This is a genomic window from Paraclostridium sp. MRS3W1 (assembly GCF_032465715.1).
GTDB classification, from domain to species: Bacteria; Bacillota; Clostridia; order Peptostreptococcales; family Peptostreptococcaceae; genus Paraclostridium; species Paraclostridium dentum.
In genome coordinates, this window is record NZ_JAWDJM010000020.1 from 1 (window position 1) to 57,671 (window position 57,671).

The window sequence follows — 57,671 nt, forward strand, 5'->3', positions numbered from 1 at the left end:
ATGTAATCCAAACTTTCATCTATTATGTTTTTTATGTTATATATTTTTCCTAAGTAATAAATATCTTCGTAATTATGTAATAGTATTTTTTCTTTTAAACTAATATCTTTACTAATTACAAAATTTTTATATAACTCAATACTTTCTTTTCCAGATATAGTATCTTCTCGTTGTATGCCCATGTATTTTTCTATTGTTTTTAGTTTACAATCAGATAAAGACAGTTTTTCTTTAAATGGTTTTACAATTCTTAAAATATCAATATCATCACATTTATCTATGGAAAAATCAATGTCATTAGAATTAAACCTTGAGTTTAAAAAAGGGATATCAAAAGATACTCCATTAAATGTTATGTGATGATCAAAAGTTTTTATATCATTAATAAATTTTAAAAGTAAATCTTTTTCTTCTTCTTCAGACTCAGCAAAATATTGTTTAATTATAGTTTTGTTATTTAAATTGTATAAAACCCCTATTAATATTACTTTACAATACTTAGGGCTAAGGCCTGTAGTCTCTATATCGAATACGAAATGATTTTTTGGTATATCAATTAAATTATCTATAGTCTTAGTAATAACTTCCATAGGTTTACTCCTTTTTGTGAATATAGTATATAATATTAATTATAAAATAATATAAAGATAGTTCAAGGTGATAAATGATGATAGATATAAATGGATTAAATAGTAATCAAAAAAACGCAGTAATGCATATAGATGGACCTTGCATGGTTTTAGCTGGTCCAGGTTCAGGTAAGACAAGAGTTATAACGTATAGAATAGTTAATATGGTTTTGAATAATAATATAAATCCTAAAAATATTTTAGCTATTAGTTTTACAAAAGCTTCATCAACAGAAATGAAAAATAGAGCTCTAAGCTTGAGTCAGGATGTTAGATTAAATAAAGTTAGCTATGGGACATTCCATTCAGTTTTCTTTAGAATACTTAGATTTTTTGAAAAGTACGAGCTGGATTGTATATTAGATGAAAAGAATAAAAAATTTGCTATAAGAGGAATCTTAAAAAATTTAAATATAGAAAATGCAGAAGATGATGATACAATCTTAAATGTTATAAATGAAATTTCTTATGTCAAAAACGAGTTAATGGATAAATTAGATTTTGATCCAGAAATACTTTCGAAGGATGAATTTATAAAAGCTTATAATATGTACGAGGATTATAAGGAAAGTATCAAAAAGATAGATTTTGATGATATGCTTATAAAGACTTATCACTTATTACGAAATAATAAAAGAGTGTTAGAAAGAGTCAGAAATGCGTATAGATATATTTTAGTGGATGAATTCCAAGATATAAATAAAGTTCAATTTGAAGTTATAAAGTTAATAGCAAGTCCAAACAACAATATATTTGTTGTAGGTGATGAAGATCAAAGTATATATGGGTTTAGAGGATCGAGACCAGATTTTCTATTAGAGTTTGAAAGATATTTTGAAAATAGCAAGAAATATGTTCTTGATATAAATTATAGATCGAAACAAGGCATAACAGATACTGCAAATAAGCTTATTCAATTTAATGAAAATAGATACGAAAAAGTAATTAAGTGTGATAGAGAAGAAAAGGGAAGTGTAAATTATATAAAAACTGAAGACTCAGAAGAAGAAGCAAAATTTATAGCTAGAGATATAATTAGTAAATGTGAAGATAATTGTGTTAACTATGATGACTTTGCAGTTATATATAGGACAAATATACAGTCTAGAGCACTAGTAGATGTATTTATGGATATGCATATACCATTTGTTGTTAGAGACTCAATTGTAACTATATATGACCATTGGGTTGCGAAAGATTTATTAGCGTATTTAAGACTAGGGATAGAGACAACATTGAGTGAAGATTGGATAAGAATTATTAATAAACCATTTAGATATATATCTAAAGATAGTATAAAGCTTGCAAGTGAGGATAGAGACTTCATAGGTGCATTAATAAATAAGGGCGGATTACATCCAAAACAAGTAAAGACATTAAATGATTTAGAAATAGATTTAAGTTATTTAAAGACATTATCTCCTAAGAATGCAATTTCATATATACGTACTAGTTTAGATTATGATAGATATGTATTAGATTATTGTAGTAATAGGAAGATTAAACCAAATGGGTTAATAGAAATTTTAAATGAACTAGAAAGTTCTTCAAGTAACTTTAAAACTATAAATGAATACTTAGAGCATATAGAAAAGGTTAAATCTGAGATAGTTGAAAATAGAAATAACAAAAACTCAGAGGGAGTAATATTTACGACTATGCATAGTGCAAAGGGATTAGAATTTCCATATGTATATATAATAGGAGTAAATGAAGGAACGATACCTCATGAAAAATCTTATGACATAGAAGATGAAGAAAAACGAAAATCAGCTATAGAGGAAGAAAGAAGATTATTTTATGTAGGAATAACTAGAGCTCAAGATGAACTACATATAAGTTCACCAAAAATGAAATATGGGAAAAAAGTTTTTGCCTCAAGGTTTATTGATAATATAAAGTCTCCAACAAAAGAAGATATAAATGCAATCAAAATTGGGGATAAGATTTTACATAGTAAGTTTGGAGAAGGAAATGTAATAGGGAAAGATGGCAAAATGATAGAGGTTAAATTTAAGGTTGGAGTGAAAGACTTAGATTACTCAATATGCCTAAAAAATGGAATTATAGAGAGAAAATAATAAAACAAGGTTATTCATATGAATAACCTTTTTTATTATTTATTTAATAGTATATTCCTTCTTCAAACATATCTTTTAATTCATTTAGATTATTTGTTTTTCCTAAAGCAACTATAAGCTTTATTCTAGCCTTTTGCCCAGGTAAATCACCAGCAAATATACATCCTAGATTTCTTAAATCCCTACCAGAACCTAAATATCCATAACTATCAAAAACTCTACCAGAATGGCATCTAGATGCTATAACAACTGGTATATCTTTGCTTCTAGCATATTCTACACCTTTTAACATTTCTGGAGGTATATTTCCTCTACCCATAGCTTCTATAACTATACCTTTACATCCTTTATCAGCTGCAAACTTTATAAAAGAATCATCCATACCAACACCTGATTTTATAAGAGCAACATCAGACTCAACTTTATCTACTAAGATTGTTTGTCTATCAACTATATCTCTAGATAATACAAGTTTATCACAGTCAATTATTCCTAAAGGACCACAAGTTAAAGATTTAAAAGTATTTAATGTAAGTGTATTAGTCTTAGTAGCTTCAGATGCTAATAAAACTTCATTACTTAGAACAACTAAAACACCTTTATTATAAGCTTCATCAGAAATAGCAGTACAAACAGCTGCAGCAAGGTTACTTGGACCATCATATCCAAGTTCATCGCTACTTCTCATTGCACCTGTAACTATAACTGGTTTAGGTGTATCTAATGTTAAATCTAGGAAATAGGCAGTTTCTTCTAAACTATCTGTACCATGAGTAACAACAACACCAGAAAATTCGTCTTTTGAAATTATGTCGTTTATATAATTTCTTAAACTAAGCATTTTCTCAGGTGTCATATGAGGTCCTGGAATCTCATCGAAGTTGTATATCTCTATATCAGCAACTTTATCTATGTTAGTTACCATAGACATTATTTGCTCCCCAGATAGAGATGGTATAGCAGCGCCTATTTTTTCATCTACAGTCATGGAAATAGTTCCACCTGTAAATACTATAGCTACTTTTTTCTTGTTTTGCATAGTATCGACCCCCTAAAATTTTTATTATATATATACATTAAATTATACCAAAAAAAGCGAGATAAATGTAGAATTGAGCATAAAAAAAAGAGCTTGGGGAAGCTCTTTTTGCGTTAAACTAACTTCCGTTGTCAGTTTAACATTGGATATAAAGTCTATCCGTTCAAAAGGGGTATTGGGAATAGAGATTTTAATTAAGGTTATCAGGGGGATAACCATGTATACATAATACCAAGATTCGACAGAAAAATCAATAGTTTTGACAAAAAAATTTAAAAAACATTAATTTACGATAAAAATAGATATAAAAAAAGAATAAGAGCAATAGAAGTGTGTAATTATAGCGCTTTGCTATATAAAAAAAGAGAAAATAGTGGTATAATAGTAAAAGTTTCACTAAAATTATATGATAATTTACATAGTTAATTGGGACAATAATATAGAGTATAAATAGTATGATTAAATACAAAGAAAGTTGGTGTATTAGTATGGAAATATACTTAGATAATAGTGCAACAACTAAGCCATATGAAAAAGTAGTAGAAAAAATGGTATATGCACTTACTACAGATTATGCAAATCCTTCAGCTGTACATAAAAAAGGTGTTGAAGTTGAAAAAAATATAAAAAAAATAAGACAAGAAATAGCTAGAAGTATAGGATGTAAAGATAAAGAAATAATATTTACATCAGGAGGAACAGAAGCTAATAATACAATCATAAGAGGTATTGCAAATCTTCACAAAAAGAGAAAAAATCATATAATAACTACAAACATAGAACATCCATCGGTTTTAAGAACAATGGAAGATTTAGAAGAACAAGGATTTGAAGTTACTTATCTAAAAGTAAATGACAAAGGAACAGTAAATATAGATGATGTAAAAAATGCAATAAAAGAGAATACTATATTAATTAGTATGATGCATGTAAATAATGAAATTGGAAGTATACAACCTATAAAAGAAGTGGGTAAGTATCTAAGTACGTTAAAGGAAAAAGTATATTTACATGTAGATGCAGTTCAGTCATTTGCTAAAATCAATTTTAAACCATCTAGATATAACATAGACTTTATGAGTGTTAGTGGACATAAATTACACGGACCAAAAGGTATTGGATTTATGTACGTAAAGGAAAATAACAAAATAAAACCTATGTTAACTGGTGGAGGACAAGAAATAGGTATAAGATCTGGAACTGAAAATGTAGCTGGTATATATGGACTAGGAGAAGCTATAGATATAATAATGTCAGATTTAAATTCAAAAATAGATAAAATAGAAAAACTAAAAGTTTTACTAAAAGATTTTATAGTTGAAAATATAGATGATATTAAAGTGAACTCTCCTGAGGACGGTGTATGTCATATATTAAACATATCATTTAAAGATGTTAAAGGAGAGGTACTACTTCATCATTTAGCACAGCAGGGTGTATTTGTATCTACAGGATCAGCTTGTTCATCAAAGAAAAAGGGAAGCCATGTTTTAAATGCAATAGGGCTTACTCCACAAGAAATTGACGGAGCTATAAGATTTAGCTTATCAGATATGACAACAGAAGAAGAAATAAATGAAGCTTGTGAAATAATAAAAAAATCAGTAGAAGAACTTAGATTTATAATAAGAAGACGATAATTAAGAGGTGATAAATTTGTATAATATAGCTATAGTTAAGTACGGAGAAATCGGTGTAAAAGGAAAAAATAGATATATATTTGAAAATAAATTAATAAAAAATGTGAAAAATATGTTAGCGCATATAGGGAAGTTTAATGTATATAAAGAATATGGAAGAATATATGTTGATTTAGGAGAATATGCAGAAGACTATGAAGAAGTATTAGAAGAAATCAAAAAAGTATTTGGAGTTGTAGGAGTTTGCCCAGGTATAAGAGCAGAAAAAGACTATGATAAATTAAAGCAACTAGCACTACAACTTTTAGAAGAAAAGATAGAAGCAGGTTCAGAATCGTTTAAAGTTACTTCAAGAAGAGGAGATAAGAGTTTAGAATTAACTTCTCAAGAAATGAGTAAAGATATAGCTGGATTTTTAGTTTATAATGTAAAAGATAGAATAAAAGTTGATGTTAGAAACCCAGAGACAACTATACACTGCGAATATAGACAAAATCATGTAATGGTATATAGTGATACAGTTCCAGGGTATGGAGGTCTTCCAGTTGGAACAAATGGTAGAGCGATGTCTTTATTATCTGGAGGAATAGACAGCCCAGTTGCTTCTTGGATGGTTGCAAAAAGAGGAGTAGAAATTGAAGCTATACATTTCCACAGTTATCCATTCACTAGTGAAAAATCGCAAGAAAAAGTAAGGGACTTAGCTCAAATACTAGCAAAATATTGTGGTAAAGTTAGACTTCATAAAGTTAATATATTAGAAATACAAAAGGCAATAGGTGTATCATGTAAAGAAGAAGAAATGACTATAATATCTAGAAGATTTATGATGAAAATAGCTCAAAGAGTAGGAGAAATGAGATTCTGTGATGCATTAGTTACAGGAGAAAGTATAGGACAAGTTGCATCTCAAACTATACAAGGATTAACTTGTACAAATGCTTCTGTATCATTACCTGTATTTAGACCTCTTATAGCAATGGATAAATCAGAGATAATAAAAATAGCTCAAAAAATAGGAACATTTGAAACATCAGTTATACCAGAAGAGGATTGTTGTACAGTATTTTCTCCGAAAAGTCCTGTAACAAAACCTAAATTAGATAGAATAGAGAAATCAGAATCATCTTTAGATGTAGAAAAACTAATACAAGATGCAATCGATAATATGGAAGTTGAAGTATTTGAATTTTAATAAAAAAAGGATCTATACAATTTTGTATAGATCCTTTTTTATTATTTATTATGAGTTATTACACCGAACTCAGCTAGTATTTTAGATGCTTTTTCTATATCTTCGTTAGTAGCATCTGGAACATCTTTTAACTCATATTCGAATCCCATGTTTTCCCATTTATGAACACCTAGAGTATGGTAAGGAAGTAATTCAACTCTATCAACATTTTTTAGAGTTGATATGAATTTACCCATAAGTTCTAAGTTTTCTCTATCATCTGTTATTCCAGGAACAAGAACGTGTCTTATCCAAACCGGTATATTTCTATCACTTAAATGTTTAGCGAATTCTAATGTCTTATCTATGCTAACACCTACTAAATCTTTACATTTTTCAGGTACCATATGCTTTAAATCAAGTAAAACTAAATTTGTATAATCAAGTACTGGATCTATGACATCTATATTTACAAAACCAGATGTATCTAAGCATGTATGAATTTCATTTTCTTGAGCTTTCTTAAATAAATCTTTTAAAAATTCAGGTTGAAGAGTAGCTTCACCACCAGAAACTGTTAAACCTCCTCCAGAGAATTTCATATAAGAAGAGTATTTTTTAACTTGTTCTATTATTTCATCAGTAGTGTATTCAGTTCCACCTTTAACATCCCAAGTATCTCTATTATGACAGTACTTACATCTTAAAGGACAACCTTGCATGAATAATATAAATCTAATTCCAGGGCCATCTACAGTCCCAAATGTTTCTATTGAATGAACTCTACCTTTTACCATTTTATCCACCTCGTTAATTATATATTATACTAATAAAATTTATCATCTAAAATAATTGTATACATTATACTTTCTACCCACTATTATAAAACATTAAACGTATAAAGTCTATTAAATAGTTTTTTTAATTAATGGGAATTTATACTGAATTTATTTACTAGTGCTTAGAAAAAAAGAGTGCAAACTGATGAGGTTTGCACTCTGAATATACTTTGATAATTGATTGTTATAATATGTTTACATTTATACTAAGTTATAATTAGCACATTTTTCCGTGGAATGTTCTGTTTATAACGTCTAATTGTTGCTCTCTAGTTAACTTGATGAAGTTTACAGCGTATCCTGAAACTCTTATAGTTAATTGAGGGTATTTTTCTGGATGCTCCATAGCATCTTCTAAAGTAGCTCTATCAAATACGTTTACGTTTAAGTGATGAGCATTTTGAGCAAAGTATCCATCCATCATTGAAGATAAGTTGTTTACTCTCTCATCCATATCTTTTCCTAAAGCACCTGGTACTATAGAGAAAGTATTAGATATACCATCTTGAGCATGCTCGTATGGTAATTTAGCAACTGATGATAATGATGCTAAAGCACCGCTATTATCTCTTCCGTGCATTGGGTTAGCTCCTGGAGCGAATGGCTCACCAGCTCTTCTTCCGTCAGGAGTGTTACCAGTTTTCTTACCATAAACAACGTTTGAAGTTATAGTAAGTATAGATTGAGTATGATAAGAATTTCTGTAAGTCTTGTTCTTTCTTATCTTGTTCATGAAGCTTTCAACTAATTCAACAGCTATATCGTCAACTCTGTCATCGTTGTTTCCGTATTTAGGGAAATCTCCTTCAACTTCGAAGTCAACAACTATTCCTTCTTCATTTCTTATAGTCTTAACTTTAGCGTATTTTATAGCAGATAATGAGTCAGCACATACTGATAAACCAGCTATACCACAAGCCATAGTTCTGAATACGTCTCTATCATGTAGAGCCATTTCTAATGCTTCATAAGAATACTTATCATGCATGAAATGTATTACGTTTAATGTATTTACATATAAGTTAGCTAACCAATCTGTAAACATATCGAATTTTTGCATAACTTCATCGTACTCTAAATATTCAGAAGTTATAGGCTCAAATCTAGGTCCAACTTGCTTGAATTTCTTCTCATCTACACCACCGTTTATAGCGTATAGTAAAGTTTTAGCTAAGTTAACTCTAGCTCCGAAGAATTGCATTTGCTTACCTATTCTCATTGCAGATACACAACAAGCTATACCGTAGTCATCTCCCCAGTAAGGCTTCATTAAATCATCGTTCTCGTATTGAACAGAACTTGTGTCTATTGATACTTTAGAACAGAAGTTTTTGAATCCTTGAGGTAATTGAGTAGACCATAATACTGTTAAGTTTGGCTCTGGAGATGGTCCAAGAGTATATAAAGTATTTAACATTCTGAATGAGTTTTTAGTTACTAATGTTCTACCATCTAATCCCATACCACCTATAGACTCAGTTACCCAAGTTGGGTCTCCAGAGAATAAATCGTTGTATTCAGGAGTTCTTAAGAATCTAACCATTCTTAACTTCATAACGAAGTGGTCCATTATTTCTTGAGCTTCTTCTTCAGTTAATACACCAGCAGCTAAATCTCTTTCGAAGTATATGTCTAAGAAAGATGATACTCTACCTAAAGACATTGCAGCTCCGTTTTGATCTTTAACAGCTCCTAAGTATCCGAAGTATGTCCATTGAACAGCTTCTTTTGCGTTAGTAGCAGGTTGAGCTATGTCGAATCCGTAAGATGCAGCCATTCTCTTTAATGCTTCTAATGCTTTTATTTGATCAGATAATTCTTCTCTTAATCTTATAACTTCTTCATCTATACATCTAACTTCTAAAGAAGCTTTTTGATCTAATTTATCTTGTATTAATTTATCAACACCGTATAGAGCAACTCTTCTGTAGTCACCTATTATTCTACCTCTACCGTAAGCATCTGGTAAACCAGTTATTATACCAGCACTTCTAGCAGCTCTCATGTCAGGAGTATAAGCATCGAATACACCTTGGTTATGAGTTTTTCTGTATTTAGTGAATATTTCACTTATTTCTGGATTTAATTTGTATCCGTAAGCTTCACAAGAAGTTTCAACCATTCTTATTCCACCGAAAGGCATTGCAGCTCTCTTTAAAGGAGCGTCAGTTTGAACACCTACTACTGTTTCTAAATCCTTGTCTATATAACCAGGACCGTAAGCATCTATTAAAGATACAGTATCAGTATCTACGTCTAATGTTCCACCATTGTCTCTTTCTTTTTTGAAAAGATCCATAGCTTCATTCCATAATTTTTTAGTGTTCTCAGTTGCTCCAGCTAAGAAAGAATCATCTCCCTCATATGGTTTGTAGTTTAATTGTATGAACTCTCTTACGTTTATTTCTTTAGTCCATCTACCAGTTTTGAATCCTTGCCATGCATTCATGTTGATAGCCTCCTTAAGTTTATATGTGTTGAGTATATTTATTTTATAAAATCTAGCTAGATATTTTTTAAACAATATAATCATAACATAGAATTAGTATTTTGTATACAGAATTTTGCACTATCTTTTCTTTTTTGATAGATTTTTCTGTTATTTTCTTATATTCATTTAATACCCGGTTAAAATATCGAATAAACATAAATTTTAAGAATAATTTAAAAATTTTTTATACATATAGAATTAAGCTGATTGAATATCTATTTAATAAGGGGGGGATATAATGATATTTACAATAGGACTATTTTTAATAGGGTTTATACTTATAACAAAGGGTGCGGATATATTTATAGACTCTACTATATCTGTAGGGAAAAAAACTAATATACCTGAAATTGTTTTAGGAGCAACTATAGTTAGTTTAGCAACTACATTTCCTGAATTGACAGTGTCAGTATGTGCATCAATAAAAGGTCATACTACAATGAGTTTAGGAAATGCAGTAGGTTCTATAATTTGTAATACGGGATTAGCGCTTGGATTAGTTGCAATTATAAGACCTTTTAAAGTAGATAAAAAAGTATTTAATTCAAAAGCTACATTATTAATCATATCTATAATCATTTTAATTGTATTAGGTTTGGATAAAGTTATAGACAGAAAAGATGCTATGGCTCTCATGGGAATGTTAGTTATTTATATGATTAACAATTATAAGAGTATACCCAAAACTAAAATGAGATCAGTATCAGACACGAGTACGAGGAAAGAGATAAAATCAATTAACGTGTTGAAAATAGGATTTTTATTTATAGCTGGGATAATTATGATGATAATAGGTTCTAGACTATTAGTTGATAATGGAATAATAATAGCTAAATATATAGGAGTTCCACAAGGGGTTATAAGTTTAACTGTAATTGCATTAGGTACTTCACTTCCTGAGTTAGTATCTTGTTTAACTGCTATAAAAAAGAAGCATAATGCTATATCTGTAGGCAATATATTGGGGGCTAATATTTTAAATATAGTTTCAGTAATATCTATATCATCTTTTATAAATGATACGCCAATACTTAAACAAACATCAATTATAGATTTTCCATTTATGATAGTATTAGTTTTAATTTTAACAGTTCCTACAATTATAAAGGAAAAAATTTATCGACTTCAAGGAGTCTTAATGCTACTTACATATTTACTATATTTATTTGTTCTATATTTTACATATATAAAATAAAAAAATAGAGGGTTATATAATACCCTCTATTTTGCTTTAAATTGAATACGATATTTACTATTAGGATAAAATATTAATTGCATAATATTTAAAAAAAATATATAATTGATAAAGTTAATATAAATTGATAACGGAAAGGAAACAATATATGAATATAGTTAAATTCGATGATTTACCAATAAATGAGAACATAAAAAAAGCTGTATTAGAAATGGGATTCGAGGAACCATCTCCAATACAAGCTCAAGCAATACCAAAAATAATTACTGGAGTAGATATTATAGGTCAAGCACAAACAGGTACGGGGAAAACAGCAGCATTTAGTATACCTATATTAGATATGGTAGACCCAGAGGACAAGAGTCTACAAGCGGTAGTTTTATGTCCAACAAGAGAATTAGCAATACAAGTTTCAAGTGAAATAAGAAAAATAGGTAAGTACATGCACGGGATAAAAACTTTACCTGTATATGGAGGACAACCTATAGACAGACAAATAAAGTCTCTTAAGAGTGGTGTTCAAATCGTTATAGGAACTCCAGGTCGTATAATAGACCATATAAATCGTAAGACTTTAAAATTAGATAAAGTAAAAATGGTTATATTAGATGAAGCGGATGAAATGCTAGATATGGGATTCAGAGAAGATATCGAGATGATTTTAAATGAAACTCCTGAAAACAGACAAACGACTTTCTTCTCAGCTACTATGCCTAAGGGTATATTAGATTTAACAAAGAGATTCCAAAAGAATCCTGAGCACGTAAGAATAGTTAGAAAAGAACTTACAGTTCCTAATATAAAACAATATTATATAGAAACTAAAGCTGCTAATAAGTTAGAAGTATTATGTAGATTAGTAGATGTATACAACCCTAAATTATCAGTAGTATTTTGTAACACGAAAAGAGGTGCTGATGAATTAGTTAGTGATTTACAAGCAAGAGGGTATTTTGCAGATGCACTACATGGAGATTTAAAGCAAACTCAAAGAGATATAGTAATGGATAAGTTCAGAAATGGAACTATAGATATATTAGTTGCTACAGATGTTGCTGCTAGAGGAATAGATGTTGACGATGTAGAAGCTGTATTTAACTATGATTTACCACAAGATGAAGAGTACTATGTACACAGAATCGGAAGAACAGGTAGAGCTGGTAGAAATGGAGTATCATTCACTTTTGTTTTCGGAAAAGCAATGAGAAAGATGAAAGATATAGAAAGATATACTAAATCTAAATTAGAAAAACATAGCATACCTTCAATATCAGATGTTGAAGAGAAGAAAGTAAGTTTATTCTTTGATCAAGTAAAATCTACTATAGAAGAAGGTCATTTAACAAAGCAAGTACAATGGTTAGAGAACTTCTGCAAAGAAGAAGACTATGATACTTTAGATATAGCTGCTGCGTTAGTTAAATTAGCGCTAGGTGATGAAGCAAAAGAAGAAATAATAGAAGAAAGTCATAGTACAGGTGCTGAGTCTGGAATGACTAGATTATTTATCAATATAGGTAGAAAACAAAAAGTTCAAGCTAAAGACATCGTTGGGGCTATAGCTGGAGAAGTTGGAATACCAGGTAAATTAGTTGGAACTATAGATATATATGATAAATATACTTTTGTTGAGATACCAAAGAAACACACTAGAAAAGTTCTTGATAAAATGAAGAACATAAAAATAAAAGGAAACAAAGTTAATATAGAAAAAGCAAATAATAAGAGAAAAAGCAAGTAATATATAGATATTAAAAGGGTACCTCAATACTGAGGTACCCTTTAATTATATTCAATTTAGAACTCTAGATTTAAAGATAAAAGTCTTCTTTTAAGTTCATTCATAACATTAATTTCATCAGTTAAAGAATTAGCATCATAGGTAACTGAAAATCTTAAAAAACTTCCACAATCATCCCAAGGAACAGTAGACACTAAAGCATGAGAAAGAATGTAAAGACTTGCTTCTTCGGCGCTATTGAATCTAACTCCATCTTTAATTCCTTTAGGTATTTTAACATAAGAATAAAACCCAGCCTCAGGCTTATTTGTTTTAAATCCAACTTGATTTAAAACATCAACTAGCAAGTCAAATCTTCTTGCATATCTTTCTTTATTTAAATTTATTAAGTTATGATAGTTGTCGAGTGCATAAGCACCTGATTTTTGAATAGCTCTAAATTGACCAGAGTCAGTATGGCCTTTTATAGCACAATATAGTTGCATGGCTTTTTTAGAACCGACAACAAATGCTAACCTCCACCCAGTCATATTAAATGATTTTGAAAGAGAATGAATCTCTATACAGACATCAAGGGCACCATCGACACTCAATATGCTAAGAGGAGTAGCATCTCCATAAGTTAAAGCTCCATATGCTAAATCAGAAACAATCATAATGTCATTTTCTTTTGCAAACTTAACTGCATACTCATAAAATTCTTTTGTTGCGATTTGACCAGTAGGGTTATTTGGGTAATTTAAATATAAAAGTTTTGATCTTTTCTTTATATCTTCAGGTATGCTGTCTAAATCTGGATAAAAATTATTTTCGGGACATAAAGGAAGCTTATAAATTTCACCACCTAAAAATTTTGAATATGTTCCAAGTACTTGGTACGCAGGAGAGGGCATTAGACATATATCCCCAGGGTTTATGAAACATAGTGGAATCATAGCAAGTACTGGTTTAGAACCTATTCCATGAACTATATTTTCAGGGGTTATATTTTTCAAACCATACAGATTGTTTAAATATCTACAAGCAGCTTCTTGAAATTCAATAATTCCATTGTCTGAGTAAAACCTATTTTCAGGTTTTCCAGCTTCAACACACAATATATCAACAATAGAACTATCAGCCATTTTATCAGGTTCTCCAACTCCCATATCGATAAGTTTTACATCAGGAAATTTAGATTTAACCTCTTTTGTTATTTTTTTTATTTTCTCGAATTTATAGAGTTTATCATTGCTTTCAAAAAATGATGAACCACCAAGTCGGGCAGAAACTTTGTTGTCAATAAAATCCATTATTATTCCTCCAAAACTAATTTAGTATAATATATAATATTTTAATAAATAGTTTTTTGATACAATAAAACAAAACTATTTAAATTTCGTTGAAGGATAATAATCTGATTTATAGAATTGAATAAAAAGTATCATTTTTAAATTCGATAGGAGGGGGAAGCTAATGATAAATTTTTCTTTAGACAATAAAAACTTAAAAGTTGAGTTTTTAAGTAAAGAATTGGACCATCATATTGCAAATGAAGTAAGAGAAGAGATTGATTATGTTATACAAGATAAGCAAATCAAAAATATAGTTTTTGATTTTAAAAATATGAATTTTATGGATTCTTCAGGTATTGGAGTAGTTATTGGTAGATACAAAAAAATATCTAGTGAGGGTGGAAAAGTAGCTGTAATTAATTTAAATTCAAGAGTAAAAAAGGTTTTTGATTTATCTGGAATGAATAAGATAATACAAATTCACGACACTTATGAAGATGCTGTAAGTTCTTTTTTAGGAGGCGTTGCAAATGAATAATATAGTGGAAGTAAAATTTTCAGCAAGATCAGAAAATGAAAGTTTTGCAAGAGTAATAGTTGCATCATTTGCAGCTAAGTTAGATCCTACATTAGATGAAATTGCAGATATAAAAACTGCGGTATCTGAAGCTGTAACTAATTCAATAATACATGGATATGATGAAGATGAAACTAAATTTGTTAATATAAGATGTGAAATAGAAGATAGAGAAATAACTATCACAGTAGAAGACACTGGAAATGGTATAGAAGATTTAGATATGGCCATGCAGCCATTGTATACATCGAAACCTGAATTAGAAAGATCTGGTATGGGATTTACCGTTATGGAAAGTTTCATGGATAAAGTAACTGTTTCTTCTAAAAAGGGCGAGGGAACTAAAGTTATTATGAAAAAGAAAATAGATTCATCTAATATAGAATAGAGGTTTTGTTATGGGGATAACTGCCAATAAAGAAGAAAGAAAGGGATTGCTTAGTCATGAGGAGACTTTAAGATTAATACAACTTGTACAAAATGGGGATGAAGAAGCAAAAGAAATACTTATAGAGAGTAATTTAGGGTTAGTTAGAAGTGTTGTATCTAAATTTTTAAATATAGGGTATGAAAGAGATGATTTATTTCAATTAGGGTCAATAGGACTTATAAAATCAATTTATAAATTTGATCCTAAATTTAATGTTAAATTCTCTACATATGCAGTACCTATGATTTTAGGAGAAATAAAAAGATATTTAAGAGATGATGGAATGATAAAAGTCTCAAGATCTTTAAAACAAGTAGCAATAAAAGCTAAAACGCAGACTGAAGTTCTGACTAAAAAATTAGGAAGAGAACCGACTATAGAGGAACTAGCAAAAGTTGTAGGAGTAGATAAAGAAGAATTAGTTATGGCATTAGAATCAAATTTCTCTGTGGAATATTTACATGGAGTAATACATGAAGAAGAAGGAGCACCTATATGTCTAATTGATAAAATAAGTCTAAAAGGTGAAGATGAAGAAGATAAAGTTATAGATAATCTTTTATTAAAAGAGGTATTGGGAAAATTAGATAAAAGAGAAAGACAGATTATAATGCTTAGGTACTTTGAAGATAAGACTCAAAGTGAAATAGGAGAACTTTTAAATATATCTCAAGTGCAAGTTTCTAGAATAGAGAAAAAAGTATTATCAAAACTAAAGACTTATATAGGATAAAAATAAACCCTTAAATTAAGGGTTTATTTTTTTTGTTTTGTTAAATAATAACAATATATAGCTTGATTAAATAGGAGGTAAGAATATGGATAAAAATTACAAAGAATATGTTGATAAAATAAGTCCTAAACCTACATATGCAAAAAATTATATATTAGCATTTATCGTAGGTGGAATAATTTGTGTAATTGGACAGGCTATAAATGATGTTTATATGAATTTTGGACTAGATAAATTGAAAGCAGCTGGAGCAACATCTATGACTTTAATTTTTGTAGGTGCATTTTTAACAGGATTAGGAGTTTATGACTTAATTGGAAAAAGGGCAGGTGCTGGATCTATTATTCCAATAACTGGATTTGCAAATTCTATAGTATCACCCGCTATGGAGTACAAAAGAGAAGGCTATGTAATGGGTGTTGGAGCAAATTTATTTAAGATTGCAGGGCCTGTTTTAGTTTATGGGATAGGTTCATCTGTGTTATGTGGGTTAATATACTACATAATAAAATTTGTCATATAGAAAGGAGATATATAGGTGGCTAGAAATAGGATAGGAAAAAGGACTATTAAATTAGAGAATGGACCAACTATAATATCTACATCATCAATAGTGGGGCCTAAAGAAGCGAATGGGCCTCTTAAAGAATATTTTGATATGAAGCTAGACGATGATTTATTTGGAGAAAAAAGTTGGGAATTTGCAGAAAGCAAGATGGTTCAAACAGTTATAGAAAACGCTATAAAAAATGGAAATAAGTCTGTAGATGATATAGATTATATGATTGCTGGGGATTTACTAAATCAGCTTTTATCAACATCATTTGCAGCTAGGGAAGTAAACATACCATTTTTAGGAGTTTATGGAGCATGTTCTACAATGGCGCTGTCTTTATCATTAGGGTCTATGTTAGTTGATGGAGGATTTGCTGATTTAGTAGTTGCAGCGACATCAAGTCATTACTGTACGGCAGAAAGACAATTTAGATTTCCACTAGAATTAGGAAATCAAAAACCTATGACGGCACAATGGACAGTTACAGGATCTGGTTGCTCTTTGATATCTAGTAATGGAGAAGGACCAAAGGTTAAGTATATAACAATAGGAAAGGTAATTGATAAAGGTATAAGTGATGCAAACAACATGGGTGCAGCTATGGCTCCAGCTGCTATAGACACGATATACTCTTACTTTGTAGATACAAAAGATGATCCAAATAGTTTTGACATGATTGCAACAGGTGATTTAGGTAAACTAGGTATGCAAATAACTATAGACTTATTAAAAGAAAAAGGATTAGATATATCTAAAGTTTATACTGATTGTGGAGTAGAAATTTTTAATTTAGATGATCAAGATGTTCATTGTGGTGGAAGTGGATGTGGATGTTCAGCATCTGTTTTCAATGGATATATTTATAAAATGTTAAAATCTAAAAAATTTAATAAGGTTATGTTAGTTTCAACAGGGGCATTATTATCACCTACAAGTACATTGCAAAAAGAGAGCATACCTAGTGTAGCTCATGCTGTAGTTATAGAAAATGAATAGGAGGTGTAAGAAGTGCTTATAGAGTATCTTAAAGTATTTTTAGTAGGCGGAACTATATGTTTAATTGCTCAGATATTAATGGACTACTTTAAATTACAAACACCATATGTAATGGTTACTTATGTAACAAGTGGAGTAATATTAAGCTTTTTAGGTGTATATCAGCCTATTGTAGAGTTTGGAGGTTCTGGAGCAACTGTTCCTATAATAGGGTTTGGATATTCTTTATATAATGGAGTTGTTAAAGCAATAGAACAAGATGGATTTATGGGTATTTTTACAGGTGGTATAACTGCAACTGCAGGAGGAATAACAGCAGCTATATTTTTTGGATATATAATGGCAGTTGTATTTACCCCAAAGGCTAAGCCATAAAATAAAAAGAACTATATGAGAATTAACTCATATAGTTCTTTTTTTATGCAGCTGGTTTTGCTGCTGTATTAGGTTTCTGAGTGGTTTGAGTAGGTGAAGTTTGATTATTACCTTGAGGTGGAGTAGGAGTTACTTCATTACCACCACCTGTTGTTCCTCCACCGGCACCTGTATCTGGATTAGGGCCAGTGCCGCCACCTGTATTTCCACCGCCAGTTCCTGGGTTAGTTCCAGTACCTGGATTATTATTTTCGTTACCACCAGTATTGTTGCCATTATTTCCATTATCTCCAGGATTAGGGTTTTCTGGAGTTGGATTTTCTGGAGAAGGAGTTTCCGTTTCAGGTTTATTTTCTTCTTCTGCAGGAGGCGCTGTAGTCTCTGGTGGCGGAGTATAAGAAGAATGAGTAGTAGGTATGTGTCCTTTTATGAAAGCAGCCATACCAGAGTTATAAGCTCCTTTAGGAACTATACTACCATTCAATAAGTTTATATTATAAAATTCTATATTACTAGCCTTTTTAAAATCAATTGGATCAAGTCCGTCATGCACTTTACCCATTACTTTAGACCATAATTTAGCAGAAGTTGAACTTCCGTGGGCAACACCTCTACGAGGTATAGTTTCTTTTGTAGTTGGATCAATTCTATAATCATCACCTATATAAGTTGCACCTACATAATAAGGTGTGTATCCAACAAACCAAGCGTCTTTGTTATCATTAGTTGTACCAGTTTTACCAGCTACAGGCATATCACTAAATTTAGCAGTTTTACCTATACCTTCTGTAATAACAGCTTTAAGCATATCTGTAAGAACATATGCAACTTCGGGGTCTACAACTTTATGTTCTTCTGGAGTATTTTGTATTAACACTTGACCATCTGAAGATTCAACTGTTGTAAATGTTATAGGTTCAACATAAGTTCCACCGTTAGCTAAAGTTCCATAAGCAGCAGCCATATCAAGTGGAGAAGCTCCTTTTGTCATACCACCTAGAGTAAGAGCAGGGAATGTTCTATCTCTGCCACCAGGACCATCTTTTAAATCAGATAATCCGAAGTTTTTTAGGTAATCAAGCATAACTTCAACACTTTCATTATAAGTTGAACCAAGTTGTTCAGCTACTTTTATTGCTATTGTATTTGATGAATAAGCTAAAGCTTTACGCATTGTCATATCACCAGATCCAGATGTCGTAGTTTTAGGGTCCCATTTACTATTTTCCTTAAATTTATATCCTCCACGAGCATCACTAAATGTGTCTGCTTGATTCATTCCGTTATCAATGGCTGGAGTATAAACTGATAATGGTTTTATAGTAGAACCAGGTTGATGTGGTTCAGTAGCTCTATTTAAAACTTTTCTAGCTTTAATTTCTCTACCACCAATTAATGCTTTTATTTTACCAGTTCTATAATCTAAAACTACCATAGCAGCCTGAGGTTGAGGAATTTTATCTGGACCAAAAAAGTCAGTACCTGGGAAGTTATTTCTATTATTAAATTCAGTTTCTAAATCGCTTTGCATATTTTTATCTATAGTAGTACGTATTTTTAGACCACCATTAAAGTACAATGTATTAGCTTCAGTTTCAGTATATCCTTGAGTTATAAGACTATTTATAACATCAGTTTCTATAAGGTCTTCAACTGACGAAGCTGGCTTTTTAGATGGTTTAGGTAATTGTATATTTATTTGCTCTGCAACAGCTTTGTCATGTTCTTCTTGAGTTAAGTAACCAAGTTCTAACATTTTCATTAAAACTGTTTCTTGTCTTTTCTTAGCATTAGGGTTTAACTCTACTTTTCTGCAAACCATATTACCTTTTTTTAATTCTCTAAAAGTATCATCATCAGGGATAAGACCCCAGTCATAAAGTTTATTAACCATATCTGATTCTACTTTAGTAGGTTCATCAAAACCATCACTCTTTAAATAGAATTTTAATTTTCCTTTTAACTCATCTTTAGTTTCATTACCTGTTAATTTTGCAGTGTTATAAGCTGCATATTTATTAGGATTTTGAGTTATACCGACAATCATAGCTGATTCCGCAACTGAAAGATCTTTAGCATGTTTATTAAAGTATGCATTTGCAGCAGCTTCAACACCTATAGCACCTCTTCCAAAGTATGCACTATTTAAATAAAGTTCTAAAACTTCATTCTTGTTAAGAGTCTTATCCATCTCTAAAGCATAGTAAATATCTTTAATTTTACGGACTACAGACACTTCACTAGAAGTAAGTAAGTTTTTAGAAACCTGCATATCTATAGTACTTCCTCCAGGAGAAGAAGATGTAAATATATTTATAAGAGTGGCTTTAGCAAGCCCTTTAAAATCTACACCATTATGATCATAAAATCTTTCATCTTCTATAGATACAAGTGCATGTTGAAGATGAGCTGGCATATCTTTTATAGATATAGGAATCTTTTTATTATCTGTCGGAGGATTTCCCATTAAAGATCCATCACTATATAAAAGTTCTGTAACTGTATTAACTTTTTTATCAAGAGCAGCTTTTGTAACAGGCTCTACGTCTTTTAAGGCTACAAATACTAGTGCAGTTGAAACTGCAACTCCTAATACCAACATAACTAAAAGTGTAACACCTACAGTTCTAAATATTTTAAACTTATCCTTTTTTGAAGATTTAGAAATACTTTTAGTTTTTTGACTACTGTTTTTAGTTGATTTCCTCGACGAGGCAGTAGGTTTAGTACTAGAGGAGCTAACTTTTTTTCTACGTATTTTGTTTTTGTCATTGTTATCATTTCCCATGAAATTAACCTCCTTACTATAAGAATATATTATATCATATATGCGAATAATTTTGTATTTTATAGATAAAAATGAATATTATGTAATTAATTAGTCGTGGTGTTAGTTGGCTATTTGAATTTAACATTTAACTATGATACAATATTAATTATTTTTAACTAAGTATAAAAAAAATATGTGTGAGGTGTACATATGATTGAAATAAATGAGCAATTGAAGATAATTAAAAAAGGTGCAGCTGAAATAATCTCTGAAGAAGATATTGTTAAAAAGCTAGAGAAATCTGCCAAAGAAAATAAGCCATTAACAATAAAATTAGGATTAGATCCTTCTGCGCCAGATATTCACTTAGGACACACTGTTGTTTTAAGAAAAATGAAAGCATTCCAAGATTTAGGACATCAAGTAGTTATAATAATAGGTGATGCAACAGGTATGATAGGAGATCCAACTGGAAAGTCAGCAGTTAGAAAGCAACTATCTCATGAACAAGTTTTAGAAAATGCAAGAACATATCAAGAACAAATATTTAAAATATTAGATAGAGAAAAAACAATAGTAAAATTCAATAGCGAGTGGTTACAAACTATGAATTTCATGGATGTTGCTAACTTAGCATCTAAGTATACTGTTGCGAGAATGTTAGAAAGAGATGATTTCAAGAAAAGATTTGCCTCTAATCAATCTATATCAATACATGAATTTTTCTACCCATTAATGCAAGGATATGATTCAGTAGCAATAAAAGCTGATATAGAAATGGGAGGAACGGACCAAAAGTTTAATATATTAATGGGACGAACTCTTCAAAAAGAGTATGATCAAGAGCCTCAAATTGCTTTATTAATGCCTATAATAGAAGGTACTGATGGAGTTAAGAAGATGAGTAAATCATTAGGTAATTATATTGGTATAAGCGAAGCTCCTAATGATATGTATGGAAAAACAATGTCTATTCCAGATGAATTAATAATAAGATATTTTGAGTTAGTTACAGATGAACATCCTGACTCAATAGAAGCTATGAAGTCTGATATAGAACAAGATAAAGTAAATCCAAGAGACTTAAAAATGAAATTAGCTAAAGAAGTTGTAAAACTATACCATGGAGAAGAGAAAGCATTAGAAGCAGAGCAATATTTTAAATCTGTATTCCAAAAAAAGAATATTCCAGATGATATAGCTGAAATGGAAGTTTCTATAGAAGAGTGTGAAGAAGGTTTATTCTTTATACCAAAGATAGTTACAGGATTAAAACTTTCTCCATCTACAAGTGAAGCTAGAAGATTATTAAAGCAAGGTGGAATAAAGCTTAATGGTGAAAAAGTTGAAAATGACAAAATAGCTTTAGAAACTGGAGATATAATCCAAGTAGGAAAAAGAAAATTTGCAAAAATAATAATTAACAAGTAATTATAAGCCCTCCTTACATAATATAGTAAGGGGGGCTTTTTATGAAAAAAATATTAGTTCAAAGAAGAAAACAAAAAATTAAAAAGAATATAATAATGTTTATAATAATATTTTTAATATCTACATTAATAGGAACATTTATATACATAGATAACAAATTGAGACCAACTATTACGGTTATAGCAGAAACAAAAGCGGAAGAACTTGCTAATAAATCTATAAATAAAGCTGTTGCAAGTGTCATAGATAATAGCGTTAAGTATGAAGATTTAATAAATGTAAAGACTGGAGAAAATGGCAAAATAACGATGATGCAAGCTAATTCTATAGCTATGAATGAAATAGCTTCACAAGTTGCTCTAGAAATACAATCAGAAATGAAAAAAATTAAAACAACGTCCACGTATATACCTATAGGAACTGCTCTTGGAAGTCCGCTTTTAGCAAAGTATGGTCCTAAAATAAAAGTATCTATAGAACCTATAGGAAATGTATATGTAGACTTTGGAACTGATTTTGAGTCTTCAGGAATAAATCAAACAAGGCATAGAATATATTTAAAAGCAAAAACACAAGTAAAAGTAGTAGTACCACTTACAACATCTACTAAAGAAGTTAAGACTCAAATTCCTATATGTGAAACTGTAATTGTAGGAGATGTTCCACAAAGTTATGTAAATGTTCCAGAGAAAGATATAGTTAATGTAATGCCTAAAAATATAAATAAATCAAATTAAAAGAGGGAGATTATTCTCCCTCTAACATCCAACCTATATATACTCCATATCCAGTAGAGGGATTATTTTCAATTGCATGTGATACTGCACCTATAATCTTATCATCTTGTATTATTGGAGTACCACTCATACCTTGAACTATACCTCCAGTTAACTGTAATAGTTCTTTATCTACAATTTCTATTTTAAAAGTTTTTGATTCAGGACTTCTTTGTTTCTTTATATTTAATATATTAATTTCATATTCTGTAGGCTCGCCATTCGAAGTTTGTAAAAGAATTGAAGCTTTTCCAGTTTTAACTTCTCCTAATTGAGCAACTTTGTATTGTTTAAATTTTGATAAATCTAATTTATGAACAGTTCCTTTTATTCCAAAATTAGAGTTATCTTTAAAATCTCCTATGAATTCATTTTTTTCGCCATTTATACATCCTACAGTTCCTTTGTATGATTTATCTATTGTTAAATTAGATGTTGAAGATATATATCCATTTTTAATAGGTAAATTTTTATTAAATCCGACACTTATAGGATGAGCAACTGCTCCAAAATTATTGTTTTGTGGATTTACATATGTTAAAGTAGCAAATCCAGATACTATATTATTGAAATTTATTTTTTCTAAAATTTCTTTACTAGTATCAATATCTAACTTTTCGTTATTTCTTAACACTTTGACTTTAACATTTTCATTTTCTGATAATGCATTTAGCAAACTAGAAAAATCTGAATAATTATTTATCTCATTATTATTTATTGATATTAATGAATCTCCTATTTTAAATGAAGAATCAGTAAAATTATTTCTAACCATAAGATATTGTAATTCAGCATCTATTTGCGTTATGTTACCAATAGGTATTAAATAATTAGAATCATTTTTTGTTGTAGGTTCTGAATAAATAAATCCTATTGACAGAAAATATATTAAAAATGTTGTTAAAAAACACTTTTTTAGATTCATTAAAACACCTTCTTTCTGATAGAGTCTGTGATGATTAATGGTGCTTCTTTAATATTAGATTGTGCAGGATAAAAATTTTAATCCGTAGAAAACAGACACAATAAAACCATTGTTTTCAAAATATAAAAATAATCACCTAAAATTAAGTATTTTAGGTGATTTAAACTTTTTTATATTTTTTTATTTTTTTTCTTTTTTTTATTTTAGGTTTAGATCTGGAACCACTTGTAGCAGGTATTGGAGGGACAAAGGTAGTTTCATCATTATCAGGAGAGGAATCAGAGTCTGAATCTGGAGAACAACCTTGTTTAACTGAAGCTATTAAAGCAAGCTCATCTGAGAAAGTAGCAAAAAAACTGGCGAGTATATTTAAATCAGTTGCATTTACTTCTTCAGCAACAGCTATAGCTAAACTAGATGCTAAAACTATATAATCTACATACCCAAAGCGGCAAAGTCTAGACTTATCATTGTTGCTTCTATTTACTTTAGACATATTAACCTCCAAAATTGTGTATATAAAATATATATGAGACTATTTAAATACAAACAACTATAAAATAAATTAATTGTAATTATCATTAACTTACATAAAAACAAAGCCTATTGTTTAAATTATATATATACTTTACTAGAGAGAGGAGATAGACATGAAAAATTATAGACTTTTTATAGTTGCTATAATAGCTATAGGCGTTATATTTATAGGAACATCAAACCCAGCAAAAAATTTATATAAATCTACTAATTTTATAAGTAAAAACAATATAACTGAAAAAGAAACTAAAAAAGACGATGATAATAAAAGAGTTAAAAATAATAGTGAATACACAATATGTATAGACCCAGGACATCAAGAAAAAGGAGATCCTAATTTAGAGCCAGTAGCACCTGGATCAAATTCTAAAAAAGCTAGAGTTTCATCTGGAGCAACTGGAATAGCAACTAAAAAACCTGAATACAAGCTAAACCTTGAGGCATCAATCGTTTTGAAGCATATTTTAGAAAATAAAGGTTATAATGTTGTAATGACAAGAGAGCGCCATGATATAAATATAAGTAATGCAGAAAGAGCTATATTAGCTAACGACAAAAATGCAGATATGGTTATACGAGTTCATGCAGATAGTTTAGATAATTCGGGAAAAACTGGTGCATCTATTTTGATTCCTCAAAAAGATGGACAATATACATCTAAAATTTTTGAAGATAGTAATAAGTGTGCATTAAAAATAAAAGATGCATTAGAAAAAGAAAACATACAGGTAAATGGAATATTTGAAAGAAATGATTTAACTGGATTTAATTGGTCTAAAGTTCCTGTAGTGCTAATAGAAATGGGGTTTATGAGTAATTATAATGAAGACCTAATGATGTCTAACCCTGAATATCAAAGAAAAATGATGCAAAGTGTAGCAGATGGATTAGAAACATACTTAAAAGATACAGAAAATAGGAATTAAAAATAAATATAAAGGTTAACAAATATTAAAAAAAGTAATATATTGTTAATATCGAAATAAAATTTAGGTTGTAAATTCAACTATCAGGTGATTATGATGAGAAAAAGAATAGAAAATGTTTATGGAAAAGCTCTAACAGGAACTTTTAAAGTAGTAAATCCAGTAAAAAAAAGTATAATAACTACAGATTGTGAAGTGCATATTTTTATACAAGCAAATGCATTGGAAATATTGAAAAATGAAGGATACATGACACAATATAAGTTTTTTAAAGCATATTTGCCTCAAATAAACAAAGGGTTAATATGGGCAGATCAGGATTTTAAAAGTTATCATCACTTTTATAATCCATATGTAAAAAGAGGAAAGTTTGGATACGAAGAGAATGCATTTACTTTAATAAATAAGTATTATAATAAAGCTTTAAAGTTTTTTGCATTAGACAAGTTTGAACTTAGTTTATTTTACTTTGGAGCGGCATGCCATGTACTTCAAGATTTAACTATACCTCAACACGCTAAAGGAAAGCTTTTAGACAATCATAGACAATTTGAAGTGTATATAAAAAATAATTATATGTCTATACCAAGATTAAGAGCAAAAGATGGAATGATTCAAAAAAGTAGTGTAGAAGAATATATTAATTATAATGCGACTCAAGCTATGAATTATGATAAAATGTATGAAAATGTAAATGATTTAAAAAATAAGTTTTATATGTTATCAACTAAATGCTTACCATTAGCACAAAAAACAACCGCTGGATTTTTGACAATGTTTTTTGATGATATATTTAGTAATGAATAAAGCCCTCTTGTTAGAGAGGGCTTTATTCATTACTAAATATATGGTAAAATACATGAAAATATTTGTATTACTTGATTAGATTAAAAAAAGAAGATATTATGTTATAGATAATAAAATTAGAAGAGGTGTTTAGATGCTAGTTGTTGAAAATGTTAGCCATGGATTTGGTGGAAGAACTATACTTGAAAATGTGTCGTTTAGACTTAGAAAGGGCGAACATATTGCTCTTATCGGAGCAAATGGAGAAGGAAAATCTACATTTTTAAATATAATAACAAAAAAACTTATGCCAGATGCTGGAAATATAAAGTGGTCGTCGAGGGTAACGGTAGGATACTTAGACCAACATACAGTATTAACAAAAGGAAAATCAATAAGAGAAGTTTTAAGAGATGCTTTTAAACCTATGTTTGACTTAGAACAAGAAATGATATCTATGTATGATAAAATGGGTGAAGCTGACGAAGATGAAATGACAAAGTTAATGGAAGGTACTGCAGAAATTCAAACTATTTTGGAAAATAGTGGTTTTTATATGATTGATGCAAAAATACAAGAAATTGCTAATGGATTAGGTCTTGGAGAAATAGGCCTGGATAAAGATGTAACGGATTTAAGTGGAGGTCAAAGAACTAAGGTTTTACTGACAAAGCTACTTTTAGAAAACCCTGTAATACTTATATTAGACGAGCCTACTAACTATTTAGATGTAGAACATATAGCTTGGTTAACAAGATATCTACAAGAATATGAAAATAGTTTTATCTTAGTATCACATGATGTACCATTCATAAATGATACATGTAATGTAATTTACCATATGGAAAACGGAGAACTTAATAGATACAAAGGAAATTATGATGAATTTGAAAGACTTAGAGATATAAAGAAAAGACAAGAAGAACAAGCTTATGACAAGCAAATAGAAGAAAGAAAGAGATTAGAAGACTTTGTTGCTAGAAATAAGGCTAGAGTTGCAACTCGTGGTATGGCAAACAGTAGACAAAAACAACTTGATAAAATGGAAATTTTAGAAAGACCAAAGGAGAAGATAAAGCCTACATTCAAATTTACGGAGTCAAGAGCTTCTAGTAGATTTGTATTCACAACTGAAGATTTAGTATTAGGATATGATGAAGCACTAACAAAACCTCTTAACTTTACATTAGAGAGAAATCAAAAGATTGCTTTAAGAGGTATGAATGGGATAGGAAAGTCTACTCTTTTAAAAACTCTTTTAGGAATAATAAAGCCTTTTGATGGAAAAGTTGAGTTAGGTGATTATCTAGAAGTTGGATATTTTGAGCAAGAAAGTTCAAGAGAAAATAGTAATACTCCAATGGATGAAATATGGGCAGAATACCCAGGGCTTACTAATTTTGAAGTAAGACAATCATTATCTAAGTGTGGACTTACAAACGATCATATAACAAGCCAAATGAGAGTTTTAAGTGGAGGAGAAGCTGCTAAAGTAAGATTATGTAAATTAATGTTAAAACAAATAAACTTCTTAGTTTTAGATGAGCCTACAAACCATTTAGATGTAGAAGCCAAAGATGAACTAAAAAAAGCTATAAGAGAATTTAAAGGAACTGTACTTTTAGTATCACATGAGCCTGAATTCTATGAAGATATAGTGGATGATGTATGGAATATAGAGGATTTCACAACTAAAATAGTATAATATAGGATAATAATATGAATAGAATTTTAAGTTTTTTAATATCATTAGCATTAAGTTTATTTATAATAACTTCGGTTGTTAGCTTTACTGTTAAATTTAAACAAATATATTATTTTGATATAAGCTATTTGAATATTCCTATATTAAGTGATATGAATGAAGAAGAGATAAAGCTAAATTATGATTACTTAATAGACTATAATACTAGTAATGAAAAAATGAATTTTAAATTGCCGACATTAGAGTCATCGACACAAGGTAAAATTCACTTTGAAGAAGTTCGAAATATATTTCAAAACTTAGCTATAATAAATAAAATAACTTTAATATTAGTTGTTATAGGTGCATATATATGTTTTAAATGCAAAAACTTGGATGTATTAAAATATAGTGCATGGACATTGATAACACTGCCTATTTTAATAGCTATCCCAATTATTATAAATTTTGAAAAAAGTTTTGAGATGTTTCATAAATTATTTTTCAATAATGATTACTGGATATTTGACCCGACAATAGATCCCGTAATAAATATGCTGCCTTCAGAATTTTTCCTTCATGAAGGAATTTTGATATTAGGGATTATATTTTCTATAAGTATATTAATGTTATTTATTTATAAAAAAACAATAAAAAATTTGCGTCGCTCATGTCGCTAAAAATCTTATAGAAAGTATATAAAAAAATACTTCTTAAGTGTAAAAAGGAGTGGTAGTTACCACTCCTTTAAAAATATATTTACTTAGGTTGTTTTTTACCTAAGTTTAGTATATCTCCTATTTTGCTCATTATGTAATCATGACTTTTTTTGTTGTGAGGAACTAGACAAGAAGAACAATCCTTTATTCCATCATCTGTGTATTTAAAGTTACCACCACATTCATCTTTTAAAGCGTATAAAGGACAATAGCAAAATAGACAATTGAAATTATCGGGATTGCTTACTTTATGACAGGGAAAGTATTCACATTTATCATTTCTAAAAAATTTATAATTTTCAGACATACTTGTACCTCCTAATTATTTAGAGTTTTAATATAATTATACTAAAAAATTACAATAGTGGTATAATAAAAAAAAGTACATTAAATGAGGTGTTTCAATGGATAAAATAGTAGAAAAAGCATTGTTAGTAGGATTAAATATAACTACTAATGTAAAGAAAGTTGATGATATAGATATTAATGAATCTATGGAAGAATTAAAAGAACTTGCAAAAGCTGCTGGAGCAGAAGTTGTAGGGAGCATAATTCAAAATAGACCAGCTAGAGAGGCTGCTTTTTATATAGGTAAAGGAAAAGTAGAAGAGATAAGAGCTTACTGTGAATCTCTAGATGCTACAGTTGTTATATTCAATGATGAATTATCTGGAGCCCAAATAAGAAATATAGAAGAGTTAGTTCAGAGAAAAGTAATAGACAGAACAACTTTAATATTGGATATATTTGCACAAAGAGCTTTAAGCAAAGAAGGTAAATTACAAGTTGAGTTGGCTCAGTTAAAATACAGAATGCCTAGACTGTATGGTATGGGTGGAGAAATGAGTAGAACTGGGGCAGGTATTGGAACAAGAGGGCCAGGAGAACAAAAGTTAGAAGTTGATAAAAGACATATCTTAAATAAAATGGCAGATATAAGACAAGAACTTAGAGATGTTAAGAAAAACAGAGACACTCAAAGGGCACAGAGATTAAAGTCTAATATACCTATTGTTGCATTAGTAGGATATACAAATGCAGGGAAATCTACACTGTTGAATGAGCTTATCAAAACACATAAAGATTATAGTGTTGAAAAAGAAGTTTTATCAAAAGATATGCTATTTGCAACTTTAGATGTAACTCTAAGAAAAGCATTACTTCCGAATAAAAGAGAGTTTTTAGTTGTAGATACAGTAGGATTTGTAAGTAAATTGCCACATGATTTAGTTGAGGCGTTTAAAGCTACATTAGAAGAAGTACATTATGCAGACTTAATAGTTCATGTAGTAGATGCGACTAATGATAGTTTTGAAATCCAGGAAAATACGACTAAAAATGTTTTAAAAGAACTAGATGCAAATGATAAGCCAACAATAATGGCTTACAACAAAATTGATAGACTAGAACTAGATATTTATCCTAAAAACCAAGAAAATACAGTATATATATCTGCTAAACAAGGTATTAATATGGATAAATTAATAGATATGATACAAAATGCGCTAATGGAAAATACGTATAAAGTAAGTTTACTACTTCCATATGATAAAGGGGATGTATTTAATAAATTAAAAAATAAATACAATATTGAAAAATTTGAGTATGTAGAAAATGGAATAGAGTTAACTGTCGACCTAGATGAAGAAGATTACAATATGTATAAAAGCTATATAATAAATGAGTAGGTAGTTAAATGAATATCTCTTGGGATAATATAGAAAATCTAGAAGATCATTTTATAACATATCTTCTGTACAAAGAGTCTAAGACAGTATCTCAAATAAGTAAGATAAGAAATATTGAAATTCAAAAAATAAATGAACAATTAATAAAAGCCAAAATAGAAATAAAATCTTTAATGAAAAGTAAAATAGAATCATCTAAAGATATTCTAGATAAGTTTTTAGAATTAGGTAAAGATGAAAGAATAGATTTGATGAATTCTTTAAATGACGAAAAATTATTGGATTTTAAAAGAAAAATATACAAAAGAATTATGATAGAGAAAAATGCAGAAGATCTTATGATTTTAATATGGGCAACTGGGGAATTAAATGATGATAGATTTTTAAAAATTCTACACCAGCTTACAAATCATAGACACTCAGATGTAAGAAGAATAACATACTCAGCTCTTAGGAAAATATCATCTGTAGAAAGTAGGGAAATTTTTCATAAAGGGCTTTACGATTCAAATGCTCAAACTAGACAATACTGCGCTAAAGCACTTGCAAATATAGGAAATAAAGATAGTTTAGTTATATTACAAAAGCTTAAAAATAAAAATAATTTTGAAAAAAATTATGTTATTAGGGCGTATGAAGAGACTATAAATCAATTAGAAAAAACTCCTCAATAGATAACATAAACAATATAAATTTAACATATAATGGAGTAACAAAAGAAATTACTAAAGTAGTGTAACTCCACATCTTGGTGTGAAAATATGGTTTAGTAGGGGGAGTCTAATTATGATACTAAGACGTTGTGCAGGTGGTATAGTATTTTATGCAAACAAAGTATTAATAGTAAAAAACGACAAAGGTGAATGGACTATTCCTAAAGGAAAAATAAGCGAGAATGATATCGCTAGTGAAGTAGCTCCACAAAAGGTTAAAGACGAAGTTGAGGTTGAGGCTAAAGTTCTAGATATGGCAGGAGATACTATGTATGAATTTTACTCAAAAACTAGACATCAAAAAGTATGTAACGCTATAATGTGGTACATAATGGAGAGCGACAACACTGAGTATAACATTAATGATGAAGATATTACAGAAGCTGGTTTTTTTAAGGTTAAGGATGCTTTAGATATGTTAGCTCATAATAAAGAAAAATCTCTTGTAGAAATTTCTTACAGAAAATTTAAAGATTTAAAAAAGAATAGTACGAATAATTAAGGTTTAATTATTCGTACTTAAATTATAGAACAAGGCATTTGCCTTGTTCTATTTATTTATACTATAATTAGTATATAAACAAGCTAAGGAGGAACTAGATGTATAAAACACTGCATGAATTTGGGACAGATGAAATTACAATAGAAAAGTCTAGATTTATTGGATACGCTAAGCCTATAAAAACAGAAGAAGAAGCTGTTGAATTTATAAATGAAATAAAGAAAAAGCATAAAGATGCAAGACATAATGTTTGGGCATATACTGTAGGAAAAAGTATGAATATACAAAGATATAGCGATGATGGTGAGCCACAGGGAACAGCAGGTATACCTACATTAGAAGTTATAAAAAAAGAAGATTTAAGAGATGTAGTAGTTGTTGTTACTAGATATTTTGGAGGAATAAAGTTAGGTGCAGGAGGACTTGTTAGGGCATATACAAAAGGAGCTAAAATAGGTCTTGAAGCAGGAAAAATAATAGAAAAAATAATGTATCAAGAAGTTAAAATAAAAATAGATTATAATCAACTTGGAAAAGTTCAAAATGAAATAATGAATATGGGTTACTTTATAAAAGATACTATTTACGAAGATAATGTAGAGATAATAGTATATTCAAGAGCAAATGAAAAAGAAGCTATTATAGAAAGAATTAATGATATAACAAGTGCTACAGCACAGATAACGATAGGAGAAGAATTCTATTTATCAGAAAAAGATGGACAAGTGATACTATAAAAAATGCCCAAAGTTAATTTTATAAAAATTAAACTTTGGGCGATTTTTATTTTTCACATTTATTTTTATTTGGATTAAAAATACCTTTTTTAACTTCTAAAACTCCTATTACAAGTAAAAATACTCCAAAAACTTTTTTTAAAACTTCTGATGATAGGTATGTTGCTAAAAAAGATCCAAATATAGCTCCTAAAATACCAAATGAGGCTATTGGTATTACTAATTTTAAAATAACCTTTTTATTTTTTATATGTATCAATAAAGCGAATATAGTCATAGGTATGGATGAAAGTAAATTTATACTTTGAGCTATTTTAGGGTCAATATTTGCAAATAATATTAATGCAGGAATCAATATTGTACCACCACCCATACCCATACCACCTATTATTCCAGAAAAAAATCCAAGTAAAACAAGAAACATTAAAACACCATCCTTAATGCGGCTATAATCATTATAGATCCAAATGATATTCTTAAAAATCTTCCAGTCAACTTACAAAGTATTTTAGCGCCAACAATGCCTCCAACTATACTTCCTACAGCAACTTTAAGAGTTGTATTTAAATCATAAGTACCTTGAGAAACATATATAAATGAACTTGTAGTTGTTAAAAATAATATTATTGCAAGAGCTGTAGCATGAGACTTATGTTCTTCTACTTTTAAAATATTATTTAAAATAGGGACTAAAAGTGTTCCACCACCAGACCCAAAAACACCGTTTATAAATCCTGTTATTAAACCTATAAATGAATTCTTAATATTAAAATTTAAAAATTTTTTTTCCATAATATCACCTTCTTGAATTATTTTTAACATAAAGCATAAATTATATTTAATTAAAATAAAAATATCTGATATAATTGGGTTATCCATAAAATGTAAGGAGGAAGTGTAATGACAGATATAAATTTTAAAATAGATAAAACAGTAGATTGGTTAAGAGAAAAAGTAAAAGAATCAAATACTAATGGTTTAATAGTAGGTGTGTCTGGGGGTATAGACTCGGCAGTAGTTGCTTACCTTATAAAAAAAGCTTTTCCAAAAGATTCAATGGGTGTAATTATGAGTATAAAAAGTAATCCACAAGATAGATTAGATGCACTTAAAGTAATAGATGGTTGCGAAATAGAGTATTTAGACTTAGATTTAACGGATGAACAAGTTGGAATATATAATAAAGTTACTGATGGTTTAAAAAACAAGGGACTTTATAAAGAAAATAATGATAGAATGAGTGATGCTAACTTAAGAGCTAGAATAAGAATGAGTACAGTATATACAGTTGCAAATAATTTAGGTTATTTAGTTGTAGGAACTGATAACGCAGCAGAAATTCATACAGGGTATTTTACTAAGTATGGAGATGGAGGAGTTGATTTAGTTCCTCTAGCAAACTTAACAAAAAGAGAAGTGTATGAATGGGCTAAAGCTTTAGGTGTTCATGATGATGTTATAAATAAAGCTCCATCAGCTGGGCTTTGGGAAGGTCAAACTGATGAAAATGAAATGGGTACAAGCTATGATATGATAGATGCTGTGGTAAAAGGTGAAATAGAAAAAGTTCCTCAAAAAGACCAAGATATAATAGCAAGACTTCATAGAATTAGTGAGCATAAAAGACATACAGCAGCAGCACCGCCTAAGTTCTAATTTACTAAATTAATGTTTTATGCTAAAATTACGGTGTATATATAGTATAACTTACAAAATATTTATATAGTAAAGTTATATTACGTATTAAATATCCTTATATAAAATATAAGCATAACGCAACTTTATTTTAATTTACATAGCAAGGAGTGGAATTATGGGACGTATAGGAAACATAATCAACAAAAAAGGTAAACAAGACGCTAAGAGAGCAAAAATATTTACAAAACATGCAAGAGCTATAGCAGTTGCAGCTAAAGAAGGTGGAGGAAATCCAGAATACAATGCAACACTAAAAGCAGCAATAGATAAAGCTAAAGCAGACAATATGCCTAATGATAATATAGATAGAGCTATAGCTAAAGGTGCTGGTGGTGGAGCCAACGAAAACTTTGAAACTATAGTTTATGAAGGGTACGGACCAGGAGGAGTTGCGGTAATAGTAGAAACTTTAACTGACAACAAAAACAGAACAGCAGGAAATGTTAGATACTACTTCGATAAAAATGGTGGAAACTTAGGAACTAGTGGATGCGTTTCATTTATGTTTGATAAAAAAGGTCAAATATTAATAGAAGCAACTGATGATGTATCTGAAGAAGAGTTAATGGATATAGCATTAGAAGCTGGAGCTGAAGATCTAATAGTTGAAGAAGATGGATTTGAAGTAGTAACTTCTCCAGAAGATTTCCAAGCTGTTAGAGACGAATTAGAAGGTAAAGGATATAACTTTATATCTGCAGAAGTTAAATTATTACCACAAACAACTACTAAATTAACAGAAGAAGAACAATTAAAGTTCATGAATAGATTAGTAGACATGCTAGAAGATGATGATGATGTTCAATCTATAGCTCATAACTGGGAAATAGAAGAATAAAAAAAGGAGATATTTATATCTCCTTTTTTATTATTTACATTTAAAACTTGAACAACTTGTTTCAGAGTAAAGGTTAGGTCTACCAGTATCAGGACAGACATCGATAGATTCTAAAGTACATAGATTGTTAGAATTATATGAACAAGTATTTACTTTACAGAAAAGGCAAGAGCAAGCTCCTTTATCGTTAGTGTTGTTAGTAAGCTCACTGTAAACTGCATTTTCTAAAAATGATGCACATGCTGTATGTTCTTTTGTTTGAGCTGAACTTCCTTGAATATTAACTCTATCCGCATAACATAAACCTTTACTATTATGAGAACAGTTGTTAACGCTACATTTAATTTTATCCATAATAAATCCTCCTAAAATAGTATTTATTAAAATTATTTCCAAAAGGATTTATAGATATACTTTATAAAAAAAGGCAATATGAACTTTCAAAGTCATATCACTAATTATTTGAATTAAATAATTTATTGAAGTTTGATATATTCATTAGTATCTTTGCAATTAAAATTGAACTTTCTGGATAAGTTTTTAGTTTAGGTATTAAATCGTATAAGCCTGATTCAAAACTCTTGAAATCAAAATTGTATCCATTTTCTAAATAATATTCAAAATTTTTAACATAATCTCTAATAGATAAAAATTCGTATAAAGTTAGCTCTGCAAATATAGTAACTTTATGAGAAGGATGTTTTAAGAGTAAAACTTGTTGTTTAAACTCAATAAATTCAACTCTTGATAGCAATTCATTATCGATACTCAATATTTTCACCTCCATCAAAAAATCATATTTATAAAGTATAATATGAAAATTTATCAATAAATGGGACTAAGGATAGAAAAATATTTAAAATAAAATATTATAATAAATGTAAAAAATGTATAAAAAATAAACAATTGGAAAAAATATCCGATATAAGGAGGTTGTTTTTAATGTTCGAAAAGAAAAAAGAATTTCCTTGGCGAATACCAATTGTTATAATTTTAGGCATAGTAGTTCTCGCTGGAGGGATTTATGTAGGATTTAAATCAACAAATGAAAATATTTCTAAAAAAACCAATTCAGAGCAAAAGAAAGAAGAAACAACAGCAAAAGAAATTTTTAATTTAAGTGAAGACTGTGAAATTTGGGTAGAAAAGACACTTGAAGATGGCACACCTAGCAAAGAAGCTCCAACAATGATCGGTACGATACCGAAAGATTTGGTTGGAAAGTCAAAAGAAGATATAACTAAGTACTTATCGACTAAATATCCTAATAGAAGCATAAAAAAACTAGATACATATGAAATTACTTTACAAGAAAGAGAAACATTTAATGATACTAGTAAGGCTAATCAATTTGCTATAGTTGATAACAAAGGTTTATTAAATGTTTACAAGTACAATGAAAAAGGCGATAGAGAATTTATAGAAAATACAGAAATTGAAACAGAGTCTTTACCTAAAAAAGTTCAAGAAGAAGTTAAATCTGGAATATTTGCAAAATCACAAGATGAAATTTATTCAAAATTAGAAGACTTTGGAAGTTGAAAAAATATAAACTCATAACCAATACTATTGAAAGAGATGAAAGGGAAACTTTTCATCTCTTTATAGTTTATAGCTAAATATGTTATTATATATTAATATAGAACGTAAGTTTCGTAAAAAGGAGTTATTTCAAAATATGATTATTTTAGGTATAGATCCAGGAATTGCTATTGTTGGTTATGGAATTATAGAATATAAAAATAATAAGTTCAGAGTTATTGATTATGGAGCGGTTACTACTCCAGCACACATGGATATATTAAGAAGATTAGAGCTTGTATATAAAGGAATAGACATGCTTATAAAAAATTATAATATTGACGAAGTTGGAATTGAAGAGTTGTTCTTTAATAAAAATGTAAAAACAGCTATAACTGTAGCACAAGCGAGAGGAGTTACAATGCTTGCATGTGCACATAATAACATACCTGTCTATGAATATACACCTCTTCAAGTTAAACAAGGAGTAGTTGGATATGGTAGAGCTCAGAAAGCTCAAGTTCAACAAATGGTTAAGTCATTTTTAAATTTAAAGGCGATACCAAAACCAGATGATGTAGCCGATGCATTAGCGGTTGCAATATGTCATTGTCATTCAAATAAATTAGAAAAAACATTAAAGAACATAGGGGGGCAATATGTATAGTTATATAAAAGGTAAAATTGAAGAAATAAACTTAGATAGTTTAGTAATAGAGGCAAATAATATTGGATATAAAGTAAATGTATCAGCAAATACTTTAGCAGACGTAAAACTAGGGAAAGAATGTAAAATTCATACTAAGCTAATAGTGAGAGAAGATGACATGAGTCTATGTGGATTTTCAACAAAAGAAGAGTTAAAAATGTTTGAATTATTAAATTCAGTTTCTAAAATAGGACCTAAGGTAGCTTTGGGAATTTTATCTTTTGCTACACCTAAACAAATAGGTGCATATATAGTCAGTGAAGATGTAGCAAAAATGTCAAAAGCGCCAGGGGTTGGGAAAAAAACTGCTGAAAGAATTATATTAGAACTAAAAGATAAAATTGATAAAAATAACATAGAGTTTGAACCTACACTTCTTAGCCAAATGCCGATAGCTATATCACAAGATGAAGCAGTTGATGCACTTATTGCATTAGGATATTCATCTCAAGAATCTAAGGAAGCAGTTGATAAGTGTAAAAAAGATGGAATGAACACAGAGGATATAATTAAAAAATCATTAAGTTATATTATGAGCAAATCTCTTAGATAGAGGGGGAAATTGAAATATGTTTGAAGATGAAAATAGAATTATAACATCATCTATGCAAAATGAAGATGTAGACATAGAAAATAATTTAAGGCCAAAGAGTCTAGATGATTATTTAGGGCAAAATAAGGCAAAAGAATTATTGAAAATATTTATAGAGGCAGCAAAAGCTAGAAATGAACAGTTAGACCATGTTTTACTATATGGACCACCAGGTCTTGGAAAAACAACACTTGCATCTATAATAGCTAGCGAGATGGGAGTTAATCTTAGAATAACATCAGGGCCTGCTATAGAAAGAGCTGGAGACTTAGCAGCTATACTTACAAATTTAAATGAAAATGATGTTTTATTTATAGATGAGGTTCATAGAATAAGTAGAACAGTTGAAGAAGTTTTATACTCTGCAATGGAAGATTACTGTTTAGATATAATTATAGGTAAAGGGCCATCTGCGAGAAGTATACGACTTGATTTACCTAAATTTACATTAATTGGAGCAACTACAAAAGCAGGTATGCTAACAAACCCGTTAAGAGATAGATTTGGAGTTATCTGTAAACTAGATTACTATACAGTTGAAGAACTTGCTCAAATCGTAATAAGATCTTCTGCTATTTTAGGAGCTGAAATTCAAATAGGAGGAGCAACAGAGATTGCAAGAAGGTCTAGAGGAACTCCAAGAATTGCAAATAGATTACTAAAAAGAGTTAGAGACTATGCACAAGTTAGAGCAGATGGAAATATAACTGATGAAGTTGCAAATGATGCTTTAGAATTGTTAGGAGTAGATAGCTTAGGACTTGACTATGTTGATGAAAAGTTACTAGTTACAATAATTGAAAAGTTTAAGGGCGGACCAGTAGGATTAGATACATTAGCAGCATCTATTGGAGAAGATAGAAATACTATTGAGGATGTGTATGAACCATATTTACTTCAATTAGGATTTATAAATAGAGGGCCTAGAGGAAGGATTGCCATGCCTCTTGCATATGAACATTTAAATATTCCTTATCCAAAAGAAAAATAGGAAAAATTAATTTATATAGCATTTAATAATAGGATTAATGATAGAAAAAAATTATTTTTTTTGTTATGATGTAATTTGTACTAAAAAATAGAAAGGACGTTTAAATTGAAAACTAGTGATTTTTACTTTGACCTACCAGAAGAATTAATAGCTCAAACACCGTTAGAGGATAGATCTAACTCTAGACTTATGGTTTTAGATAGAAAAACGGGAGATGTTGAGCACAAAATATTTAAAGATGTTATAGATTATCTGAATCCAGGAGACTGTTTAGTTCTTAATAATACAAGAGTTATACCAGCTAGACTTATAGGAGAAAAAGTTGACACTGGAGGGAAAATAGAATTTCTTTTATTAAAAAGAACAGAAAAAGATGTATGGCAAGCTTTAGTAAAACCGGGGAAAAGAGCTAAAATAGGAACAAAATTTTCTTTCGGAAATGGAAAGCTTATAGGCGAGGTTGTAGGGCTTGCAGAAGAAGGTTCTAGATTAGTTAAATTTTACTATGAAGGAATATTTGAAGAAGTACTAGATGAATTAGGAAATATGCCACTACCTCCATATATAACAGAGAGATTAGAAGAAAGAGAAAGATACCAAACTGTATATTCAAAGCATAATGGGTCTGCAGCAGCCCCTACAGCAGGACTTCATTTCACAAATGAATTACTAGAAAGTATAAAAGCAAAAGGAATCGATATAGCTTTTGTAACATTACATGTAGGGCTTGGAACTTTTAGACCTGTAAAAGTTGATGATGTATTAGCACATGAAATGCACTCTGAGTACTATATGGTTGATAAAGAAGCTGCTGAGAAAATAAATAGAGCGAAAAAAAATGAAAATAAAGTTATATGTGTTGGTACTACTAGTTGTAGAACTGTAGAATCAGCAAGTAACGAAAATGGAGAAATTGTAGAGTCTAGTGGATGGACGAATATATTTATATATCCAGGGTATAAGTTTAAGGTAGTAGATAGACTAATAACGAATTTCCATTTACCAGAATCTACTTTAATAATGTTAGTAAGTGCATTAGTTTCAAAAGATGCTGTTTTAAATGCATATAATATAGCTGTTAAAGAAAAATATAGATTCTTTAGTTTTGGAGATGCAATGATAATTAAATAAATTATCAAGGGGGAATAATATGAAAAAACTAGCTGAAAAAAGTTTAGCACTTAAAATTGCATATATATTTGAATCACTGTTAGCTATGGTTGTGCTGCTTGCGGTATTTTTAGGAACAATAGATGTATTAAGAATGATATGGCATTCGTATATTGTTGAATACAGAACTCCAGTACAATATGCTCAGTTTAATGATTTGTTAGGACAAATATTACTGTTAGTCATAGGTGTAGAGTTAGTAGTAATGCTTTCATTACATATTCCAGGGGCGCTAATTGAAGTACTATTGTATGCAATAGCTAGAAAGTTACTATTATTGCCTAAGAGTGAGGGTATGTTAGAGCTATTACTTGGAATTATGGCTATAGCTGGTCTATTTGCAATAAGAAAGTATTTGTTAACTGATGACAATAGCACAATGAATGTAACCAGTATTCATTATGAAGAATGTGAAGATGAAGATTGTGATTGCCATAAGAGAAATTTAGAAAAAGCATTGAAAAATGAAAATAAACAATAGATAAATAAGGAGAGTTATAATGAGTGCAGTAAGATATGAACTTATAAAAACTTGTAAGCAAAGTGGAGCAAGATTAGGAAGATTACACACTCCTCACGGAGTAATAGAAACACCAATATTTATGCCAGTTGGTACTCAAGCAACTGTAAAATCTATGACACCAGAAGAATTAAAAGAAATAGGGTCTCAAATTATTTTAAGTAATACATATCATTTATATATGAGACCAGGACATGATTTAGTTAAAGAAGCTGGAGGGCTTCATAAATTTATGAACTGGGATAAACCTATACTTACAGATAGTGGTGGATTCCAAGTGTTTAGTTTAGGGCCACTTAGAAAAATAACTGAAGAAGGTGTTCACTTTAGATCTCATATAGATGGATCAAAGCACTTTATAAGTCCAGAAAAAGCTATGGAAATACAAAATGCATTAGGTTCAGATATAATGATGGCGTTTGATGAGTGTGCTCCATACCCAGCTGATAGAGAGTATGTAAAAAATTCTTTAGAAAGAACTACTAGATGGTTAGAAAGATGTAAAGAAGCTCATAAAAACACAGAAAATCAAGCTCTATTTGGAATAATCCAAGGAGGAATGTACAAAGATTTAAGAGAACAATCAGCAAGAGAAGTTCTAGCTTTAGACTTACCAGGATATGCTGTTGGAGGATTAAGTGTTGGAGAACCAAAAGATCTTATGTACGAAGTTTTAGATTACACTGTACCTTTAATGCCTGAAGATAAACCTAGATATTTAATGGGAGTAGGAAGTCCTGATGACTTAATAGAAGGTGTTATAAGAGGAATAGATATGTTTGACTGCGTATTACCTACTCGTATAGCTAGAAATGGGACAGCTATGACAAGTGAAGGTAAAGTAGTGGTTAGAAATGCAAAATATGCAAGAGATTTTGGACCATTAGATCCAAATTGTGATTGTTATTGTTGTAGAAACTATACAAGAGCATATATAAGACATTTAGTTAAAGCTAATGAAATTTTAGCTGCTAGACTTATAACTACTCATAACTTACATTTCTTACTAGATTTAATGAAGCAAGTAAGACAAGCGATAATGGAAGATAGATTATTAGATTTTAGAAAAGAATTTTTCCAAAAATATGGCTATGAATTATAATTATTTTAAGTTATAATAATTATTATATAAAACTAAATTGAAGAGTTTTAAGAATATATTATAAAAGGAGTGGGATAAATGCCTCAAGCAGTAGTAGGAATACTTATGTGGGTTGTATTTTTTGCAATTTTTTATTTCTTCTTAATAAGACCACAAAAGAAAAAAGACAAGCAACTTAAAGAAATGAGAGAAAGCTTAGATGTAGGCGCTAAAGTTGTTACAATAGGTGGTATAGTAGCTAATGTAGCTAAGGTTGAAGAAGATGTTGTTATATTAGAAATAGGGCCTAGTAGAACAAAAGTACCATTTGAAAAATGGGCTATAGCTTCTACAGAATCAAAAGAAAAATAAAACGATATTAGTAATTACAAAGCCTTTCCTTGAATATATTTTATATTAGAGGGGAGGTTTTTTTATGGAAAAATCAAATAGCATATTTAAAGGACTTGGATATGCGTACATAATAACATTAATTTGTTTACTAACTTACAATGGACTACTTACTTTTACTAATATGTCAGGAGACAGTATAGCTATGGCTGCTTCTGTTATAACTACAGCTTCTGCTGCATTTGGAGGATTTTATGCATCTAAAAAAATAAAAGAAAAAGGTCTTTTATATGGTATATTAGTTGGACTACTTTACATAGTGTGTTTAATGGTAGTTGTATTTTTAGCTAAAGATTCTTTTGTGTTTGAAATTACATCTATATATAAAGTATTATTGACATCACTTGCAGGTGGAATAGGTGGGGTTTTAGGGGTAAACTTTAAATAAATTTCCACTTATGTAAAATTTATGATATAATCAATAAAGGTTTATATAAGGATAGGAGGTAGTTTCAATGGAAAAGAAGCATATAAAAACTTTATCTAAAGCTACTTTAAAAGAAAGTGCGGCAAAAGGTGGATGTGGAGAATGTCAAACATCTTGTCAATCTGCTTGTAAAACTTCTTGTACAGTTGCAAATCAAGAGTGCGAAAGATAGTAAATATATTTTAAAAAAGAAAAAGCAGCTAATTTAGCTGCTTTTTTTGAGTGAAAATGAATCGATTTGATAGAAAAGATAAATAGTACATAATTACATTTATATGATAATATATAGATATAAACAAACTAGGAGGGACTACAATGGATATGATACATAAATTTTCGATGCACGGGTATAATATAGTTTTAGATGTAAACGGTGGAGCTGTTCATGTTGTTGATGAAGTTGCATATAACCTATTAGACCACTATAAAGAGAAATCTCTAGATGAGATAATAAGTTTATTAAGTGAGACTTATACAGAAGATCAAATAAAAGAAGCTTATAACGAAGTAAAAACATTAGAAGAAGAAGGTTTGTTGTATACAGAAGACACATACAATCATCACCCTAATTTTATAGATAGAAAAAAAGTAGTCAAAGCTTTATGCTTACATGTGGCTCATGATTGTAACTTAAAATGTAAGTACTGTTTTGCTGCGCAAGGAGATTTTGGTGGAGCTAAAGAGTTAATGAGTTATGAAGTAGGTAAAAAAGCAATAGATTACTTAATAGCTAATTCTGGAAATAGAAGAAACTTAGAAATAGACTTCTTTGGTGGAGAACCTCTAATGAATTTTGAAGTTGTAAAACAACTTGTTGAATACGGAAGAAGTATAGAAAAAGAAAATAATAAAAATATAAGATTTACAATAACTACAAATGGAATATTATTAGATGATGAAAAAATAGAGTACATAAATAAACATATGCATAATGTAGTTTTAAGTTTAGATGGAAGAAAAGATGTTAATGATAGAATGAGACCTACATTAAATGATAAAGGTAGTTATGATATAATAATGCCTAAGTTTAAAAAATTAGTTGAAAGTAGACCTAAAGACAAATATTACTACATAAGAGGAACTTTCACTAGGGACAATTTAGATTTCTCGGAAGATGTGCTTCATTTTGCTGATGAGGGATTTGAATTAACATCTGTAGAGCCTGTTGTAGATGATGAAAGCAACCCATTTGCACTTAGAGAAGAAGATTTAGAGACAGTATTTAATGAATATGAAAAATTAGCAGTTAAATACTCTGATAGATTATTAAATGGAGACAAGTTCAAGTTCTTCCACTTTATGATAGATTTAAATCAAGGACCTTGTGTAATAAAGAGAATAACTGGATGTGGAGCAGGTAATGAATATTTAGCTGTAACTCCTGAGGGAGATATGTATCCATGTCATCAGTTTGTTGGAAAAGAAGAGTTTAGATTAGCTAATATAAATGATGAAGAAATAGTAATACCTAGAGAATTAACAGATAAATTCAAAAATGCTCATGTGTATAGTAAGGAAGATTGTAAGAAGTGTTGGAATAAATTCTACTGTTCAGGAGGATGTCATGCAAATGCTATGAACTTTAATGGCGATGTAATGAAACCTTATGAATTAGGTTGTGAAATGCAAAAGAAACGTACAGAATGTTCAATAATGATACAAGCAAGATTAATGATAGAAGGGAAATAGTTTAAATGATTAAGGGGTATAAAGGAAATAATCCTGTAATCGATAGTAGTGTTTTTATAGCTGAATCTGCAGATATAATAGGAAATGTTACTATAGGAAAAAATTCTAATGTATGGTATAACGTGGTTATAAGAGGTGACGAGAATAATATAGTTATAGGTGAAAATACTAATATACAGGATGGAACTGTTATACATATAGAGTATAATAAAGATACTGTAATAGGAAATAATGTAACTGTTGGTCATAAAGCTCTTATACACGGATGTACAATAGGAGATAATACTTTAATAGGAATGGGATCTATAATACTAGGTGGTGTTGAAATAGGAGAATACACTTTAGTAGCTGCTGGAAGTCTGATTCCACCTAATAAGAAAATACCATCTGGAGTGCTTGTAAAAGGAGCTCCAGCACAAGTTGTAAGAGAACTTACAGAAGAAGAAAAACAAAATCTTGTTAATTCTGCATTAAAATATGTAGAAACTGCAAATAATTATAAGTAGAGATGAAAAAAGGGGCAATATAATAATATTGTCCTTTCTTCTCTTATAAAATAAAACTACTTAAACTGAGACTAGGGTGTGAAAAATGAAGGTAAGTTATAGACATTTAAAAAGATATAAAGAAATAGTTCATATACTTTTAAAATATGGATTCAGTATTATTGTTGAAAAACTTAATATAGAAGGAGTAGCTTATAAAATTCCTATAACAAATCCACCGGCAGAGATAAAGAATATGACTACAGGTGAAAGGCTTAGAAAAGTATTTGAAGAATTAGGACCTACGTATGTAAAATTAGGACAGATATTAAGCACGAGAAAAGATTTACTAGATCAAAGTATTATAAGTGAATTGGTAAAGCTAAGAGATAATGTTGAAGTGTTTGATACTGAAATTGCTATGAGTATATTAAAAGAAGAGCTTAGTATGCCTATAGATAAAATTTTCGAAGAGTTTAATGAGACACCTATAGCAGCCGCATCTCTAGGGCAAGTTTATGAAGCAAAATTAATTAGTGGAGAAAATGTAATAGTAAAAATTCAAAGACCTAATGTTGAGCAGTTGATAAAGTCAGATATAGAAATTTTAAAGTCTATTGCATCTGCTCTAACAGATATAAAAAAAGATTTAAATATAGATGTACAAGGTATAGTTGAAGATTTTGAAACTCAGATTTTAAGAGAGTTAGACTACAACTTCGAAGCTATAAATGCTGTTAAGTTCCAAAATATGTTTTCTAATACAAATGAAGTTTATATACCTAAAGTATTTATGGATTATACTACTCAAAAGGTATTAGTATTGGAAAAAATAGTTGGAGTTAAGCTTAGTGACGTAAATAAAATGAAAAAGCTAGGCTGGGATACGGAGAAAATAAGTGAAATAGGAATTAGATCTTTATTTAAACAAATTTTTGAATATGGATTTTTCCACGCAGATCCGCATCCAGGAAATATATTTGTTATAAATGAAAATTGTATAGCGTATATAGATTTTGGAATGATTGGAATTATTGATAAGAAAATGTTAAATACATTAAATTCAATAACACTTGCAGCCGTGGATAGAAATATAGATAGAATAATATACTTACTGATGGAGTTAGATGTAATATCTTATGATACTAACTTAACTGGGCTAAGACAAGATTTACTTTATTTAATGCATTATTATTATGATGTTCCGATAGATAAATTAAGCTTGGGAGATATATTAAATGAAGTATTTAGATTTTGTAGAACATATAAGGCCGCGCTTCCGCCACAATTAGTATTATTAGGAAAAGCTCTTATTACATTAGAGGGTACAGCTAGAGAATTAAATCCTAATTTTTCAATAACTGTTGCAGGAAAATCATTTATGAAGTATTACTACCTAAACAGGTTAAATCCTGAAAATCTAATAAAAGAATCAAAACAAAGCGCTCAAGAAGCTATTGCAGATATAAGGATAATTCCTAGACAAGTAAAATCTATTTTAAGAAATATAGAAAAAAACAATATTAAAATTCACATTGAAGATGTTAAATTCTCTAAATTAGAAAAAATAATAACAGATTTAGCAACTCAACTATCCTTAAGTTTAGTGCTAGCTGCATTATTAGTTGGATCCTCTTTAATAATAGCTTCGCCAAATGTAAATAGCAATTGGTGGGTCAAAGTACTTGCATTTTCAGGGTTTGTAGTTTCTTTTTTAGTAGGAATACTTTTAGTTGTTAAGATAATAAGATCACAATATATAAAAAAATAGGGGGAGATATACATGTTTAACAAAAAATGGACACTTAAGTACACAGGTAGCATAAAAGAATATGATTTAGGTAAAAAAATGAAGATTTCCCCGGAAATAGGGCAAATTTTAAAAAACAGAGGTATTAAAGATAAAGAAGATGCTGAAATTTTTATAAATCCGTCATTAGATTACTTAAGAGACCCATTTTTAATGAAAGATATGAAAAAAGCTGTAGATAGAATAAAATATGCTATGGAAAATAATCAAAATATATGGGTATATGGAGATTACGATGTTGATGGAGTATCATCTACATCTATATTATGTATATATTTCGACTCTATAGGATACCCAGTTAAATACTATATACCAAATAGATTAGAAGAAGGATACGGTATAAATGAAGATGCAATAAGGATACTGAAGGAACAAGAGTGTGATTTAATAATAAGTGTAGATTGTGGAATAACGTCTGTAAAAGAAGTTGAATTAGCTAATGAATTGGGGATAGATATTATAATAACAGATCACCATGAGGTACAAGATAAAATACCAGATGCGTATGCAGTCATAAATCCTAAACAAAAAGATTGTAACTATCCATTTGATATGTTATGTGGTTGCGGAGTAGCATTCAAAATTATACAAGCATTAACTCCTGAAGACGAGTTTAAAAACTCTATGTACAGGTACCTAGAGATAGTAACTTTAGCAACTATATGTGATATAGTACCTTTGGTGGATGAGAACAGAATAATTGTAAAAAATGGCTTGAAGCTTATGAAAGATGGAGAAAATATAGGTCTAAGAGAACTTATAAATGTTTGTGGAATTGAAACTGATAAAATAGGGTCATCGCATATAGGATTTTCTATAGGACCTAGAATTAATGCTTCTGGTAGATTAGGGTATTCATACTTAGGGGTTGAATTATTTACAACTAAATCGAAAGAAGAAGCTATGGAAATAGCTAGTTTATTAGAAGAAAAGAATAATGAAAGACAAATGATAGAAGCTAAAATGTATCAAGAAGCAGAAGATATAATTTTAAATGACAAAAACTATAATTCAGATAAAGTACTAGTAATAGCAAAAGAAGGATGGCAACATGGAGTTATAGGTATAGTTGCATCTAAATTGACAGAAAAGTATTATAAGCCAACAATACTTTTAACTATTGAAGATGGAGAAGCTACTGGGTCTGCTAGATCTATAAAAGGGTTCAGTATATTTGATAGTTTAGTTAATTGTTCAGAGTTACTAAACAAATTTGGTGGACATGAACAAGCAGCAGGACTATCAATGGATTCTAAAAATATAGAAACTTTAAGAAGAAAAGTTAATGAAATTGCAAACTATCAACTTACAGAAGATGATATGGTAGAAAATATATCTGTAGAGTTTGAATTAAATGAAGGTTCTATAGATTTTAATTTAATAGAAGAACTTCATAGTTTAGAGCCTTTTGGAATGAGTAATCCAAGTCCTAGATTTATAATGAGGGAATTAGAAATAAGAGGTATTTTTAGACTAGGAAAAGATAAGAATCACTTAAAATTAAACTTAGAAAAAAATAACGTATATGAATGTATAGGATTTAACATGGCATATATGTCTGAGCAATTTGAGGTAGGAGATAAAGTTGATGTATTATTCCAATTAGATGAAAATAACTACATGGGAAATAGAAAAATACAATTTTTACTAAAAGATATAAGAATGGCATATCCAAAGGATATTGGTAAAAATTTAGATAGTATAAATTTATTTAGAAATATTAAACCTTGTTTAGATTCAAATAATAAAATTTCAAATTATGGAAAAGTTAATATAGACGGATGCAAAGATATAAATATATTTGACTATATAAATGAAAAAAGTTTAGTGATTGCAAATTCAGTAAATGGATTTTTTAAAGCATTATCAGATATATCACTTACTGAATATGAATTTGACATAAATTACAATATTATAGAGAATATAAACAACAAAGTTCAACTTATATTCTTTCCCTATATTGATAAAATAGATTTAAAAAGATATAATAATATTATTCTTTATGATTATTTATATGATATTGAGGAATATTCATGTTTATTTGAAGAAAGTGACAATGAATGTGAAATTATAAAATATTATGATAAGAATGATTTAATATATATAAATAATATTATTAGAAGTATAATTCCAGAGAGAGAAGAATTTATAACTTTATATAAAATAATGTCTAAATATAAAGAAATAAAAATTAATATACTAGACATTAAATCTAAGTTAAACATAGCACCAATAAAATTATTTGCTATGTTAAATGTGTTTAAAGAATTAGATTTAATTAATTTTCATGTGGAAGATGAAAATAGTACTTTAACAATGGAAATTATGCCAAAACCAAGTACTAAGATTGATTTAGCTTCAAGTAAAGTACTACAAGGACTTAATCAACTTAAGGATAAATACAAGCAAAGCTATTAGGAGGATTTAAATGAACTTAAAAGATTCAATAAGAGAGATTAAAGATTTCCCAAAACCAGGTATAGGATTCAAAGACATAACAACTTTATTAAGCAACGGAGAAGCATTTAAGTTTGCGGTAGATGAAATAATAGCAGATCTAAAAGATAAGAATGTTGATATAATAGTTGGACCAGAAGCTAGAGGTTTCTTAATGGGAACACCAGTTGCTTATGGAATGGGTATAGGATTTGTACCAGTAAGAAAGCCAGGCAAGTTACCAGGAGAAACTGAAAAGTTTGAATATGGATTAGAATACGGAACAGACACTTTAGAAATCCATAAAGATTCAATAAAACCAGGGCAAAGAGTTGCAATAGTAGATGACTTATTAGCTACAGGTGGAACTATGGAAGCTGCAGCTAAACTTATAGAAAAATTAGGTGGAGAAGTTGTTTCTATGCAATTTTTAATAGAATTAGAAGAGTTAAATGGTAGAGATAAAGTATCTCAATATCATGTAAACTCACTTGTAAAATATTAATAGTGTTCAATAGTTGGTAAAAAGCCAACTATTTTCATATATATCAAAATTTATACTATAAAATAGGTGGTACTATGCAAGATAAGCAATTACAAGAACTAATAGAAAAAATAAAAAGATATGCCCCTAATGGCGATTTAGACTTAATTGAGAAAGCCTATTACTATGGTAAAAAAGCTCATGAAGGACAATTAAGAAAATCTGGGGAACCATATTTTATACATCCAATAGCTGTTGCTAATATACTTTGTGATATGGAATTAGATATGCAAACTATAGCAGCGGGATTATTACATGATGTAGTTGAAGATACCGAATTTACATATGAAGATATTAAAAATGATTTTGGGGAAGAAATCGCAGACCTTGTTGATGGAGTAACTAAACTTGGACAGATAAAGTATAAGTCTAAGGAAGAGACGCAAGCTGAAAATTTAAGAAAAATGTTTTTAGCTATGTCAAAAGATATAAGAGTAATACTTATAAAATTAGCCGATAGGTTACATAATATGAGGACTCTAAAGTTCATGCCGCCTGAAAAAGCTAAAGCTAAAGCGACAGAAACGCTAGAAATATACGGTGGAATTGCAAGTAGATTAGGAATATACAAAGTAAAATGGGAACTAGAAGATATCGCACTTAGATATATAGACAGTGATGGATATTATGATTTGGTGGAAAAGGTAGCTAAAAAAAGAAGCCAAAGAGAAGCTTATATAGAAAGAATAGTACATATTCTTAAAGAAAAATTTGATGAAGTTAATATAAATTGTGATATATATGGAAGACCTAAGCATTTCTACAGTATATATAGAAAAATGAAAAACAAGCATAAAGATTTTGAAGAAATATATGATTTAATGGCAGTTAGAATAATTGTAAATTCAGTAAAAGATTGTTATGCAGTTTTAGGTATGGTACATACCCTATGGAAGCCAATACCAGGAAGATTTAAAGACTATATAGCTATGCCAAAGCCTAATATGTACCAATCTTTACACACTATAGTTGTAGGACCAGATGGAGAGCCGTTAGAAATTCAAATAAGAACTAATGAAATGCATAACATAGCAGAGTACGGAATTGCTGCACATTGGAAGTATAAAGAAGGAAAAACCACTGTTAAAGAAAGTAAACTAGAAGAAAAACTACAATGGTTAAGACAGATGATGGAGTGGGAAAAAGATTTAAAAGACCCACAAGAATTTATGGATGCATTAAAAGATGATGTATTTAATAGTCAAGTGTATGTATTTACTCCAAAAGGGGATGTAATAGAATTGCCGGCTGGGTCAACACCGATTGATTTTGCATACAGGGTTCATACCAATGTAGGAAACAAATGCGTAGGAGCTAAGATAAATGGAAGAATAGTTACATTGGACTATAAACTACAAAATGGTAATATTGTTGAAATTTTAACTTCAGCAAATTCAAGTGGTCCAAGTAGAGATTGGATAAATATAGTACAAACTCCTAATGCTAAGTCTAAAATAAGACAATGGTTTAAAAAAGAAAGACGAGAAGAAAATATAGAAAGAGGTAGCTTGATTTTGGAGAAAGAATTCAAAAAATATAGCATACCAACAAAAGACCCAATAATTGAAAAGTATATGCTTCAAATGGCAAGAAAGTTTAACCAACCGACTGTAGGTGATTTAGTAGCAACTATAGGATATGGAGGTATAATGCCATCGCAGATAGTTCCTAAAGTAAAAGAACTTTATGAAAAAGATTACGTAAAGAAATCTTCTGAGATAAAGGTTGTAGATGATATAAATAAACATAGTATAGGTGAACAAGAGTATACTAAAAAAAGAAAAAAATCATCACCTCAAGGCATTATAGTAAAGGGAGTAGACAATATACTTGTTAGATTTGCTAAGTGCTGCAATCCAATACCTGGAGATGAAATTATAGGATATATAACAAAGGGAAGAGGAGTTGCTGTACATAGAAAAGATTGTCCTAACTCTAACTTAGACAATGACTACTTTAAAAATAGATTGGTAGAAGTTTCTTGGGAAAATTCGAATAACGCCAAATTTGAAGCTGAAATTCAAATACAAGCAGAAGACAGACGTGGAATTATAAATGACATAACACATATTGTGGCTATAGAAAAAGTATCATTAAATGGAATTAATGCAAGAAAAGGAAAGTTAAATATTGTAAGTGTAAATTTACTTGTAGAAGTTGATAGTATAGAAACATTAACTCTTTTAATGAAAAAAGTAAGAGCAATACCGGGAGTAGAAGATATTTATAGAGTTATAAATTAAGGAGGCATTATGAGAGCTGTAGTTCAGAGGGTAGCATCATCTAGTGTCACTGTGGATGAACAAAAAATTTCAAATATTGAAAAAGGATTATTAGTACTTTTAGGAGTGACACATGAAGACACTAGTAAGGATGTTGATTATTTAATAGAAAAAATAGTTAACTTAAGGATATTTGAAGATGAAGATGAAAAAATGAATTTATCTCTTAAAGATATAAATGGAGAATTGATTGTTGTCTCACAATTTACATTATACGGAGACTGCAAAAAAGGTAGAAGGCCTAACTTTACAGGAGCGGCTAAGCCAGATTTAGCTAATAATTTATATGAAGAATTCATAGAAAAAGCTAAAAAACAAAATATAAATGTTGGTACTGGAAAATTTGGAGCACATATGATGGTTGAGCTAATAAATGATGGACCAGTTACAATACTTATAGATTCTGAAAAAAATTTTTAAGGGGGATTTAGTTATGATAATAGAGAAATTTACAGATCATTTATTTGGAGAAAACACATACTTAATAGCAGATAAAAATACTAGAGAGGGTGCAGTTATAGATCCAGGTGGAGAAGTAGATGACTTAATGAGATTTATAAAAGATAATTTTATAGATGTTAAATATATAATACTTACTCATGGACATGGAGACCATATTGGTTGTGTACCTAAGTTAAAAGAAGCTACAAATGCATGTATAATAGCTGATAGTGAAGAAAAAGAGCTGCTTTTAGATAAAAAGAAAAACTTAAGCTATAGAATGCATTGTGGAGCAACTGAATTTGATGCAGACAAATATGTAAATGAGGGAGATGGTATAAAATTAGGAGAATTAAAACTTAAATTTATACATACTCCAGGACATACAAAAGGTTGTATGTGTATAAAAGTTGGTAATCACATGTTTACAGGAGATACATTATTTGCTGGAAGTATGGGAAGAACTGACTTATACAGTGGAGATGACAACCAAATGAAAAAATCACTAAATAGATTAAAAAAATATGAAGACGATATAATAGTATATCCAGGGCATGGTCCAAATACTACAATGGGAATAGAAAAAGCAACTAATCCATATTTAGTATAAGGTATTTGCTTAGAATAACAATAAAGGAGTAGTTTAAATGTTAGGTATTGAGTTAAAAGGACATGACTACAAATATGAAATTGCAGAATTATTCAAGTTATTTACTACTCAATTTAAATTTATAAAAGAAGATGAAAAATTTGAAAAAGCTTTAATAAGTGAGTTTATTAAAGATGAAGATTATATAAAGAGTACAACTAAATACTATGAAAATAATGATTTAAAGCTTTGCAAAGAAGAAGTTTTTAATATAAATTCTTTAAATGAAGAAGAGATAAAAAAGAAATCTAAAACTATTATAAAGAGAAGTATATTTAAGGTTTTAAGTGAATTGTACGATACTTACGTACCATGGGGGATTTTGACAGGGATAAGACCTGTTAAAATAGTCCATAGTTTGTTAGATGAAGGACTAAGTGAAGTTGAAATAAGACAAAACCTTAAAGATAATTATTTAATAAAAGATGAAAAAATAGATTTAGCTTTAGATATAGCAAAAAGAGAGCGTGTATTTATATACCCTATTGATAAAAATAAGATATCTTTATATGTAAGTATTCCTTTTTGCCCTACAAGATGTGTGTATTGCTCATTCCCTTCTAATCCTATGAAACAATTTGGACATTTAAGAGAAAATTACGTAAAAGCTATTGTAAAGGAAATAAAAGGATTAGCGAAACTATTAAAAGAGACTAATAAAGAAATCGAAACTTTATATATAGGTGGAGGTACACCAACAACATTAGAGGCTGAACAACTAGATAATTTAATTAAAGCTCTATTTATGGAACTTGACTTAACAAAAATAAAAGAGTTTACAGTTGAAGCTGGAAGACCAGATACTATAACTAGAGAAAAATTAGAAGTTATGAAAAAGCATAATGTTACTAGAATAAGTATAAATCCTCAAACTATGAATAATGAAACTTTAGTCAAAATTGGTAGGGATCATAACGTAGATGATATAGTAAGTTGTTTTAATATGGCTAGAGATCTTGGATTTAATAATATAAACATGGATATTATACTAGGTTTAGTAGATGAAAATGTGGAAATGGTTAGAAATACTTTAGAGAGAATAAAAGAACTTTCTCCAGAGAGTTTAACTGTACATACATTAGCAATAAAAAGAGCATCTACCCTAAAAGAAAATCTAGATAAGTATGAACTTACAAGATATGAAGAAATGGTAAGTATGATAAATTTATCTATGGAGTATGCAAAATCTATGGGGCTTAATCCTTACTATATGTACAGACAAAAACATATGCTTGGAAATCTTGAAAACATAGGATATGCTAAAGAAGGATTTGAATGTATATATAATATTCAAATTATGGAAGAAAAGCAAAGTAATCTTGCTGTAGGGGCAGGTGCTATCAGCAAATATGTATATGTAGATGAAGATAGAATTGAAAGAACTGACAATGTTAAAAATGTAGAAATTTACATAGATAGAGTTGATGAAATGATAGAAAGAAAGGAAAAGGAGGTATATAAAAATGCTAACTAAAGCTCCAAGAGGAACTAAAGATATAACTCCAAAAGATGCATATAAATGGAATTATGTTGAAAATAAATTTAGAGAAGTATGCGCATTATTTGGATATGAGGAAATAAGAACTCCTATATTCGAACATACAGAGTTGTTCCAAAGAGGTGTTGGAGAAACAACAGATGTCGTTCAAAAGGAAATGTATACTTTTGAAGATAAAGGAAAAAGAAGTATAACACTAAAACCAGAAGGTACAGCTGGTGCAGTTAGAGCATTCATTGAAAATAAAATGTATGCAGATACTCAACCAACTAAATTATTCTACCAAACTCCGTGCTTTAGATACGAAAGACCTCAAGCTGGAAGACAAAGACAATTCCATCAATTTGGAATAGAAACATTAGGTAGTGATAAACCATCTATAGATGCTGAAGTTATAGCTTTAGCTGTTCAATTTTTCAATGAAGTGGGATTAAATAATTTAGAAACTTGTATAAATTCAGTAGGTTGCCCTACTTGTAGAGAAAAATATAATAATATTTTAAAAGAGTATCTAGATGCCAAAAGTGATGTTTTATGTGAGACTTGTAATGAGAGAAAAGAAAAAAATCCAATGAGAGTTATAGACTGCAAAAACCCAGTTTGTAAAGAAAATTTAGCAGATATTCCATATATGATAGATCACTTATGTGATGACTGCAAAGATCATTTTGCGAAGGTTCAAGAGTATTTAACTGAAATGGGTATAAATTTCAAGGTTGATAAAACTATAGTTAGAGGACTTGACTACTACAAAAAGACTGCTTTTGAAATAATATCAAATGATATAGGAGCACAAAGTACCGTTTGTGGTGGTGGTAGATATGATGGACTAGTAGAACAACTAGGAGGTCCTAAAGGCGTTAGCGGAATTGGATTTGCTCTTGGGGTTGAAAGATTATTATTAACTCTTGAAAATAATAATCTAGAAATACCTAACCCTAAAGCTACAGATATATTCATAGCTACAATAGGTGAAAATGCTCAAACTAAGAGTTTTAAAATATTAAAAGATTTAAGAGAAAATCATATAAGTGCAGATAAAGATCATTTAGATAGAAGTTTAAAAGCTCAATTTAAATATTCAGATAAATTAAATGCAAAATATACTATAGTAATAGGTGATGATGAATTAGCAAATGATGAAGTTAAATTAAAAGATATGTCAACATCAGAACAAACTACTATAAAATTAAGTGAAATAGTTAAAGAATTAAAAAATAGATTATAGATAATTCTTAATAATTAATAACATATTGGAGGAAAGACATGGAGACTCTAAACGGATTAAAGAGAACTCACTATTGTGGAGACTTAAGAGAATCTAATATAGATGAAGAAGTTGTACTTATGGGATGGGTACAAAAGAAAAGAAACTTAGGTGGATTAGTATTTGTAGACTTAAGAGATAGAAGTGGAATTTGCCAAATAATATTTGATACAGATGTAAATGCAGAAGCTTTTGCAAAAGCTGAAAAGTTAGGATCTGAGTATGTAATAGCAATAAAGGGTAAGGTTGCAGAAAGATCTTCTAAAAATCCTAATTTACCAACAGGTGATATAGAAGTATTTGCTACAGAATTAAAATTACTAAATAAATCAGAGACACCACCTATATATATAAAAGATGAAGATAATGTATCTGAAGAATTAAGACTTAAATATAGATATTTAGATTTAAGAAAACCATCTATGCAAAAGAATTTAATATTAAGAAGTAGAGTTGCTAGTATAGTTAGAAATTACTTAACAGAAAATAATTTCTTTGAAATAGAAACACCATTTTTAATAAAACCAACTCCAGAAGGAGCTAGAGACTATTTAGTACCAAGTAGAGTAAATGAAGGTAAATTCTATGCACTACCACAATCACCTCAATTATTTAAACAATTATTAATGGTAAGTGGAATGGATAGATACTTCCAAATAGTTAAGTGTTTCAGAGATGAGGACTTAAGAGCTGATAGACAACCAGAGTTTACTCAAATAGACTGCGAAATGTCTTTTGTTGAACAAGAAGATGTTATGGCTATAATGGAAAAAATGGTACAAAGAATATTTAAAGAAGTATTGAATGTAGAGGTTAACTTACCTCTTAAGGTGATGACTTATGCTGAAGCTATGGAAAGATATGGATCAGATAAGCCTGATACTAGATTTGGATATGAATTAACTAATATATCTGATGTAGTTGCAAATTGCGGATTTGGTGTTTTTGCTAATGCTACTAAAGATGGTATGAGTGTTAGAGGTATAAATGTAAAAGGTAAAGCAGAAGATTTTTCTAAAAAACAAATTGGAAAATTAGAAGATCATGCTAAAACTTATAAAGCAAAAGGGCTTGCTTGGATGAAAGTTGGAGAAAATAATGAAGTAACATCTCCTATAGCTAAGTTTTTCACAGAAGAAGAAATAAATGCTATATTAAATAAAATGGATGCTCAATCTGGAGACTTATTATTATTTGTTGCAGATAAGGACAGTGTAGTATTTGATGCTTTAGGTCAAGTAAGATTAGAAGTAGCTAGAAGATTAGACTTATTAGACAGTAATACTTATGAAATGTTATGGGTTACTGAATTCCCAGTATTTGAAGAAGATGAAGAAACTGGAAGAATGATAGCTAAACATCACCCATTCACTTCTCCATTAGATGAAGATTTAGAAAGATTAGAGAGTGATGATAAAGCTTCTTTAAGAGCTAAAGCTTATGATATGGTTATAAATGGTTATGAAGTAGGAGGAGGAAGTGTTAGAATATTTAATGCTGATGTACAACAAAAAATGTTCAAAGCGTTAGGCTTCACTGAAGAAGAAGCTCAAGAAAAATTCGGATTCCTATTAGATGCATTTAAATATGGTACTCCACCTCATGCTGGTATGGCATTTGGTCTTGATAGACTTATAATGATATTAGCTGGAACTACTAATATAAAAGATGTAATAGCATTCCCTAAAAATCAAAGTGCTGTTTGTCCTATGACTAATGCTCCTGCAATTGCAGAAGAAGCTCAATTAGATGAATTAAATATAAAAGTTGATATAAAAGATAAAGAATAGAACTTTTAAAATAAATACTGTTGAAGAAAATTCAACAGTATTTATTTTTTTTTGAAGAAAATAATATATAATATATTATATGAATGAAAAAGAGGTAATAATATGGAGAAAAAATTAGCTAAAAATAACGATAAGGAAGCCATTATCAAGAGATTAAATAGAATTGAAGGTCAAGTAAAGGGTATTCAAAAAATGGTAGAGGATGAAAGATATTGCGTTGATATTTTAGTTCAAATATCAGCAATAAGATCAGCCATAAATAGAGTTGGGAATATAATACTTGAAAATCATATAAAAGGATGCGTATCAAACTCTATAAAAGAGGGTGAGACACAAGAATCAGAAGAATTAATTTCTGAATTGATGGAAACTATAAACAAATTTACAAAATAGGGGGAGCGCTATGAATCAACATGGGTATGTAGTAGAAATAGTAGATAGTATAACCGCTAAAATAAAAATGCAACAGCATTCAGCTTGTGCATCTTGTGGGAAGTGTGCATCATCTACTGATAAAAAAGATATAGTTGTTGAAGTTGACAATACTATAGGAGCTAAAGTAGGTGACTACGTAGAATTAAATATGGACTCTATAAATGTAATAAAGGCTGCATCTATAGTATATATAATTCCTTTAGTAGCACTTTTAGGGGGCACCGTAATTTCATATAGTATACTAAATCTTATTAATATTTCTGTTAATAAAGAAATATTAAGTGCTGGAATAGGTCTACTTTTAACTGGATTAGCTTATTTATTTATAAAAAAGAAAGATTCAAAGCTTAGAGAAAGTAGACAGTATATACCAGTAATAACTAAGGTTATAGATAGAATAAATATATAAAAAAGAGGAAGTTA

At 29.4% G+C, this 57,671-nt stretch carries 59 protein-coding genes; 46 read left to right on the plus strand and 13 right to left on the minus strand.

All coding sequences use genetic code 11. The annotated features are described in order from the left end of the window. Positions 1–590 (minus strand): ribonuclease H-like domain-containing protein (locus tag RWY47_RS01380; protein ID WP_316030216.1); only part of this gene is annotated, 590 nt, incomplete at its 3' end. 77 nt (positions 591–667) lie between these two features. Between RWY47_RS01380 and RWY47_RS01385 the strand changes: the two genes are divergently transcribed. Beyond that, complete coding sequence (locus tag RWY47_RS01385; RefSeq protein WP_332842067.1) at positions 668–2,710, plus strand: ATP-dependent helicase; 2,043 nt, start codon at positions 668–670, stop codon at positions 2,708–2,710. Between the two features lie 43 nt (positions 2,711–2,753). Here RWY47_RS01385 and RWY47_RS01390 read toward each other — a convergent pair whose 3' ends face one another. Then, entirely contained in the window at positions 2,754–3,749 is a 996-nt protein-coding gene (locus RWY47_RS01390; protein ID WP_021428513.1) for an asparaginase, read from the minus strand. 488 nt (positions 3,750–4,237) lie between these two features. Here RWY47_RS01390 and RWY47_RS01395 point away from each other — a divergent pair, with 488 nt between their 5' ends. After that, positions 4,238–5,389, plus strand: coding sequence for a cysteine desulfurase family protein (locus RWY47_RS01395; protein ID WP_150841934.1), 1,152 nt, complete (start codon positions 4,238–4,240; stop codon positions 5,387–5,389). Positions 5,390–5,405: 16 nt separating this feature from the next. Beyond that, positions 5,406–6,584: a tRNA uracil 4-sulfurtransferase ThiI gene (gene thiI, locus RWY47_RS01400; RefSeq protein WP_150841935.1), complete on the plus strand. Its 1,179-nt coding sequence runs from the start codon at positions 5,406–5,408 to the stop codon at positions 6,582–6,584. Between the two features lie 41 nt (positions 6,585–6,625). Here thiI and pflA read toward each other — a convergent pair whose 3' ends face one another. Beyond that, positions 6,626–7,360 carry a pyruvate formate-lyase-activating protein gene (gene pflA / locus RWY47_RS01405; protein WP_021431753.1) on the minus strand — a complete coding sequence of 245 codons (735 nt, stop codon included), beginning with the start codon at positions 7,358–7,360 and terminating at the stop codon, positions 6,626–6,628. 259 nt (positions 7,361–7,619) lie between these two features. Beyond that, positions 7,620–9,851, minus strand: a complete 2,232-nt coding sequence (gene pflB / locus RWY47_RS01410) for a formate C-acetyltransferase (protein ID WP_025162292.1) — start codon at positions 9,849–9,851, stop codon at positions 7,620–7,622. Between the two features lie 280 nt (positions 9,852–10,131). Here pflB and RWY47_RS01415 point away from each other — a divergent pair, with 280 nt between their 5' ends. Together RWY47_RS01415 and RWY47_RS01420 are read left to right on the plus strand one after the other, a co-directional pair. Continuing rightward, positions 10,132–11,088 carry a calcium/sodium antiporter gene (locus RWY47_RS01415; RefSeq protein WP_021428500.1) on the plus strand — a complete coding sequence of 319 codons (957 nt, stop codon included), beginning with the start codon at positions 10,132–10,134 and terminating at the stop codon, positions 11,086–11,088. Between the two features lie 148 nt (positions 11,089–11,236). After that, complete coding sequence (locus RWY47_RS01420) at positions 11,237–12,829, plus strand: DEAD/DEAH box helicase (protein WP_021428466.1); 1,593 nt, start codon at positions 11,237–11,239, stop codon at positions 12,827–12,829. A gap of 56 nt (positions 12,830–12,885) precedes the next feature. Here RWY47_RS01420 and RWY47_RS01425 read toward each other — a convergent pair whose 3' ends face one another. Continuing rightward, a complete protein-coding gene (locus RWY47_RS01425) occupies positions 12,886–14,121 on the minus strand; it encodes an LL-diaminopimelate aminotransferase (RefSeq protein WP_207656658.1) in 1,236 nt (411 codons plus the stop codon). Between the two features lie 163 nt (positions 14,122–14,284). Here RWY47_RS01425 and spoIIAA point away from each other — a divergent pair, with 163 nt between their 5' ends. The 6 genes from spoIIAA (at position 14,285) to spoVAE (ending at position 17,770) form a co-directional block, all read left to right on the plus strand. Beyond that, positions 14,285–14,641, plus strand: coding sequence for an anti-sigma F factor antagonist (spoIIAA, locus tag RWY47_RS01430; RefSeq protein WP_025162289.1), 357 nt, complete (start codon positions 14,285–14,287; stop codon positions 14,639–14,641). After that, entirely contained in the window at positions 14,634–15,068 is a 435-nt protein-coding gene (gene spoIIAB, locus RWY47_RS01435; protein WP_021428483.1) for an anti-sigma F factor, read from the plus strand. The genes spoIIAA and spoIIAB overlap by 8 nt, the downstream gene beginning before the upstream one ends. A gap of 10 nt (positions 15,069–15,078) precedes the next feature. Then, entirely contained in the window at positions 15,079–15,843 is a 765-nt protein-coding gene (gene sigF / locus RWY47_RS01440) for an RNA polymerase sporulation sigma factor SigF (protein WP_021428420.1), read from the plus strand. Between the two features lie 85 nt (positions 15,844–15,928). Then, positions 15,929–16,366 carry a stage V sporulation protein AC gene (spoVAC, locus tag RWY47_RS01445; protein ID WP_025162288.1) on the plus strand — a complete coding sequence of 146 codons (438 nt, stop codon included), beginning with the start codon at positions 15,929–15,931 and terminating at the stop codon, positions 16,364–16,366. Between the two features lie 15 nt (positions 16,367–16,381). Beyond that, positions 16,382–17,395, plus strand: coding sequence for a stage V sporulation protein AD (gene spoVAD, locus RWY47_RS01450; RefSeq protein WP_021431761.1), 1,014 nt, complete (start codon positions 16,382–16,384; stop codon positions 17,393–17,395). An 18-nt stretch (positions 17,396–17,413) separates the two neighbouring features. Beyond that, the gene (gene spoVAE / locus RWY47_RS01455; RefSeq protein WP_035117046.1) at positions 17,414–17,770 is read left to right on the plus strand and encodes a stage V sporulation protein AE; all 357 of its coding nucleotides are present in this window, start codon (positions 17,414–17,416) and stop codon (positions 17,768–17,770) included. A 43-nt stretch (positions 17,771–17,813) separates the two neighbouring features. Here spoVAE and RWY47_RS01460 read toward each other — a convergent pair whose 3' ends face one another. Further along, positions 17,814–20,558, minus strand: a complete 2,745-nt coding sequence (locus RWY47_RS01460; protein WP_224170650.1) for a transglycosylase domain-containing protein — start codon at positions 20,556–20,558, stop codon at positions 17,814–17,816. Between the two features lie 192 nt (positions 20,559–20,750). Here RWY47_RS01460 and tyrS point away from each other — a divergent pair, with 192 nt between their 5' ends. Continuing rightward, a complete protein-coding gene (gene tyrS, locus RWY47_RS01465; protein WP_021428413.1) occupies positions 20,751–21,971 on the plus strand; it encodes a tyrosine--tRNA ligase in 1,221 nt (406 codons plus the stop codon). Between the two features lie 41 nt (positions 21,972–22,012). Next, the gene (gene yunB / locus RWY47_RS01470; protein ID WP_150841940.1) at positions 22,013–22,708 is read left to right on the plus strand and encodes a sporulation protein YunB; all 696 of its coding nucleotides are present in this window, start codon (positions 22,013–22,015) and stop codon (positions 22,706–22,708) included. A 10-nt stretch (positions 22,709–22,718) separates the two neighbouring features. On the opposite strand, the gene RWY47_RS01475 is transcribed toward yunB, so the two are convergent. Both RWY47_RS01475 and RWY47_RS01480 read right to left on the minus strand, forming a co-directional pair. Further along, on the minus strand, positions 22,719–23,672 hold the full coding sequence (locus RWY47_RS01475) for a SpoIVB peptidase S55 domain-containing protein (RefSeq protein ID WP_021428385.1): 954 nt from the start codon (positions 23,670–23,672) through the stop codon (positions 22,719–22,721). 160 nt (positions 23,673–23,832) lie between these two features. Next, positions 23,833–24,168 (minus strand): hypothetical protein, encoded by a 336-nt coding sequence (locus RWY47_RS01480; RefSeq protein ID WP_150841941.1) that lies wholly within the window; start codon positions 24,166–24,168, stop codon positions 23,833–23,835. Positions 24,169–24,322: 154 nt separating this feature from the next. Here RWY47_RS01480 and RWY47_RS01485 point away from each other — a divergent pair, with 154 nt between their 5' ends. From RWY47_RS01485 to RWY47_RS01500, 4 genes are all read left to right on the plus strand, one after another. Then, the gene (locus RWY47_RS01485) at positions 24,323–25,135 is read left to right on the plus strand and encodes an N-acetylmuramoyl-L-alanine amidase (RefSeq protein WP_150841942.1); all 813 of its coding nucleotides are present in this window, start codon (positions 24,323–24,325) and stop codon (positions 25,133–25,135) included. 96 nt (positions 25,136–25,231) lie between these two features. After that, entirely contained in the window at positions 25,232–25,942 is a 711-nt protein-coding gene (locus tag RWY47_RS01490) for a zinc dependent phospholipase C family protein (protein ID WP_167402748.1), read from the plus strand. 133 nt (positions 25,943–26,075) lie between these two features. Then, the gene (gene abc-f / locus RWY47_RS01495) at positions 26,076–27,626 is read left to right on the plus strand and encodes a ribosomal protection-like ABC-F family protein (protein WP_021428418.1); all 1,551 of its coding nucleotides are present in this window, start codon (positions 26,076–26,078) and stop codon (positions 27,624–27,626) included. A 14-nt stretch (positions 27,627–27,640) separates the two neighbouring features. Further along, on the plus strand, positions 27,641–28,285 hold the full coding sequence (locus RWY47_RS01500; protein ID WP_224170651.1) for a TIGR01906 family membrane protein: 645 nt from the start codon (positions 27,641–27,643) through the stop codon (positions 28,283–28,285). A gap of 79 nt (positions 28,286–28,364) precedes the next feature. Here RWY47_RS01500 and RWY47_RS01505 read toward each other — a convergent pair whose 3' ends face one another. Further along, entirely contained in the window at positions 28,365–28,631 is a 267-nt protein-coding gene (locus RWY47_RS01505; RefSeq protein ID WP_021428445.1) for a cysteine-rich small domain-containing protein, read from the minus strand. Between the two features lie 97 nt (positions 28,632–28,728). On the opposite strand from RWY47_RS01505, the gene hflX reads away from it, so the two are divergent. The 4 genes from hflX to RWY47_RS01525 all read left to right on the plus strand — a co-directional run bounded on the left by hflX (position 28,729) and on the right by RWY47_RS01525 (position 31,964). Then, complete coding sequence (hflX, locus tag RWY47_RS01510; RefSeq protein ID WP_150841944.1) at positions 28,729–30,012, plus strand: GTPase HflX; 1,284 nt, start codon at positions 28,729–28,731, stop codon at positions 30,010–30,012. A gap of 8 nt (positions 30,013–30,020) precedes the next feature. After that, on the plus strand, positions 30,021–30,686 hold the full coding sequence (locus RWY47_RS01515; RefSeq protein WP_224170652.1) for a HEAT repeat domain-containing protein: 666 nt from the start codon (positions 30,021–30,023) through the stop codon (positions 30,684–30,686). Between the two features lie 112 nt (positions 30,687–30,798). Beyond that, complete coding sequence (locus RWY47_RS01520) at positions 30,799–31,227, plus strand: NUDIX domain-containing protein (protein ID WP_046822539.1); 429 nt, start codon at positions 30,799–30,801, stop codon at positions 31,225–31,227. Between the two features lie 98 nt (positions 31,228–31,325). Further along, a complete protein-coding gene (locus RWY47_RS01525) occupies positions 31,326–31,964 on the plus strand; it encodes a YigZ family protein (RefSeq protein ID WP_150841945.1) in 639 nt (212 codons plus the stop codon). A 46-nt stretch (positions 31,965–32,010) separates the two neighbouring features. Here RWY47_RS01525 and RWY47_RS01530 read toward each other — a convergent pair whose 3' ends face one another. Both RWY47_RS01530 and RWY47_RS01535 read right to left on the minus strand, forming a co-directional pair. After that, positions 32,011–32,388: a sulfite exporter TauE/SafE family protein gene (locus RWY47_RS01530; protein WP_021428429.1), complete on the minus strand. Its 378-nt coding sequence runs from the start codon at positions 32,386–32,388 to the stop codon at positions 32,011–32,013. Then, positions 32,388–32,756 (minus strand): sulfite exporter TauE/SafE family protein, encoded by a 369-nt coding sequence (locus RWY47_RS01535; RefSeq protein WP_021428490.1) that lies wholly within the window; start codon positions 32,754–32,756, stop codon positions 32,388–32,390. Before RWY47_RS01535 ends, RWY47_RS01530 begins: the two co-directional genes overlap by 1 nt. 108 nt (positions 32,757–32,864) lie before the next feature. Here RWY47_RS01535 and nadE point away from each other — a divergent pair, with 108 nt between their 5' ends. Continuing rightward, the gene (nadE, locus tag RWY47_RS01540; protein ID WP_021428379.1) at positions 32,865–33,620 is read left to right on the plus strand and encodes an NAD(+) synthase; all 756 of its coding nucleotides are present in this window, start codon (positions 32,865–32,867) and stop codon (positions 33,618–33,620) included. Between the two features lie 157 nt (positions 33,621–33,777). Continuing rightward, positions 33,778–34,500: a YebC/PmpR family DNA-binding transcriptional regulator gene (locus RWY47_RS01545; protein ID WP_021428503.1), complete on the plus strand. Its 723-nt coding sequence runs from the start codon at positions 33,778–33,780 to the stop codon at positions 34,498–34,500. Between the two features lie 30 nt (positions 34,501–34,530). Here the strand turns inward: RWY47_RS01545 and RWY47_RS01550 are convergent, their stop codons facing one another. Together RWY47_RS01550 and RWY47_RS01555 are read right to left on the minus strand one after the other, a co-directional pair. Beyond that, positions 34,531–34,854: a DUF1540 domain-containing protein gene (locus RWY47_RS01550; protein WP_021428530.1), complete on the minus strand. Its 324-nt coding sequence runs from the start codon at positions 34,852–34,854 to the stop codon at positions 34,531–34,533. Positions 34,855–34,954: 100 nt separating this feature from the next. Beyond that, entirely contained in the window at positions 34,955–35,272 is a 318-nt protein-coding gene (locus tag RWY47_RS01555) for a hypothetical protein (protein WP_021428491.1), read from the minus strand. A 170-nt stretch (positions 35,273–35,442) separates the two neighbouring features. Here RWY47_RS01555 and RWY47_RS01560 point away from each other — a divergent pair, with 170 nt between their 5' ends. From RWY47_RS01560 to RWY47_RS01670, 23 genes are all read left to right on the plus strand, one after another. Beyond that, positions 35,443–36,042 carry a hypothetical protein gene (locus RWY47_RS01560; protein WP_021431775.1) on the plus strand — a complete coding sequence of 200 codons (600 nt, stop codon included), beginning with the start codon at positions 35,443–35,445 and terminating at the stop codon, positions 36,040–36,042. Positions 36,043–36,178: 136 nt separating this feature from the next. Next, entirely contained in the window at positions 36,179–36,688 is a 510-nt protein-coding gene (ruvC, locus tag RWY47_RS01565; protein WP_021428405.1) for a crossover junction endodeoxyribonuclease RuvC, read from the plus strand. Beyond that, complete coding sequence (ruvA, locus tag RWY47_RS01570) at positions 36,681–37,283, plus strand: Holliday junction branch migration protein RuvA (protein ID WP_021428368.1); 603 nt, start codon at positions 36,681–36,683, stop codon at positions 37,281–37,283. Before ruvC ends, ruvA begins: the two co-directional genes overlap by 8 nt. Positions 37,284–37,299: 16 nt before the next feature. Further along, complete coding sequence (ruvB, locus tag RWY47_RS01575) at positions 37,300–38,313, plus strand: Holliday junction branch migration DNA helicase RuvB (protein WP_021428482.1); 1,014 nt, start codon at positions 37,300–37,302, stop codon at positions 38,311–38,313. 105 nt (positions 38,314–38,418) lie between these two features. After that, positions 38,419–39,444 (plus strand): tRNA preQ1(34) S-adenosylmethionine ribosyltransferase-isomerase QueA, encoded by a 1,026-nt coding sequence (queA, locus tag RWY47_RS01580; protein WP_150841948.1) that lies wholly within the window; start codon positions 38,419–38,421, stop codon positions 39,442–39,444. A 19-nt stretch (positions 39,445–39,463) separates the two neighbouring features. Beyond that, on the plus strand, positions 39,464–39,964 hold the full coding sequence (locus RWY47_RS01585) for a phosphate-starvation-inducible PsiE family protein (RefSeq protein WP_021428403.1): 501 nt from the start codon (positions 39,464–39,466) through the stop codon (positions 39,962–39,964). 19 nt (positions 39,965–39,983) lie between these two features. Further along, on the plus strand, positions 39,984–41,105 hold the full coding sequence (tgt, locus tag RWY47_RS01590; RefSeq protein WP_150841949.1) for a tRNA guanosine(34) transglycosylase Tgt: 1,122 nt from the start codon (positions 39,984–39,986) through the stop codon (positions 41,103–41,105). A gap of 78 nt (positions 41,106–41,183) precedes the next feature. After that, entirely contained in the window at positions 41,184–41,456 is a 273-nt protein-coding gene (gene yajC, locus RWY47_RS01595; RefSeq protein WP_021428480.1) for a preprotein translocase subunit YajC, read from the plus strand. Positions 41,457–41,520: 64 nt separating this feature from the next. Next, positions 41,521–41,883 carry a TIGR04086 family membrane protein gene (locus RWY47_RS01600; protein ID WP_021428396.1) on the plus strand — a complete coding sequence of 121 codons (363 nt, stop codon included), beginning with the start codon at positions 41,521–41,523 and terminating at the stop codon, positions 41,881–41,883. A gap of 67 nt (positions 41,884–41,950) precedes the next feature. Further along, positions 41,951–42,094, plus strand: coding sequence for a six-cysteine ranthipeptide SCIFF (gene scfA / locus RWY47_RS01605; protein ID WP_021122491.1), 144 nt, complete (start codon positions 41,951–41,953; stop codon positions 42,092–42,094). Between the two features lie 143 nt (positions 42,095–42,237). After that, positions 42,238–43,611: a thioether cross-link-forming SCIFF peptide maturase gene (gene scfB / locus RWY47_RS01610; RefSeq protein WP_150841950.1), complete on the plus strand. Its 1,374-nt coding sequence runs from the start codon at positions 42,238–42,240 to the stop codon at positions 43,609–43,611. A gap of 5 nt (positions 43,612–43,616) precedes the next feature. Beyond that, positions 43,617–44,117: a gamma carbonic anhydrase family protein gene (locus RWY47_RS01615; RefSeq protein ID WP_021428394.1), complete on the plus strand. Its 501-nt coding sequence runs from the start codon at positions 43,617–43,619 to the stop codon at positions 44,115–44,117. 85 nt (positions 44,118–44,202) lie between these two features. Beyond that, complete coding sequence (locus RWY47_RS01620) at positions 44,203–45,867, plus strand: ABC1 kinase family protein (protein ID WP_168932435.1); 1,665 nt, start codon at positions 44,203–44,205, stop codon at positions 45,865–45,867. Between the two features lie 12 nt (positions 45,868–45,879). Continuing rightward, positions 45,880–48,324: a single-stranded-DNA-specific exonuclease RecJ gene (recJ, locus tag RWY47_RS01625; protein ID WP_224170653.1), complete on the plus strand. Its 2,445-nt coding sequence runs from the start codon at positions 45,880–45,882 to the stop codon at positions 48,322–48,324. Between the two features lie 10 nt (positions 48,325–48,334). Then, the gene (locus tag RWY47_RS01630; RefSeq protein ID WP_021428377.1) at positions 48,335–48,847 is read left to right on the plus strand and encodes an adenine phosphoribosyltransferase; all 513 of its coding nucleotides are present in this window, start codon (positions 48,335–48,337) and stop codon (positions 48,845–48,847) included. 74 nt (positions 48,848–48,921) lie between these two features. Further along, entirely contained in the window at positions 48,922–51,129 is a 2,208-nt protein-coding gene (locus tag RWY47_RS01635) for a RelA/SpoT family protein (protein WP_021431781.1), read from the plus strand. Positions 51,130–51,138: 9 nt separating this feature from the next. Continuing rightward, the gene (gene dtd, locus RWY47_RS01640; RefSeq protein ID WP_035116838.1) at positions 51,139–51,588 is read left to right on the plus strand and encodes a D-aminoacyl-tRNA deacylase; all 450 of its coding nucleotides are present in this window, start codon (positions 51,139–51,141) and stop codon (positions 51,586–51,588) included. 13 nt (positions 51,589–51,601) lie between these two features. Further along, positions 51,602–52,219, plus strand: coding sequence for an MBL fold metallo-hydrolase (locus RWY47_RS01645; RefSeq protein WP_150841952.1), 618 nt, complete (start codon positions 51,602–51,604; stop codon positions 52,217–52,219). Between the two features lie 37 nt (positions 52,220–52,256). Continuing rightward, positions 52,257–53,732 (plus strand): coproporphyrinogen dehydrogenase HemZ, encoded by a 1,476-nt coding sequence (hemZ, locus tag RWY47_RS01650; protein ID WP_150841953.1) that lies wholly within the window; start codon positions 52,257–52,259, stop codon positions 53,730–53,732. Further along, complete coding sequence (gene hisS, locus RWY47_RS01655; RefSeq protein ID WP_150841954.1) at positions 53,722–54,984, plus strand: histidine--tRNA ligase; 1,263 nt, start codon at positions 53,722–53,724, stop codon at positions 54,982–54,984. Before hemZ ends, hisS begins: the two co-directional genes overlap by 11 nt. 38 nt (positions 54,985–55,022) lie before the next feature. Next, positions 55,023–56,813, plus strand: coding sequence for an aspartate--tRNA ligase (gene aspS, locus RWY47_RS01660; RefSeq protein WP_150841955.1), 1,791 nt, complete (start codon positions 55,023–55,025; stop codon positions 56,811–56,813). A gap of 102 nt (positions 56,814–56,915) precedes the next feature. Then, the gene (locus tag RWY47_RS01665; protein ID WP_021428502.1) at positions 56,916–57,206 is read left to right on the plus strand and encodes a metal-sensitive transcriptional regulator; all 291 of its coding nucleotides are present in this window, start codon (positions 56,916–56,918) and stop codon (positions 57,204–57,206) included. A gap of 10 nt (positions 57,207–57,216) precedes the next feature. Next, positions 57,217–57,657: a SoxR reducing system RseC family protein gene (locus RWY47_RS01670; protein ID WP_150841956.1), complete on the plus strand. Its 441-nt coding sequence runs from the start codon at positions 57,217–57,219 to the stop codon at positions 57,655–57,657. The last annotated feature ends 14 nt before the right edge of the window (positions 57,658–57,671 follow it).

Coding starts and splice junctions, on each gene's coding strand:
- RWY47_RS01480 (WP_150841941.1), bottom strand. CDS start 24,168: ATGTCTAAAGTAAATAGAAGCAACAATGATAAGTCTAGACTTTGCCGC.
- tgt (WP_150841949.1), top strand. CDS start 39,984: ATGAGTGCAGTAAGATATGAACTTATAAAAACTTGTAAGCAAAGTGGA.
- dtd (WP_035116838.1), top strand. CDS start 51,139: ATGAGAGCTGTAGTTCAGAGGGTAGCATCATCTAGTGTCACTGTGGAT.
- RWY47_RS01515 (WP_224170652.1), top strand. CDS start 30,021: ATGAATATCTCTTGGGATAATATAGAAAATCTAGAAGATCATTTTATA.
- RWY47_RS01415 (WP_021428500.1), top strand. CDS start 10,132: ATGATATTTACAATAGGACTATTTTTAATAGGGTTTATACTTATAACA.
- RWY47_RS01545 (WP_021428503.1), top strand. CDS start 33,778: ATGGGACGTATAGGAAACATAATCAACAAAAAAGGTAAACAAGACGCT.
- hflX (WP_150841944.1), top strand. CDS start 28,729: ATGGATAAAATAGTAGAAAAAGCATTGTTAGTAGGATTAAATATAACT.
- scfB (WP_150841950.1), top strand. CDS start 42,238: ATGGATATGATACATAAATTTTCGATGCACGGGTATAATATAGTTTTA.
- RWY47_RS01630 (WP_021428377.1), top strand. CDS start 48,335: ATGAACTTAAAAGATTCAATAAGAGAGATTAAAGATTTCCCAAAACCA.
- pflA (WP_021431753.1), bottom strand. CDS start 7,360: ATGGTAAAAGGTAGAGTTCATTCAATAGAAACATTTGGGACTGTAGAT.
- RWY47_RS01635 (WP_021431781.1), top strand. CDS start 48,922: ATGCAAGATAAGCAATTACAAGAACTAATAGAAAAAATAAAAAGATAT.
- RWY47_RS01670 (WP_150841956.1), top strand. CDS start 57,217: ATGAATCAACATGGGTATGTAGTAGAAATAGTAGATAGTATAACCGCT.
- RWY47_RS01535 (WP_021428490.1), bottom strand. CDS start 32,756: ATGGAAAAAAAATTTTTAAATTTTAATATTAAGAATTCATTTATAGGT.
- RWY47_RS01585 (WP_021428403.1), top strand. CDS start 39,464: ATGAAAAAACTAGCTGAAAAAAGTTTAGCACTTAAAATTGCATATATA.
- RWY47_RS01420 (WP_021428466.1), top strand. CDS start 11,237: ATGAATATAGTTAAATTCGATGATTTACCAATAAATGAGAACATAAAA.
- ruvB (WP_021428482.1), top strand. CDS start 37,300: ATGTTTGAAGATGAAAATAGAATTATAACATCATCTATGCAAAATGAA.
- spoIIAA (WP_025162289.1), top strand. CDS start 14,285: ATGATAAATTTTTCTTTAGACAATAAAAACTTAAAAGTTGAGTTTTTA.
- RWY47_RS01560 (WP_021431775.1), top strand. CDS start 35,443: ATGTTCGAAAAGAAAAAAGAATTTCCTTGGCGAATACCAATTGTTATA.
- sigF (WP_021428420.1), top strand. CDS start 15,079: ATGGGGATAACTGCCAATAAAGAAGAAAGAAAGGGATTGCTTAGTCAT.
- RWY47_RS01395 (WP_150841934.1), top strand. CDS start 4,238: ATGGAAATATACTTAGATAATAGTGCAACAACTAAGCCATATGAAAAA.
- ruvA (WP_021428368.1), top strand. CDS start 36,681: ATGTATAGTTATATAAAAGGTAAAATTGAAGAAATAAACTTAGATAGT.
- RWY47_RS01615 (WP_021428394.1), top strand. CDS start 43,617: ATGATTAAGGGGTATAAAGGAAATAATCCTGTAATCGATAGTAGTGTT.
- RWY47_RS01385 (WP_332842067.1), top strand. CDS start 668: ATGATAGATATAAATGGATTAAATAGTAATCAAAAAAACGCAGTAATG.
- RWY47_RS01425 (WP_207656658.1), bottom strand. CDS start 14,121: ATGGATTTTATTGACAACAAAGTTTCTGCCCGACTTGGTGGTTCATCA.
- yunB (WP_150841940.1), top strand. CDS start 22,013: ATGAAAAAAATATTAGTTCAAAGAAGAAAACAAAAAATTAAAAAGAAT.
- RWY47_RS01525 (WP_150841945.1), top strand. CDS start 31,326: ATGTATAAAACACTGCATGAATTTGGGACAGATGAAATTACAATAGAA.
- pflB (WP_025162292.1), bottom strand. CDS start 9,851: ATGAATGCATGGCAAGGATTCAAAACTGGTAGATGGACTAAAGAAATA.
- RWY47_RS01460 (WP_224170650.1), bottom strand. CDS start 20,558: ATGGGAAATGATAACAATGACAAAAACAAAATACGTAGAAAAAAAGTT.
- scfA (WP_021122491.1), top strand. CDS start 41,951: ATGGAAAAGAAGCATATAAAAACTTTATCTAAAGCTACTTTAAAAGAA.
- RWY47_RS01600 (WP_021428396.1), top strand. CDS start 41,521: ATGGAAAAATCAAATAGCATATTTAAAGGACTTGGATATGCGTACATA.
- RWY47_RS01505 (WP_021428445.1), bottom strand. CDS start 28,631: ATGTCTGAAAATTATAAATTTTTTAGAAATGATAAATGTGAATACTTT.
- RWY47_RS01390 (WP_021428513.1), bottom strand. CDS start 3,749: ATGCAAAACAAGAAAAAAGTAGCTATAGTATTTACAGGTGGAACTATT.
- aspS (WP_150841955.1), top strand. CDS start 55,023: ATGGAGACTCTAAACGGATTAAAGAGAACTCACTATTGTGGAGACTTA.
- RWY47_RS01530 (WP_021428429.1), bottom strand. CDS start 32,388: ATGTTTCTTGTTTTACTTGGATTTTTTTCTGGAATAATAGGTGGTATG.
- hisS (WP_150841954.1), top strand. CDS start 53,722: ATGCTAACTAAAGCTCCAAGAGGAACTAAAGATATAACTCCAAAAGAT.
- yajC (WP_021428480.1), top strand. CDS start 41,184: ATGCCTCAAGCAGTAGTAGGAATACTTATGTGGGTTGTATTTTTTGCA.
- hemZ (WP_150841953.1), top strand. CDS start 52,257: ATGTTAGGTATTGAGTTAAAAGGACATGACTACAAATATGAAATTGCA.
- nadE (WP_021428379.1), top strand. CDS start 32,865: ATGACAGATATAAATTTTAAAATAGATAAAACAGTAGATTGGTTAAGA.
- ruvC (WP_021428405.1), top strand. CDS start 36,179: ATGATTATTTTAGGTATAGATCCAGGAATTGCTATTGTTGGTTATGGA.
- RWY47_RS01520 (WP_046822539.1), top strand. CDS start 30,799: ATGATACTAAGACGTTGTGCAGGTGGTATAGTATTTTATGCAAACAAA.
- RWY47_RS01550 (WP_021428530.1), bottom strand. CDS start 34,854: ATGGATAAAATTAAATGTAGCGTTAACAACTGTTCTCATAATAGTAAA.
- RWY47_RS01485 (WP_150841942.1), top strand. CDS start 24,323: ATGAAAAATTATAGACTTTTTATAGTTGCTATAATAGCTATAGGCGTT.
- RWY47_RS01490 (WP_167402748.1), top strand. CDS start 25,232: ATGAGAAAAAGAATAGAAAATGTTTATGGAAAAGCTCTAACAGGAACT.
- spoIIAB (WP_021428483.1), top strand. CDS start 14,634: ATGAATAATATAGTGGAAGTAAAATTTTCAGCAAGATCAGAAAATGAA.
- RWY47_RS01500 (WP_224170651.1), top strand. CDS start 27,641: ATGAATAGAATTTTAAGTTTTTTAATATCATTAGCATTAAGTTTATTT.
- RWY47_RS01665 (WP_021428502.1), top strand. CDS start 56,916: ATGGAGAAAAAATTAGCTAAAAATAACGATAAGGAAGCCATTATCAAG.
- RWY47_RS01620 (WP_168932435.1), top strand. CDS start 44,203: ATGAAGGTAAGTTATAGACATTTAAAAAGATATAAAGAAATAGTTCAT.
- spoVAC (WP_025162288.1), top strand. CDS start 15,929: ATGGATAAAAATTACAAAGAATATGTTGATAAAATAAGTCCTAAACCT.
- recJ (WP_224170653.1), top strand. CDS start 45,880: ATGTTTAACAAAAAATGGACACTTAAGTACACAGGTAGCATAAAAGAA.
- RWY47_RS01645 (WP_150841952.1), top strand. CDS start 51,602: ATGATAATAGAGAAATTTACAGATCATTTATTTGGAGAAAACACATAC.
- RWY47_RS01475 (WP_021428385.1), bottom strand. CDS start 23,672: ATGAATCTAAAAAAGTGTTTTTTAACAACATTTTTAATATATTTTCTG.
- tyrS (WP_021428413.1), top strand. CDS start 20,751: ATGATTGAAATAAATGAGCAATTGAAGATAATTAAAAAAGGTGCAGCT.
- abc-f (WP_021428418.1), top strand. CDS start 26,076: ATGCTAGTTGTTGAAAATGTTAGCCATGGATTTGGTGGAAGAACTATA.